49 protein-coding genes (2 of these 49 running past the window's edge) are annotated in these 57,671 nt (G+C 37.1%); 22 read left to right on the top strand and 27 right to left on the bottom strand.

Annotated features, from left to right (window positions below):
• Positions 1 to 285, top strand: the 3' end of a protein-coding gene (locus FB2170_RS13055) for a DUF1080 domain-containing protein (RefSeq protein WP_041632857.1). The gene continues 471 nt to the left of window position 1, outside the view; the window shows 285 of its 756 coding nt (coding positions 472-756); its start codon lies beyond the left edge, outside the window; it ends in the stop codon at positions 283 to 285.
• Positions 286 to 289: 4 nt separating this feature from the next.
• Here FB2170_RS13055 and FB2170_RS13050 read toward each other — a convergent pair whose 3' ends face one another.
• From FB2170_RS13050 to FB2170_RS13035, 4 genes are read right to left on the bottom strand one after another with little or no spacing between them, the layout of a single operon-like run.
• Positions 290 to 997, bottom strand: a complete 708-nt coding sequence (locus FB2170_RS13050) for a hypothetical protein (protein ID WP_013307041.1) — start codon at positions 995 to 997, stop codon at positions 290 to 292.
• A 6-nt stretch (positions 998 to 1,003) separates the two neighbouring features.
• Positions 1,004 to 2,596, bottom strand: coding sequence for a phytoene desaturase family protein (locus tag FB2170_RS13045; protein ID WP_013307040.1), 1,593 nt, complete (start codon positions 2,594 to 2,596; stop codon positions 1,004 to 1,006).
• A gap of 18 nt (positions 2,597 to 2,614) precedes the next feature.
• Complete coding sequence (ggt, locus tag FB2170_RS13040) at positions 2,615 to 4,309, bottom strand: gamma-glutamyltransferase (RefSeq protein ID WP_041632856.1); 1,695 nt, start codon at positions 4,307 to 4,309, stop codon at positions 2,615 to 2,617.
• 19 nt (positions 4,310 to 4,328) lie between these two features.
• Entirely contained in the window at positions 4,329 to 4,913 is a 585-nt protein-coding gene (locus FB2170_RS13035; protein ID WP_013307039.1) for an ACP phosphodiesterase, read from the bottom strand.
• 95 nt (positions 4,914 to 5,008) lie between these two features.
• Here FB2170_RS13035 and glmM point away from each other — a divergent pair, with 95 nt between their 5' ends.
• Together glmM and FB2170_RS13025 are read left to right on the top strand one after the other, a co-directional pair.
• Complete coding sequence (gene glmM / locus FB2170_RS13030) at positions 5,009 to 6,397, top strand: phosphoglucosamine mutase (RefSeq protein ID WP_041632855.1); 1,389 nt, start codon at positions 5,009 to 5,011, stop codon at positions 6,395 to 6,397.
• Positions 6,398 to 6,419: 22 nt separating this feature from the next.
• Positions 6,420 to 7,196 (top strand): endonuclease/exonuclease/phosphatase family protein, encoded by a 777-nt coding sequence (locus FB2170_RS13025; protein ID WP_013307038.1) that lies wholly within the window; start codon positions 6,420 to 6,422, stop codon positions 7,194 to 7,196.
• 11 nt (positions 7,197 to 7,207) lie between these two features.
• Here the strand turns inward: FB2170_RS13025 and FB2170_RS13020 are convergent, their stop codons facing one another.
• Positions 7,208 to 8,086, bottom strand: a complete 879-nt coding sequence (locus tag FB2170_RS13020; RefSeq protein ID WP_013307037.1) for a lysophospholipid acyltransferase family protein — start codon at positions 8,084 to 8,086, stop codon at positions 7,208 to 7,210.
• A 58-nt stretch (positions 8,087 to 8,144) separates the two neighbouring features.
• Between FB2170_RS13020 and FB2170_RS13015 the strand changes: the two genes are divergently transcribed.
• Positions 8,145 to 8,795 (top strand): rhomboid family intramembrane serine protease, encoded by a 651-nt coding sequence (locus FB2170_RS13015; RefSeq protein ID WP_013307036.1) that lies wholly within the window; start codon positions 8,145 to 8,147, stop codon positions 8,793 to 8,795.
• A gap of 160 nt (positions 8,796 to 8,955) precedes the next feature.
• Positions 8,956 to 10,596, top strand: a complete 1,641-nt coding sequence (locus tag FB2170_RS13010; RefSeq protein ID WP_013307035.1) for a hypothetical protein — start codon at positions 8,956 to 8,958, stop codon at positions 10,594 to 10,596.
• Positions 10,597 to 10,668: 72 nt separating this feature from the next.
• Here FB2170_RS13010 and FB2170_RS13005 read toward each other — a convergent pair whose 3' ends face one another.
• Entirely contained in the window at positions 10,669 to 11,802 is a 1,134-nt protein-coding gene (locus tag FB2170_RS13005; protein ID WP_041632854.1) for a TlpA disulfide reductase family protein, read from the bottom strand.
• Positions 11,803 to 11,900: 98 nt separating this feature from the next.
• Positions 11,901 to 12,404, bottom strand: coding sequence for a hypothetical protein (locus FB2170_RS13000; protein WP_013307034.1), 504 nt, complete (start codon positions 12,402 to 12,404; stop codon positions 11,901 to 11,903).
• Positions 12,405 to 12,491: 87 nt separating this feature from the next.
• On the opposite strand from FB2170_RS13000, the gene FB2170_RS12995 reads away from it, so the two are divergent.
• From FB2170_RS12995 to FB2170_RS12970, 6 genes are read left to right on the top strand one after another with little or no spacing between them, the layout of a single operon-like run.
• Positions 12,492 to 15,404: an FAD-binding and (Fe-S)-binding domain-containing protein gene (locus FB2170_RS12995; RefSeq protein ID WP_013307033.1), complete on the top strand. Its 2,913-nt coding sequence runs from the start codon at positions 12,492 to 12,494 to the stop codon at positions 15,402 to 15,404.
• Between the two features lie 57 nt (positions 15,405 to 15,461).
• Positions 15,462 to 16,526 (top strand): chorismate synthase, encoded by a 1,065-nt coding sequence (gene aroC, locus FB2170_RS12990; protein WP_013307032.1) that lies wholly within the window; start codon positions 15,462 to 15,464, stop codon positions 16,524 to 16,526.
• A gap of 60 nt (positions 16,527 to 16,586) precedes the next feature.
• Positions 16,587 to 17,912 (top strand): dicarboxylate/amino acid:cation symporter, encoded by a 1,326-nt coding sequence (locus FB2170_RS12985; protein ID WP_041632853.1) that lies wholly within the window; start codon positions 16,587 to 16,589, stop codon positions 17,910 to 17,912.
• Positions 17,913 to 17,932: 20 nt separating this feature from the next.
• Positions 17,933 to 18,964, top strand: a complete 1,032-nt coding sequence (gene gshB / locus FB2170_RS12980) for a glutathione synthase (protein ID WP_083802966.1) — start codon at positions 17,933 to 17,935, stop codon at positions 18,962 to 18,964.
• Entirely contained in the window at positions 18,957 to 19,784 is an 828-nt protein-coding gene (locus FB2170_RS12975) for an N-formylglutamate amidohydrolase (RefSeq protein WP_041632852.1), read from the top strand. Before gshB ends, FB2170_RS12975 begins: the two co-directional genes overlap by 8 nt.
• A complete protein-coding gene (locus tag FB2170_RS12970) occupies positions 19,781 to 20,953 on the top strand; it encodes a flavohemoglobin expression-modulating QEGLA motif protein (RefSeq protein WP_013307029.1) in 1,173 nt (390 codons plus the stop codon). The genes FB2170_RS12975 and FB2170_RS12970 overlap by 4 nt, the downstream gene beginning before the upstream one ends.
• Positions 20,954 to 20,995: 42 nt before the next feature.
• Here FB2170_RS12970 and FB2170_RS12965 read toward each other — a convergent pair whose 3' ends face one another.
• The 4 genes from FB2170_RS12965 to FB2170_RS12950 all read right to left on the bottom strand — a co-directional run bounded on the left by FB2170_RS12965 (position 20,996) and on the right by FB2170_RS12950 (position 27,042).
• Entirely contained in the window at positions 20,996 to 22,243 is a 1,248-nt protein-coding gene (locus FB2170_RS12965; RefSeq protein ID WP_041632851.1) for a mechanosensitive ion channel family protein, read from the bottom strand.
• Positions 22,244 to 22,356: 113 nt separating this feature from the next.
• Entirely contained in the window at positions 22,357 to 24,456 is a 2,100-nt protein-coding gene (locus FB2170_RS12960; RefSeq protein WP_013307028.1) for a DUF4139 domain-containing protein, read from the bottom strand.
• A 102-nt stretch (positions 24,457 to 24,558) separates the two neighbouring features.
• Positions 24,559 to 24,975, bottom strand: coding sequence for a thiol-disulfide oxidoreductase DCC family protein (locus FB2170_RS12955; protein WP_013307027.1), 417 nt, complete (start codon positions 24,973 to 24,975; stop codon positions 24,559 to 24,561).
• A gap of 159 nt (positions 24,976 to 25,134) precedes the next feature.
• Positions 25,135 to 27,042, bottom strand: coding sequence for a tetratricopeptide repeat protein (locus FB2170_RS12950; protein WP_013307026.1), 1,908 nt, complete (start codon positions 27,040 to 27,042; stop codon positions 25,135 to 25,137).
• 341 nt (positions 27,043 to 27,383) lie between these two features.
• On the opposite strand from FB2170_RS12950, the gene FB2170_RS12945 reads away from it, so the two are divergent.
• Positions 27,384 to 29,450: a thiol-activated cytolysin family protein gene (locus FB2170_RS12945; RefSeq protein ID WP_013307024.1), complete on the top strand. Its 2,067-nt coding sequence runs from the start codon at positions 27,384 to 27,386 to the stop codon at positions 29,448 to 29,450.
• Positions 29,451 to 29,606: 156 nt separating this feature from the next.
• Here FB2170_RS12945 and FB2170_RS12940 read toward each other — a convergent pair whose 3' ends face one another.
• On the bottom strand, positions 29,607 to 31,784 hold the full coding sequence (locus FB2170_RS12940; protein WP_013307023.1) for an endonuclease MutS2: 2,178 nt from the start codon (positions 31,782 to 31,784) through the stop codon (positions 29,607 to 29,609).
• A 48-nt stretch (positions 31,785 to 31,832) separates the two neighbouring features.
• Positions 31,833 to 33,329: a YfcC family protein gene (locus tag FB2170_RS12935; RefSeq protein WP_041633226.1), complete on the bottom strand. Its 1,497-nt coding sequence runs from the start codon at positions 33,327 to 33,329 to the stop codon at positions 31,833 to 31,835.
• Positions 33,330 to 33,500: 171 nt separating this feature from the next.
• Between FB2170_RS12935 and FB2170_RS12930 the strand changes: the two genes are divergently transcribed.
• Both FB2170_RS12930 and FB2170_RS12925 read left to right on the top strand, forming a co-directional pair.
• Entirely contained in the window at positions 33,501 to 34,550 is a 1,050-nt protein-coding gene (locus FB2170_RS12930; RefSeq protein WP_013307021.1) for a DUF6340 family protein, read from the top strand.
• Between the two features lie 21 nt (positions 34,551 to 34,571).
• Positions 34,572 to 35,657: a DUF6340 family protein gene (locus tag FB2170_RS12925; protein ID WP_013307020.1), complete on the top strand. Its 1,086-nt coding sequence runs from the start codon at positions 34,572 to 34,574 to the stop codon at positions 35,655 to 35,657.
• 170 nt (positions 35,658 to 35,827) lie between these two features.
• On the opposite strand, the gene FB2170_RS12920 is transcribed toward FB2170_RS12925, so the two are convergent.
• From FB2170_RS12920 to FB2170_RS12910, 3 genes are all read right to left on the bottom strand, one after another.
• Entirely contained in the window at positions 35,828 to 36,382 is a 555-nt protein-coding gene (locus tag FB2170_RS12920; RefSeq protein ID WP_013307019.1) for a toxin-antitoxin system YwqK family antitoxin, read from the bottom strand.
• 145 nt (positions 36,383 to 36,527) lie between these two features.
• Positions 36,528 to 37,007 (bottom strand): hypothetical protein, encoded by a 480-nt coding sequence (locus FB2170_RS12915; RefSeq protein WP_013307018.1) that lies wholly within the window; start codon positions 37,005 to 37,007, stop codon positions 36,528 to 36,530.
• Between the two features lie 116 nt (positions 37,008 to 37,123).
• Positions 37,124 to 39,289 (bottom strand): carbohydrate binding family 9 domain-containing protein, encoded by a 2,166-nt coding sequence (locus FB2170_RS12910; protein WP_013307017.1) that lies wholly within the window; start codon positions 39,287 to 39,289, stop codon positions 37,124 to 37,126.
• Between the two features lie 133 nt (positions 39,290 to 39,422).
• Here FB2170_RS12910 and FB2170_RS12905 point away from each other — a divergent pair, with 133 nt between their 5' ends.
• Positions 39,423 to 40,088 (top strand): uracil-DNA glycosylase, encoded by a 666-nt coding sequence (locus FB2170_RS12905; RefSeq protein WP_013307016.1) that lies wholly within the window; start codon positions 39,423 to 39,425, stop codon positions 40,086 to 40,088.
• On the opposite strand, the gene FB2170_RS12900 is transcribed toward FB2170_RS12905, so the two are convergent.
• From FB2170_RS12900 to FB2170_RS12880, 5 genes are all read right to left on the bottom strand, one after another.
• Positions 40,075 to 40,926 (bottom strand): substrate-binding domain-containing protein, encoded by an 852-nt coding sequence (locus FB2170_RS12900; RefSeq protein WP_013307015.1) that lies wholly within the window; start codon positions 40,924 to 40,926, stop codon positions 40,075 to 40,077. The genes FB2170_RS12905 and FB2170_RS12900 overlap by 14 nt on opposite strands.
• Before the next feature lie 19 nt (positions 40,927 to 40,945).
• Positions 40,946 to 41,812 (bottom strand): nucleoside phosphorylase, encoded by an 867-nt coding sequence (locus FB2170_RS12895; RefSeq protein WP_013307014.1) that lies wholly within the window; start codon positions 41,810 to 41,812, stop codon positions 40,946 to 40,948.
• 1 nt (position 41,813) lies between these two features.
• The gene (locus FB2170_RS12890; protein WP_013307013.1) at positions 41,814 to 42,746 is read right to left on the bottom strand and encodes a DUF1835 domain-containing protein; all 933 of its coding nucleotides are present in this window, start codon (positions 42,744 to 42,746) and stop codon (positions 41,814 to 41,816) included.
• Positions 42,747 to 42,859: 113 nt separating this feature from the next.
• Positions 42,860 to 43,186: a translation initiation factor gene (locus tag FB2170_RS12885; protein WP_013307012.1), complete on the bottom strand. Its 327-nt coding sequence runs from the start codon at positions 43,184 to 43,186 to the stop codon at positions 42,860 to 42,862.
• A gap of 3 nt (positions 43,187 to 43,189) precedes the next feature.
• Positions 43,190 to 44,140 carry an isopenicillin N synthase family dioxygenase gene (locus FB2170_RS12880; protein WP_013307011.1) on the bottom strand — a complete coding sequence of 317 codons (951 nt, stop codon included), beginning with the start codon at positions 44,138 to 44,140 and terminating at the stop codon, positions 43,190 to 43,192.
• A 130-nt stretch (positions 44,141 to 44,270) separates the two neighbouring features.
• On the opposite strand from FB2170_RS12880, the gene FB2170_RS12875 reads away from it, so the two are divergent.
• The 3 genes from FB2170_RS12875 (at position 44,271) to FB2170_RS12865 (ending at position 47,531) form a co-directional block, all read left to right on the top strand.
• The gene (locus FB2170_RS12875; protein WP_041632850.1) at positions 44,271 to 46,247 is read left to right on the top strand and encodes a thiamine pyrophosphate-dependent enzyme; all 1,977 of its coding nucleotides are present in this window, start codon (positions 44,271 to 44,273) and stop codon (positions 46,245 to 46,247) included.
• Between the two features lie 102 nt (positions 46,248 to 46,349).
• A complete protein-coding gene (locus FB2170_RS12870) occupies positions 46,350 to 46,832 on the top strand; it encodes a lipocalin family protein (protein WP_013307009.1) in 483 nt (160 codons plus the stop codon).
• 3 nt (positions 46,833 to 46,835) lie between these two features.
• Entirely contained in the window at positions 46,836 to 47,531 is a 696-nt protein-coding gene (locus FB2170_RS12865) for an OmpA family protein (protein ID WP_041632849.1), read from the top strand.
• Positions 47,532 to 47,584: 53 nt separating this feature from the next.
• Here FB2170_RS12865 and FB2170_RS12860 read toward each other — a convergent pair whose 3' ends face one another.
• A complete protein-coding gene (locus tag FB2170_RS12860; protein ID WP_013307007.1) occupies positions 47,585 to 48,526 on the bottom strand; it encodes a TerC family protein in 942 nt (313 codons plus the stop codon).
• Between the two features lie 206 nt (positions 48,527 to 48,732).
• Here FB2170_RS12860 and FB2170_RS12855 point away from each other — a divergent pair, with 206 nt between their 5' ends.
• Positions 48,733 to 49,080 carry a hypothetical protein gene (locus FB2170_RS12855; RefSeq protein WP_013307006.1) on the top strand — a complete coding sequence of 116 codons (348 nt, stop codon included), beginning with the start codon at positions 48,733 to 48,735 and terminating at the stop codon, positions 49,078 to 49,080.
• Positions 49,081 to 49,434: 354 nt separating this feature from the next.
• Complete coding sequence (locus tag FB2170_RS12850) at positions 49,435 to 49,716, top strand: hypothetical protein (protein ID WP_013307004.1); 282 nt, start codon at positions 49,435 to 49,437, stop codon at positions 49,714 to 49,716.
• 931 nt (positions 49,717 to 50,647) lie between these two features.
• Here FB2170_RS12850 and FB2170_RS12845 read toward each other — a convergent pair.
• Genes FB2170_RS12845 through FB2170_RS12825 form a run of 5 tightly spaced genes read right to left on the bottom strand, consistent with a single transcriptional unit; the run spans position 50,648 to position 55,837 of the window.
• On the bottom strand, positions 50,648 to 51,934 hold the full coding sequence (locus FB2170_RS12845; RefSeq protein WP_013307003.1) for a DNA-processing protein DprA: 1,287 nt from the start codon (positions 51,932 to 51,934) through the stop codon (positions 50,648 to 50,650).
• 4 nt (positions 51,935 to 51,938) lie between these two features.
• Positions 51,939 to 54,029, bottom strand: a complete 2,091-nt coding sequence (locus FB2170_RS12840; RefSeq protein WP_013307002.1) for a RecQ family ATP-dependent DNA helicase — start codon at positions 54,027 to 54,029, stop codon at positions 51,939 to 51,941.
• A gap of 35 nt (positions 54,030 to 54,064) precedes the next feature.
• A complete protein-coding gene (locus tag FB2170_RS12835) occupies positions 54,065 to 54,865 on the bottom strand; it encodes an ImmA/IrrE family metallo-endopeptidase (protein WP_013307001.1) in 801 nt (266 codons plus the stop codon).
• Entirely contained in the window at positions 54,849 to 55,247 is a 399-nt protein-coding gene (locus FB2170_RS12830) for a hypothetical protein (protein ID WP_013307000.1), read from the bottom strand. Before FB2170_RS12830 ends, FB2170_RS12835 begins: the two co-directional genes overlap by 17 nt.
• Positions 55,226 to 55,837: a hypothetical protein gene (locus tag FB2170_RS12825; protein ID WP_013306999.1), complete on the bottom strand. Its 612-nt coding sequence runs from the start codon at positions 55,835 to 55,837 to the stop codon at positions 55,226 to 55,228. The genes FB2170_RS12830 and FB2170_RS12825 overlap by 22 nt, the downstream gene beginning before the upstream one ends.
• 191 nt (positions 55,838 to 56,028) lie before the next feature.
• Here FB2170_RS12825 and FB2170_RS17435 point away from each other — a divergent pair, with 191 nt between their 5' ends.
• On the top strand, positions 56,029 to 56,202 hold the full coding sequence (locus FB2170_RS17435; RefSeq protein WP_013306998.1) for a hypothetical protein: 174 nt from the start codon (positions 56,029 to 56,031) through the stop codon (positions 56,200 to 56,202).
• A 257-nt stretch (positions 56,203 to 56,459) separates the two neighbouring features.
• On the top strand, positions 56,460 to 57,671 hold the 5' portion of the coding sequence (locus tag FB2170_RS12820) for a hypothetical protein (RefSeq protein WP_013306996.1). Its footprint extends 39 nt past the window's final position; the window shows 1,212 of its 1,251 coding nt (coding positions 1-1,212); it begins with the start codon at positions 56,460 to 56,462; its stop codon lies off the right edge, out of view.

Here is a 57,671-nt window from a genome sequence, read left to right as displayed (position 1 = left end):
ATAGTTGCCGATAACCCTAGGGGGCGAAGAAGTAAATCCGTAGAGAATAGAGCGTTAGGTAAAGGGGAATGGAACAGCTATACAGTGGTATGTGTTGACGGAACCATTAAACTCTCGGTGAATGGGAAATTTGTGAATGGCATAAGCAAATCCACCATAAAAAAGGGGTATCTGTGTTTAGAGTCTGAAGGAGCTGAGATTCATTTCCGCAATTTCAAGCTTATTGAATTGCCTGTAGGTGTGACTTCCGAAGAGCAGAAGGCAGCACTCATACAAAGTGAATGATCTTTTAGTTATAAGCCCTAACATTACCCATATCCAATTTCATAGGTCCCAATACATGGGATTTGGGTAGAAATGCGCCGCTCTCTGTTAGTTGCCAGTCATCCCAAGAAGCTTCCAGACCACCGACTGGTATGATGTCAACCCACATTTTAAAGCTTTCTGGAAAACCATTGGGTTGTAATTTCCATAGGTAAGAATCCCCAGGGGTACTACCGCCACTTGAATAAGTGACCAAAAGAGATTCAGACCCATCTTCCAGTTTCACAATGCTTCTTCGAGTACCCTGGTCGAAAACCTTAAAAGGGGCTACCAGCCAAAATGAGTCGTTATTGAATAATTTGACCGATTTATCTATAGCTTTTTTACGAGATGTTTTGTTGGAAACTTCAACCTCGTTTTCATAAACCCTGCTTTTATCAGGATTGACCAAGTCTAATTCAACCTTTATATCATTCCAAGAAACATCAGCCTTGCCCATAGTCTTATCCCATTTATAGGAATGGTCACCGTTTCTAAATGTCCATTCAATAAATCTGGTAGTGTTAAAAGCTTCTTGGTTTACAGCCCTTAGCATTTTGTGAGCCAAAGCATTGGCTTCAGGACCTTGTCTCCCTTTTGGTGCAGATTCATTATAAATCATATAGACGGCTATTGCACTAACCATCAAAACCAAAACAAAGGCTGCTAAAAGTTTAATTGCTTTTCGAATCATTGCTTGCTAGTTACTCATGATACTTTTTATAATATTTTTCTTTGTAATAACGGAAGCGGTCAATACTCCAGCAAACAAGGCTCCAGCAACTCCGGCTGTCACAATATCCTGCCCGGTAAGATAAAAGTTTTTGATGGGGGTTCTAGGCCTTAGAAATTTTTGTCTAAATCGCTCTGGTGTATGGTCAATACCATATATTTCCCCTTCATCATAGTTGACAAAATGTTGCGTGGTCAATGGTGATGAAAGTTCATAATAATCAATACTACCTTTTAAATGAGGGAGGTGTTTATATAGAATATTCAATAAGCGTTGGGCCGTTTTTTCTTTTTGTTCTTCATATTCCTTTCCTCGTTTCATCCATTTAGTGCCATCCCATTTCTCATAGTTTTCATAAGGCTCTAATGTGATGATGTCTATAGTACTTTTGCCTGGGTAACGATTGGACCAATCTGGATCTTTGGCCGATGGGAAAGAGACATAGACCACTGGCAAAGGTGCGTTATTGTCCTTGAGAAAGTTATCCACTGTTGTATCATGGTCATCAGTACCCTCAGGGTATATCCAAAAATTTGTCTTTGGTAATTTTAATTCTTCTGGAGAACCTTTTAACCCAATGTAAAGACATGCATGTGCAACGGATCGCTGTACTTTGGTCATTTGTTCATCAAATTTATGTTTGGCCCTAACATTATCTGGAATCAACTTTTTATAAGTAGTCATGAGCCCAGCTGCACTGATTATGTTCTTGGCATGAAAGGTTTTTCCATCAACCATTAGTACACCTGTTGCCTTATTGTTTTCGATGATTATTTTGTCAACATCGGCATTTATGAGAATTGTTCCACCAGCAGCTTCTATCACGGGGTCAATGGTCTCAACGATTTGGGATGAACCACCAATAGGGAAACTACCACCACTGAAATAATGGCGCACCAATGATGCATGCATTGAAAAACTACTTTTTTTCGGGGGTAGACCATAGTCGCCATATTGTCCGGTTAGAACCTTTATTAATTCTTCGTTTTTGGTAAGGGAACTCAATACCTCATATGTTGTTCTATTGGAAAACTCAAGAAAAGGTTTACGCATTCCTTTTCCGATAATTTTCGAAAGTAGTGGAGGCAATGCCTTTTCGGCAAAATATTTTCTTGTAGCCTTGGTACTAGCAAAAACAAGGTTTACATATCCATCAATCGCATCTTTTTCTTCAGGAAAATATTCACAAAGTTTCTGCTTGAATTTTTTTACATCCTTTACAAAATCATAGGCCTTGTCCCCAATATAAATACGGTCGTAAACTTCACCCATATCGGCCCATTTTAGATTTGAGTCGCTTATGTAGTCAAAACATCGTTTGGTAATACTATTGGGGCGTTGAACTTCTCCAATGTAATGAATGCCTACATCCCACTCATAACCTTTTCGCTTGAAAATATGGGTAAATCCACCGGCCGTATAATGGCGTTCAAGAACCAACACTTTTTGCCCTTCTTTTGAAAGAATTGCAGCAGTTGTTAACCCTCCCATTCCAGACCCAATAATTATAGTATCATAACTGTCTGCTAATACCGGTTTTCTTTTATAGGTTTGAATCATAGTTCTGTTTGCTTTTTATTAATATCCGACAGCCGTATCATCACCTCGTTTATCAGCTCCACCTTCTAAACGACCATCTGGTAATATTCGAATGGCATCAACTTTCCCCAAAATTGGTGTTCTGTCCTCGTTAATGTTGTATCCCTTATTCTTAAGTTCATCCATTACCACATTTGAGAACCCCACAGGTTCAAAAATAACAAAATCTGGTAGCCATTGGTGGTGAAATCTTGGTGCATTCACTGCTTCTTGCATACTCAAATTAAACTCGTAACAATTTAGAATTGTTTGCGCCACTGCAGTGATGATTGTTGAACCACCTGGACTTCCAACAACCATCCATAATTTCCCATCTTTCTCAACTATTGTTGGCGTCATTGAGCTTAACATACGTTTTTCTGGAGCAATGCTATTGGCATCTGCGCCAATAAGTCCAAACATATTTGGCACGCCCGGTTTGGCGCTAAAATCATCCATTTCATTGTTCAAAAAGAAGCCCAGTTCATCACAATACAGTTTAGATCCATATGCTCCATTTAGGGTTGTAGTAACAGAAACCGCATTTCCCTCATTATCAACGATGGAGTAGTGGGTGGTTTCAGAACTTTCGGAGATTTGGATTTTACCTCTTTCAATATCAGATGATTTAGTGGCTTGATCAAAACTAAAGTCTTTCATGCGGCCCTCTATATAGCTGGTGCTCAGAAGAACATCTAAGGGTATTTCAACAAAATCTGGATCCCCAAGAAAGTAATTACGATCAGCATAGGCCCTGCGGCTAGCTTCTGTAAAAACCTGAATAGTTTCCCTAGAGTTGTGTCCGAACTCCGAAACCTCATAAGGCTCTATCATCTTGAAAATTTGGTTCATAGTTACCCCACCGCTACTTGGCGGACTCATTGAGATTACTTTCAAATCCCTATAATTGAAAATAATAGGCTGCCTCCATTTTGCCTCATATTTTGCTAAATCCTCTTCGGTCACATAACCACCATTGTCTTGAATAAAGGATGCTAACTTCTTAGCAGTTTGACCTGTATAAAACTCTTCCCGTCCATTTTTTGCGATTCGCCTTAGTGTATTGGCAAGTGTAGGGTATTTAAGAGTATCCCCTTGTTGACATTTATTGAAAAACAAGGTGTTATCACCATTTACTTCAATTATTTGTTCTCTGTATTTCTCTAACCGTGCAGCTTGTTTTTTGGTAACAACAACGCCTTGTTCTACTAAATCTATAACTGGGGAAATAATTTCAGCAATTGGAAGACTCCCAAACTTATCATGCACTTCGAAAATACCTGCGATAGTACCTGGTACTCCAACAGCCGTGGCACCGATTGTACTTTTGCCTGGAATCACATTTCCAAGCGAATCAAGATACATATCCTTGTGAGCAGATAAAGGGGCTTTTTCTCGATAGTCGATTGATCCAATATCACCATTACTCTTACGGTAGACCATGAATCCGCCTCCTCCTAAGTTTCCTGCAAACGGATAAGCCACGGCCAGCGCCAATTCTGTACCTACCATGGCGTCAAAAGCATTGCCTCCATTTTTCAAAATAGAAACGCCAACTTCAGATGCTTCTTTCCGGGCAGATACAACCATTGCTTTTTCGGTAACCAGTCCTGTGGGCTTTGCAGGCTGTTTTCTACATTGGGTAAATAGAATAAATAGTAAGAGTAGGGGAATTGCTTTAATCAGTTTTTTCATTCTTAATACGGTTGATTGCTTAAAGTGAAATGAATTTTTGTTTGGAAAAGGTAATTAACTCCTCAAAGAACAATGTGAATTCCTTTTCGAAATCATTATAATGCTCCTCAAGGTCCAATATTGCAAAATTCATTTTAGATCTGTTTTTGGTTCTTCGATTCATTCCGTTCAGTACCCTGCCAATTCCTTCCATTTTGGAGTAGTTGTATATCCAATTATCAGAAATCATATAGGGCATCATCCGTTGAACACCAGTAGGAAGGACCGAATAATTATCTTCCAATAGATCATAGAAGTTCTCTACAAAAACATCAAGTGGAATCTCAGAATAGCTTTTCCAGTTCTTTGCCAAAAAGTGATCATAAAATATATCGACGATAACCCGACTATAATGGCTATAGTTCTTATGTAGTCTTTTACTGCTGATTTTAGGAATTGAATGTGAATCAGTGTATGTGTCAATTTCACGATGCAAGAGCACTCCTTTTTGGATTCTGCTTGGGAAATGGTCTATTTTATTACCTCTAATGCTGTCCGCAATAAAATTACCAATGGTTATTTCATCATCACCAAAAGAGAGATAAATATGGGCTAAAAAATTCATTGAGCTGTAAAATAGTTCATAAGGTCGAATTTACCAATTTGGGAGCTAGGAATAATGATAGACACGTATATTTGCAAAAACTTTTTGAACAGCATATGACACTAATAAAATCAATTTCAGGAATACGGGGAACCATTGGTGGTCAACCAGGAGATAATCTTACACCCATAGACGCGGTCAAATTTGCTGCGGCCTATGGCATTTGGCTAAAGGATTATTCTAAAAAAGACGATTTGAAGGTTGTGATAGGTCGCGATGCACGGTTGTCTGGAGAAATGATTCAGAATCTAGTTGTTTCAACCTTGGTTGGCTTGGGCATTGATGTTATTGATCTTGATTTATCAACCACACCAACAGTTGAAATTGCAGTACCGCTTGAAAAAGCTGATGGAGGTATTATTCTTACTGCCAGCCATAACCCCAAACAATGGAATGCATTGAAATTGTTGAATGAAAAAGGAGAGTTTTTAGATGCAGCACAAGGGGCAAATATTTTGGCAATTGCAGAAAAAGAGGAATTCGATTTTTCTGAAGTAGATGATTTGGGCAGTATAACTAAAAACGATGCCTATATAGATATACATATTGATGAAGTTTTGGATCTTTCTTTGGTTGATGCAGAAATTATTCGCAAAGCTAAATTCAAAGTCGTTGTTGATGGCGTTAATTCGACAGGAGGAATTGCCATTCCCAAACTATTGGAAACATTAGGTGTAGAGGTGGTTGAATTGTATTGTGACCCAACCGGACATTTTCCACATAATCCAGAACCCTTAAAAGAACATTTAGGCGATATCTGTGAATTAGTGGTTAAGGAAAAAGCGGACTTTGGAATTGTTGTTGATCCAGATGTAGATCGTTTGGCCTTTATCAGCAATGATGGTGAAATGTTCGGAGAGGAATACACTTTGGTTGCCTGTGCTGATTATGTGCTGGGAAAAACCAAAGGAAATACGGTTTCCAATTTATCATCTTCAAGAGCTTTGAGAGATATTACCCAAAAGCATGGTGGAACTTACGAAGCCTCTGCCGTAGGAGAAGTGAATGTTGTGACCAAAATGAAAGCCAATAAAGCCATTATTGGAGGTGAAGGTAATGGGGGCATCATTTATCCTGAAAGTCATTATGGGCGCGATTCTTTAGTTGGTACCGCTTTGTTTTTAATGCTTATGGCCGAAAACGGAGGTACAGTAAAAGAATTACGTGATAGTTACCCAAGCTATTTTATGAGCAAGAACAAAATTCAGTTAACGCCCACTTTGGATGTTGATTCCATTTTGGAAGCAATGGCCGATAAATATAAAAATGAAGAAATATCTACCATTGATGGTGTGAAAGTTGATTTTGCCGAGAACTGGGTACATTTACGCAAATCGAATACAGAACCTATCATTAGAGTATATACTGAGGCAAAAAGCCAATCAGAGGCAGACGGCTTAGCCGAGCGAATTATTGGGGAAATCAAAGAGATTGCAGGCCTATAAGTAACCTTTTAAATAATCATTTATGAAATTAAAGCTCTTTCTTTTTATTGTTATATGTATTGGATTTAAAAGTTTTTCGCAAGCTGATACTTTAAGAGTGATGAGCTTTAATATTCTACATGGCGCCACCACAAAAAATGACTTCAATCTTGACACCATAGCAGGGGTCATCAACAAGTACAATCCAGATTTGGTCGCATTGCAGGAAGTGGATTTTAAGACCAATAGGGCAAAAAAGTACGACCTTCCAACAGAAATTGGCTTTCGAACTAAAATGGCCTCGCTTTTTGCTAGAGCCATGTACTATGATGGTGGGGAATATGGTGAAGCTGTATTGTCAAACCTAACTTTTATAGGTTCTGAGAATATTTCCTTACCACATTTACCAACTTCTGAACCACGCGCGGCTCTTTTGACCAGAGTGAAAACCAGAAATGGAAATATCATTCAATTTGTTGGCACTCATTTGGATCATTTAAGAGACGACACAGATCGTTTAATGCAGGCTAAAGCAATAAACGAAGCTTTGGGAAGTACAAAATACCCCACATTATTGGTTGGTGATCTTAATGATGGGCCGAATAGTGAGACTATACGAATCTTATCAGAAAATTTTCATAAGCCACAATTACAAGCTGCAAAAAAGAAAACGTGGCCGGCTGATGAACCCAAGGTTTGTTTGGATCACATATTGTTGACCAACCCTAAGAAGTGGAAAGTAATTGATTATGAAGTAATCTGTGAAAATTATGCAAGTGATCACTGTATCGTCGTAGCGACCCTTGTTTTTAATCCGTAATTAATACGGCTTTATTTTGGTGCCTTCTCACGATGTTTCCAACGGCGATGCGTCCAAAAATAGTGTTCTGGCCGTTCATTTATTTGTTGTTCAGTGAGTTCGAGGAATTTATCGGTAATTTCGTTTTCTCCTGTTTTACCACCCTCAAGCGTTATGGGAATAAAAGTGGCTTCATAATGTCCACGTTTAACTTTACGCACTTTGAGGAAGACCACAGCAATATCAAGTTTTCGTGCCAAAAATTCTGGCCCAGTAAAGATAGGAACTTTAATTCCCATGAATTCTTTCCAGTATTTCGCCCGGTGTACTTGTGGTGATTGGTCACTGACCATACCATAGATTGAGGTAACATTATCTCGATGGTTTTGTACCACGGTTTTAATAGTTTCCTTCTGTGTGATCAAGGCCGTATTCCACCTTGCCCGAACATTTTTCACCCAATTATCGAAATATGGATTGCTTATTTTTTGGTAAACCGCATAACCCTTTGATTCAACATAATTGCTAATACTCACATTCCATTCCCAATTGGCATAATGCGAACAGACGAGCAAAATACTCTTCTTTTTTTCTATTTCCCTTAGTAGATCAACATTAGTAACATGATATTTCTTTTTTACCGCTTCTTTCGAAAGACTCATGGTTTTAACCATTTCTAAAAACATATCACACATATGTTTATAGAATTCTTTCTCAATCCGATTGATTTCCTCACCTGATTTGTTAGGAAACACCAATTCTAAATTAGCCCGAACCACTTTTTTACGATAACCGACAATTCGGTACACAACAAAACAAATAATATCGGAAAAACCATAAAATAGTGAGTGGGGTAAGATTGAAACAACCCACAATAAAGGATATATGATAATAAAGGCAAGTAACTGCATTCTTTCTGTTGTAAAGCGCAAATATAGCTATATTTGGCACGAAAAATAACGTATCAATATGTATGATCTTCATATAGCCACTATCGCTATAATTGCTGTCAATGTACTTGTTTCATTGAAAGGCTTTAATGACAATTCATTTTTTGACCGATATAAGTTCGCTATAGGAGCAATTAAGTCTGGTCAAAAAGATAGAATGTTATCATCTGGGTTTTTACATGTAGACATGTCCCATTTATTTATGAACATGTTTACTTTATTCTTCTTTGCAGATGTGGTCATTAAATGGTTTGGTCCAACCAAATTCGTGGGCATATATTTTATCAGCCTACTAGCGGGAAGTTTGTTGGCGTTATTCTTTCATAAGGATGAACCCTATTATAGCGCTGTTGGGGCCAGTGGGGCGGTAACGGGAATATTATATGCTGCCATTTTATTACAACCTGATATGCGCCTTGGTATTATGTTCATACCTATACCGTTACCTGCATATGTATTAGGAATTGGATATCTTTTATATTCAATCTACGGAATGAAAAAAAGATTAGGCAATATTGGACATACTGCACATTTTGGAGGTGCTATAGGTGGTTACATTACTGCATTAGTATTCAAACCAGACCTCTTAATAACAGACACCACGATGGTCATACTGTTGGCTGTGCCAATTGTCATTCTTTTTATTATGGAAAAGCTAGGGAAAATATAGGCCCAATTACTACAGAAGAATAGGATTTAAACGAAGCTAATTATTTTACCATTCCTGTCTTTTAATGGCATTTCATCGATTTTCTTTCGTAGGGACATACACTTTGAGTAATTTTGACGTTAAGTTAGAAACCCAAATCTAATAAAATCCATATTTTGTAATGAAAAAAGTATACCTACTACTTTGGTCAATCGTCTTGTTTACAGTTTCATGTAGTGATGAAACAACAGTATTTAATGAACCTCAAGATGACCTTCAATTAGAAAAAAGCCAACAAATTTTAGAAAATAGTATTAGCTATGACTACTCTGGCGTACTTGATATCGCTGAGGAAGATAGTATTTCTGGTAAATATGCGGGCAGTGCAAAAGCTGAAGAGGCTGGTGATTTTCCACTTACCTTGGTAGCCCAAATTGATCCACCATCTTATAGTGGAGGGCAGAACTTAACAGCATCCCATGTACATGTAGATGGTGATTTTGCATATGTTTCCTATAATACTGTAGAGGACGGTTATGCTGGGGGTATTGACGTTATTAATATCAGTAATCCAATAGAACCGAAGGTTAGTTCAAGGCTTTATTATACAAATGCCGATGTAAACTCAATTGAGTATAATGATGGATATGTTTATGCGGTTGGAGGTGTCGATTCTGAAAAATCCGTTAGGGCTACTGCTAATTCATTTATAGCAAAAATACCTACATCTGGTGGTAAAATGAATATTGGTGCTGGAATTACTTATGGTTTTCAAGAGGGGTTCAATAGTACAGATGTTGAAGTTACTGCTAGTACTGTGGTTGTTTCTAGTGGTGGTGACGGTTTTATTACAGTTTATGATAAAAGAGATTTATCTATATTAAAAGAAGCCCCATTCCAAGATCTAAGATCTGTATCTATCTATAATAATCAATTCGCTGTTCTAGATGCTAGTAAAGGTGTTAGTATTTTGGATGGAGATTTAAACATAACCAACGAAATTGCCATAAATACTGATTTCGGTGTCGCAACAAAAAGAACCCTAGAGTTCCAAAATGACAAAGTAATTGTTTCTGAAGGGACAAAGGGAGCTGGTATATATAATGTGACGAGTGGTTCATTAATTGAGTACTTGCCAATATTGATTGATCCGGCCGGAACCTCCACTGAAGGTAGAGAAACCAATGCGGTGGCAATGAATGATGAAGTTATTCTCATGGCTAATGGCGGTGCAGGATTGTGTCTTTCTGAAGATAAAGGCAGTAGTATTGATTTAGTGGGTGTTATAGGCCTAGATGGATCAATAAATTTTGTTGAGTCCAAAGGTGATTATATATTCGCTGCCTCGGGTAAAAACGGGTTACAGGTTATAAAGCTTAATCGACCATCTGAAAGTTTGGCTGCTGAATGTTCCACTTTGGATAATTATAGCGGGTCAAGTAAATTGTTTGTCAACGAAGGTGATGATATCGCATTTAGGGGGTCAAAACGATTTAATAAGATAGAGGTAGAGGGTTCCTTGTTAATGTGCGGTACATGGACAGTTAGGAATGACGTTGATGTAAAAGAAAATGGTTTGATGGAAATGAACGGAACTCTTGTCGTTGGTAACAATAAAAAACGTAAGAAAATAACAGTTGAAGAAGGAGCCGTTTTAAGAATAGAAGGTAACCTCACCATTTATGGAGATTTAGAATTGAAAGATAATTCTACTATTGAATTTCTAGGAGCTAATTCTGTTGTAAATATTATTGGTGATGTTAATATTGACAGTAACGTAACTATCACAGGTGATTTTGATGATGTTCGAAATAAATTTTAAAGAGTAAAAACATATATAAAAAGCCCCGACTTAAACGTCGGGGCTTTTTTGTTATTGGTATTCGGTTCTTTCTTAGTTGAGTAACTCTGCCACTTTGGCTTCAAGGGCAGGGCCTCTTAAATTTTTTGCCACGATTACACCATTTTCATCTAACAAAAAAGCAGCTGGTATAGCGTTCACATTGTACATTTGAGCAATTTCATCTTTGAAATATGCAACATTTGAGATTTGATTCCAAACTAAACCATCATCCTCAATAGCTTTTTTCCAAGCTTCTTCTGTTTTATCCAAAGACACGCCGATAATATTCAATCCTTTATCATGATATTTGTTGTAAACCTTTACGATATTAGGGTTTTCAGCGCGACATGGTCTGCACCATGCTGCCCAAAAATCAATTAGTGTTGCTTTACCTTTAATATCGTTAAGGGCCAAAAGCTCTCCTGTAGGTGTTGGAGCAGAAAAATTAGGCGCAACAGCACCGACGTTGGTGTTTTTAGATTTTGCCTCCCGCTCTTTGATCAACCCCAAGGTTTTAAGAACTTTTTTGGCAGCACTGGTCTCTTTGATTTCAGGGGCAAGTCCATCGTACAATTCTTGAAGTTTTTTTACATCTGGGCTCCTGGCACTAAGTGCCTTATCAATCAACAGGGCTGAAATCAACGCAGTAGGATTTGAACTGATATAATCAGATTCAAAAGTCTCATATTCCACGCGCAATTCATCCAATTCTTCTTTTAAAGAATTTACCAATACCGTATCCCGTGACATCGAGGCATTTTTTAAATCTTCTTGAATGCTTATTGCTTGCATTGAAACCGCTTTGGACTTTTCTCTATAATCCTCTAAAAAATCATTCTGTGTTGTACCGGTAATTATAGCAAGACCTAAGCTGTCTTTGTGAGCCACAAAATCAATTTCACCGTTCTCTAAAACTGCGGCGGCATAACCAATTTGTTTATCCACAAAAATGTAATGCATTTCAGGATGCTCTTTTGCACCAGTAAAAGTAAATGTGCCATTAATGGTTTTAACCGTATCAATTTCGACTAATTCATTGTTGTCTCCACCTTTTTTCAAGTAAACATTAACGTCATCAGCAATTTCTCCTGTAATGGTACCATTGATTGTATAGCCTTCTGGATTGGAATTACATGAAACAAGAAGTACAGACAATGCAATAAGGGCAAATAGGGAATTTTTCATTATTCTAGTTTTTTAGATGCGCAAATGTAGTTATATCCCACCACAAATAAAAAGCCCTTAACAATTGCTAAGGGCTTTCTTTTATATTATTGTTATGTTTAGAATTGGTATCGAATACCTAAGGCTATATCGAAATCAAAATTATCAGAAAACCCGTCATAACCTACTAGCCCTACTTCAGGTCTAAAGTCAAGTGAGAGCAAAAGTGGTATATCAAAATTATACTCTATGCCAATATTACCAGCCCCAAAGACAAACAAGCCATCATTGTCCGAGACAAAACCATCAATAGCATTATCAAAGCTAACATTTCCGAGTCCACCACCAACACCATAATACCAGTTAAAGTCCCCGTCCAATTCGTGCACCCATTGGTATATTCCAGCTAATTTAAAAGCATTGAAATAACGGTGGTCTCTCCAACCCAAATCAACTTCAACACGATTATACTGTGAAATTGATTTTTGATACGAAACTTCAGCGCCAAAGCCGTCACTGTCACCTAATCGTAAACCTAAGGCGTGATCCGAAATCTCTTGTCCGAAAACTGTTGATAATGAAGTTAAACAAACAATTAATGTAAGTGTTTTTAAAATTTTCATAAGTTCTTATTTAATAATGTAAAAATAATGATTCTTGATTATGTTAAAGCAATAAAAGGCTAATTTAGTCACCAAAATTGTACCAAATTGATTCAAAATAGAATTAAAACACTTCTTTCTAAAATTAAAGGAGAGGTCCTAGTTGATAACCTAAGTAGAACCTTATATGCCACCGATGCCTCCGTTTATCGTAAAATTCCTCTTGCAGTTGCTTTTCCAAAAGTAGTTGAAGACATCCAATGTTTGGTAAAATTTGCTAATGACAACAAAATTGGCCTTATTCCAAGAACAGCAGGTACTTCACTTGCAGGGCAATGCGTAGGAGAAGGTATGGTAGTTGATGTTTCAAAACATTTTACCAACATAATAAGTTTGAATAAGAATAAGAGGCAGGTAACGGTTCAACCCGGTGTAGTTCGCGATGAGTTGAATCAGTATCTAAAGTCATATGGGTTGTTCTTTGGCCCCAACACTTCCACCTCAAATCGATGTATGATAGGGGGCATGGTCGGTAACAATTCATCCGGAACCACATCTATCCAATATGGGGTAACAAGAGATAAAGTCGTTGCTATGAAAACGATTCTTTATGATGGAAGTGAAGCTATCTTTAATGCAGTTTCCAAAGATGAATTTATATCAAAATCAAATCAAAATACACTTGAAGGAAAGATTTACAAAAATATATTTAAAGAGTTATCAAACAATAATATACAGGAAAGTATTAATAAAGAATTTCCTAAACCACAAATACACAGGCGCAACACGGGATATGCTGTAGATGAAATATTGAAAAGTAATGTTTTTGATAATGTAGAAGAGGATTTTAATTTATGCAAACTGCTAAGTGGTAGTGAAGGGACTTTGGCGTTTACCACCGAGATCACTTTACAATTGGATGTAATTCCACCCAAGTATGCTGCGATGGTTGTTACCCATTACAAGACACTTGAGGATTGTTTGGCCGATGTTTCCCCAGTAATGAGTCATGGGCTGCATTTGTGTGAAATGATGGACAAAGTCATTTTGGATTGCACCAAGAACAACAAAACACAGTCGGCAAACAGATTTTTTGTTGAAGAGGACCCTGCTGCCTTGCTAATGTTAGAAGTTAAGGCAGAAACAAAAGAAAAGCTTGAGGAACAACTTAAATCGCTTTTGAATACGATAGAAGCATCCGGACTTAGTTATGCCCGTCCCATACTGTATGGTGATGACATTAATAAGGCTGTTGAATTGCGCAAAGCGGGATTAGGGTTATTGGGTAATATAGTTGGCGATATGAAGGCGGTTGCTTGTATAGAGGACACAGCGGTTGCCTTAGAGGACTTAAAGGACTTTATTGGGGAATTCACTGCAATCATGAAGGGTTATGAACAGGAAGCGGTGTACTATGCTCACGCTGGGGCTGGAGAATTACACCTTAGACCAATTTTGAACCTCAAAAAATCCAAGGATGTTGGTCTCTTTAGGCAAATTACTACAGATGTTGCCAAACTTACCAAAAAATATAAGGGTTCATTTAGTGGTGAACATGGCGATGGTATTGTCAGGGCGGAGTTTATTCCATTGATGATAGGAGAGGAGAATTACGAGCTACTGAAAAGGGTTAAATCATATTTTGATCCAAATAATATATTCAATCCTGGGAAAATTGTTGATGCATATCCAATGGATGAATCTCTTAGATATGAAATTGATAGGGAAGAGCCGGAAATTGCTACTTTAATGGATTTTTCGGATAGCGAAGGAATATTAAAAGCCGCTGAAAAATGTAATGGTAGTGGGGATTGTCGCAAAACCCATCATATGAAAGGCGGAATGTGTCCAAGTTACCATGCGACTAAAAATGAGAAGGACACAACTAGGGGTCGCGCCAATGCTTTAAGGGAATTTTTAACGAATGGAGAAAGGGAAAATAAATTTGACCAAAAAGAACTAAAAGAGGTGTTCGACCTTTGCTTAAGTTGTAAGGCCTGTGCCAGTGAATGCCCAAGTAATGTTGATGTTGCGGCCTTGAAGGCCGAGTTCTTGTACCAGTACCAAGAAATGAATGGTTATTCCGTACGAAGCAAACTCTTTGCCTATAACACCAAACTCAACAGAATAGGTAGCAAGGTTTCAGGTTTAGCGAATGCTGTTTATGGCTCAAAAGTTCTTAGTGGTTTGTTGAAAAAATTTGTTGGAGTTGCCGCAGAACGAAGCATGCCTATGGTATCAAGTGTTAATTTTGATAAATACGTGTATAAATCACAAAATCAATCTATTGATGTAAACAAAAAGGTAGTTTTGTATATTGATGAGTTTACACGATATATGGACGTGCAACTTGGCATTGATGCTATTGACGTACTTACTGCATTGGGCTATGATATTCAATTGTTTTACGGGGAAAGCGGAAGAACGTATCTGTCTAAAGGATTTTTGAAACAAGCACAAAAACTGGCGAACTACAATGTTAGCAAACTAACGGGATTTGCCGAGGCTAAAATCCCTGTTGTGGGTCTTGAGCCATCCGCCATTCTTTCATTTAGGGATGAATACAAAAGATTGGTTTCAGACGAAGAGGGTAGAGAAATGGTTGCGAAAAATTCTTTCTTGATCGAAGAATTTCTTTCAATGGAGATTGAAAAAGGGAAGATAACATCAGATCAATTTACAACTGATGTGAGAATGGTGAAAATCCATAATCACTGTCATCAAAAAGCATTGTCCAATCAAAAAGTAACTTTTGATATTCTTAATCTACCCAAAAACTATTCAGTATCCATTATCAGTTCAGGCTGTTGCGGAATGGCAGGTTCCTTTGGTTATGAGAAAGAACATTATGATGTTAGTATGCAAGTTGGGGAGCTGAAGCTATTCCCAGCTGTGCGCAAAAGTACAGAGGATGTTATTATTGCGGCAAATGGAACCAGTTGCAGGCATCAAATAAAAGACGGAACGAATCGAGAGGCATTACATCCAATATCAATATTAAAAAATGCGTTGATTCACTGATTTTCGTATTGATCAATTAACATTTACCTTTGACAAACAAAATTTAAAAAGAATAGAATGGCAGGCAATACTTTCGGCAATCTTTTCAAACTAACAACTTTTGGAGAATCCCATGGGGTTGCAATTGGTGGTGTACTCGATGGTTGTCCTCCTGGTATTGAAATCGACCTAGAAGTCATTCAAGAAGAGTTGAACAGGAGAAAACCTGGTCAGTCAGCCATTGTGACCCAGCGTAAAGAACCAGATACAGTTGAGTTTTATTCTGGAATTTTTGAAGGCAAGACCACGGGAATGCCTATTGGTTTTGCAATTCATAATACCAATCAAAAATCTGGGGATTACTCCCATATAAAAGATTCTTATCGCCCGTCGCATGCAGATTATGTGTATGATAAGAAATATGGTTTTCGCGATTATCGTGGCGGAGGTCGTAGCTCAGCACGTGAGACAGCAAGCAGGGTAGTGGCAGGGGCAATAGCACAGCAATTCCTTTCTGACCTTAAGATTAGTGCCTTTGTTTCGCAAGTTGGTGAGATGAAATTGGATACGCACTATTCAAAATTGGATTTATCCCTAACTGAATCCAATCCGGTTCGTTGTCCGGATCCATCCATGGCCTCTAGGATGGAGGATTACATCAAAGAAATCCGTAAAGAAGGGGATACCATTGGGGGAGTTGTTACATGTGTAATTCAGAATGTCCCCATTGGTTTAGGTGAGCCTGTATTCGATAAATTACATGCCGAGCTTGGCAAGGCTATGTTATCCATCAATGCCGTAAAAGGTTTTGAATTCGGAAGTGGTTTTGAGGGGGTTCAGATGAAAGGAAGCCAACATAACGACCAATACAATCAGGACGGAAGTACTAAAACCAATCATAGTGGCGGTATACAAGGTGGCATAAGCAACGGAATGGATATTTATTTCAATGTAGCCTTTAAACCAGTGGCAACGGTGATCCAACCATATGACACTATTGATAAGGAAGGTAATAAGGTGACAACCAAAGGGAAAGGGCGTCATGACCCTTGCGTTGTACCTAGAGCAGTACCTATTGTTGAAGCAATGGCTGCCTTGGTCCTTGCTGATTACACCTTATTGGCGCGCTCCATAAAATTGTAGCACCCTTTTCCACTATTCCTAACAAAGTGGTATATTACCCATCTAATCAAACTATAGTTTATGAAAAAGATGGAATTGCATTGGCAGATTTTAATTGGGATGATTTTAGGTATCCTATTTGGGTTTGCAATGACGCAGATAAGTTGGGGCAGGGACTTTGTTGGTGACTGGATCCAACCTTTGGGAAGTATATTCGTAAAACTTCTTAAGCTTATTGCCATTCCATTGATTCTAGCTTCGTTGATAAAAGGAATTTCGGATTTAAAAGATATATCCAAGTTTAGAAATATAGGCCTTCGCACCATTGTTATTTACGTTTGTACTACCGTTGTAGCCATAAGCATTGGTCTTATTCTGGTGAACATTATTCAACCAGGAGATGGGATATCACAAGAAACAATCGATAAATTAACTGCTACCTATGCCAATGATAGTGGGGTAACTTCTAAAATTGCAGAGGCTTCGCGCCAAAAAGAAGCAGGTCCTTTAAGCTTTTTGGAAGACATGGTCCCTGATAATGCGATTAAGGCCATGAGTGATAATAAGTTGATGCTCCAAGTTATCTTCTTTACGATTTTTATGGGCATTTCAATGTTGTTGATCGGCGAGAAAAAAGCAAAACCCCTTAAAAAGTTCTTTGATGCATTGAATGATGTTGTGCTGAAGATGGTAGATTTAATAATGCTTTCGGCGCCGGTTGCTGTATTTGCATTATTGGCTGGTGTTGTTGTCTCCTCCAGTGATCCAGATTTATTACTGGCATTGTTAAAGTATGCCGGAGTAGTAGTATTGGGTCTTTTCTTAATGGTTATTTTCTATACTATTGTGGTATCGGTCTTTACAAAAAAGAATCCGTTTTGGTTTTTAAAAGAAATAAGTCCAGCCCAATTATTGGCCTTTTCAACAAGTTCCAGTGCAGCTACTTTACCTGTGACCATGGAACGTGTTGAGGAACATATTGGAGTGGATAAGGAAGTCTCCAGTTTTGTGTTGCCAGTCGGAGCTACTATAAATATGGATGGTACAAGTCTTTATCAGGGCGTGGCCGCTGTCTTTATTGCTCAGGCACTTGACTTTGATTTAACGATAGGAGCGCAATTGACCATTGTGTTAACCGCTTTACTGGCTTCTATTGGTTCTGCAGCTGTACCGGGGGCAGGAATGGTCATGTTGGTCATTGTTTTGGAATCCATTGGTTTTCCGGCTGATAAATTGGCTATTGGTTTAGCGTTGATTTTTGCCGTAGATCGGCCTTTGGATATGTGTAGAACCATTATCAATGTTACAGGTGATGCAACAGTTGCTATGGTTGTCGCAAAATCCGTTGGGAAACTAGGGGAGCCGCATGTCGAGGACTGGGACGATCATTTGGATGAAGTAAAATAGAATCTTAAAACTTATATAGGATGAATATTTGTTTTTTAATGTACCCTTGGGAAGAAATCGATGCTGAAAACGATACAAGTTTGGCATTGATTCATGAATGTGTGAAAAGAAAGCATGGGGTTGCTATCTGCAGTCCGGCTAATCTGACTATTCGAAATAGTGTAACCAATGCATTTTGTACCGTTATCAATAGAATGGACAAGGTTTCGAACAGTTTAAAGTCTTTTTACAAACAAGCAAGTCTTCGAGAAGAAATGCTGCCCTTGGCCGGGTTCGATGTAATATTCATGCGCGCCAATCCACCTTTGGATCCGATAATGCTCAATTTTCTGGATTCGGTTAAAGATGATGTTTTTATCATGAATTCATTACAAGGACTTCGCGAGGCGAACAACAAACTTTATACAGCTGCTTTTGGGGATTCCCATAGTAATATAATACCAGCGACCCATGTTTCTAAAAACAAGAATTATCTACTGCAGCAAATCAAGGAATCTAAAGCAGACAAAATGATTCTAAAGCCTTTAAATGGGTTTGGTGGATCTGGTGTCATCTTGATTGAAAAATCAGCGATGAGTAATATAAAATCATTATTAGATTTTTATGTAACTAACTCTGATGGAAGCTCTAACTATGTTATACTTCAAGCATACATTGAAGGTGCTGATCAAGGTGATGTACGTGTTTTAATCTTGAATGGTGAGCCAATTGGAGCCATGCGAAGAATACCAGGAACAGAAGATCATCGCTCCAACGTATCTGCTGGTGGATCGGTGGCAAAGCATAGTTTGACCAAGGATGAAAAAGCACTTTGTAAACAGATTGGTCCAAAATTGGTAAAAGACGGACTCTTTTTCGTTGGTATTGATGTCATTGGAGGAAAATTGGTCGAAGTAAACGTTATGTCGCCAGGAGGTATTACATACATGAACAAGGTGTATAAGACAAAACTGCAGGCAAAAGTTATAGATTATGTTGAAAGCAGGGTAATTGATAAGTTGCAGGCTTTTGATAGACGTTCCAGATTAAGAAGCGAGGTCGAGAATGCTTAGGTTATCAGTTAAGGACATAATTTCGAACATTCAATCGGAAATACCCTTTGAGGCAGTCGCCAATGATTATTCCTTTAAAATAAAGATTGATGATTATGTTCCATATATCTGTGGAGCAGTACACGATGGGCACCAGTTTAGGAAGTCACTTTGGGATAATTGTATTCATACCGAATATGAGCGTTGGTATGAGGAGGACCCCTGCACTACTGAAATGGTGAAATCCCACCCGATTGTTATTTCTGGCTGTGACAGTAGATTCGAATATGATTTGAACAGACCTCCAGAAACAGCAATATTCGATACAGCCTGGGGCAAGCAACTATGGAAATTACCCCTCGCTAAAAAAGAAAAGGAGCATTCACTTAAGAAACATACAGACTTTTATCTAGTAGTTGACACACTGGTTCGTCAACTTGAAAAACTGCATGAAAAAGTTATAGTTTTTGATATGCATAGTTATAATTGGAAACGATGGGAGCGACCTGTGCCAACCTGGAATTTAGGAACCTCCAACATAGACAATAACCGTTTTAGTACAATTGTAGATTCATGGTGCTCTAAACTTGGTGGAATGAAACTACCCAACAATATTGCCCGGACGTCATTGGTCAATGATGTTTTTCAGGGCAATGGCTACTTTTTAAAGTATATCACCAAACATTTTGACAATACATTGGTTTTGGCCACTGAGATATCAAAAGTGTATTGTGATGAGCTAACAGGAGTAATTTATCCGGAAGTAGTGCGTTCTGTAGAGGAGCATCTAAAAGAATTGATACCTTTGCAGGCCAAAGCGTTTCAAGAAAGCAATTTATGATCCAAGAACGGGAAATCACTGATTTACATAGAGAGTACTCCAATTTATTCGAAATAGACGCCAATCTAGATCGTCTTGTCAAGAAGATTGAACTGCTCAATTATGTCAACCCTATCAATATTGAAAAGGAAAAACATCGTTTCTTCGCTTCAAAATATACCGAAAACCCTCAATTTAATTACCCAACATTAAAATTCAATCCATATAAATTACACCGACTTTTCTTTTCCCAACGCTTGGAACGGATTAAAGATGAGCATATAAAGAAACTGTATCAGCAGGTAATCTATTACTACTCGAACATGATTCAGTGTATTGAGACCATCGGTACACCAAGGCGGTTTTATTACAATTCATTGGGAGTGTTCGGAACCCCAACCGAGAAAGATGTTCAGAATGCACGTTTTATACTTCATTTTCCTGATGAACCTACTTCTTCGGATATGGAAAAGATCTATAGTGCGGAAGAAGCCAAATCTTATTTTGAAGCGTTCAGTAAGCAATATGACTTTCCATTGAATATAAAGTTTGCCACTCATCTGTCTGCTGAGGCTATGGTAAGTAATAGTTCTCAAACGCTTTTACTTAAAAAGAACACAAAGTTCAGTAAGAATCAATTGTTGACCTTGGCCAACCATGAAATAGGAGTACACTTGGTAACCACTTTCAATGGTGCACTGCAACCACTACAGATTTTCTCTAACGGATTTCCTAAAAATGTAGAAACCCAAGAGGGCTTGGCAGTATTCAGTGAATATATGGGAGGCGCACTTACATTAAAAAGACTTAAAGAATTGTCTTACAGGGTTTTAGCATCTGATAGTTTAATCAAAGGTTATAGCTTTTCAGATACCTTTGACATGATTCATAATCAGTATAAATTGAACAGGGAAGAAGCTTTTACTATAACTTTGCGCGCACATAGAGGGGGTGGATTTACCAAAGACCGTCTTTATTTAAGTGGATTAAGAAAAATCTATAAACGCTATTTAAAAGAAGATTCCATGGATAGTATGTTAACTGGTAAAGTTACCTTGGAATTTGAAGATAGTATCAAATACCTACAGCATTTAGGCTTGGCGACCACAATTACCCATAAGAATATTGCATATTCACAAAACTTGAATACCAATAAGACCTTGGATTTTATTCTCAATAATTTAAAATAAGGGTATTTCTTATATTCAAATTGATAATCGAATCAATTCAAACTACTTTACCTTAAAATTGGTACTACTGGGCAATTCAAAGCCTTCCAGTTCAAAATAGGGGACTGCCGCCAATAAATGGTCAAAAATATCTGCCATTATATACTCGTAGTTTGCCCAACGTTTATCACTACTAAAGGCATAAACCTCAATTGGTAACCCTTGAGTGGTTGGGGCCAATTGCCTAACCATAATGGTCATATCTTTGTTAATTCCCGAGTGAACATTGATATAAGCATCAATATATTTTCTAAAAACCCCGAGATTGGTAAAGTTCTTCCCATTTATTAAAAGAGATTTATCAATGCCATTCTCCTGATTATAATTGATTATGTCATTTCCTCTATTTTCTATATAATCACTGATCAATTCAATTTTTTTAAGGGATTCTAAATTCTCAGGGGTTAAGAATTTTACACTTTCCTGCTTTAATATCAAGGCTCTTTTTATACGTCTTCCACCTGAATTCGTCATTCCACGCCAGTTCTTGAAAGAATCGGAAATAAGGGCATAGGTGGGAATAGTTGTAATGGTCTTATCAAAATTCTGGACTTTGACCGTAGCCAAGTTAATCTCAACAACATCACCATCGGCGCCATATTTTTCAAATGTGATCCAATCACCAATACGAACCATATCATTGATTGATACCTGTATACTGGCCACAAATCCAAGAATTGTATCCCTGAAAACGAGTATGATGACTGCAGATGCCGTTCCAAGTGCGGTCAGGAACTTCCAAAGCTCAACTCCCGTTATAATTGAAAATGCATAAAACAGGCCAATGGCCCATGAAAAAATCATGAACACCTGAATATAACTATCAATGGGCTTGTCTTTTAAGCTAGACAGCGTTTTGAGGAAATCCTTTATGGTATGTAACAAACTTCTAACAATCCAAAGAAACAGTACAATTCCAAACACCTCAATGGCCTTTGATATAAGGGATTCTGCCCCCTGAAAATCCCTAAATATTTCAGGTATCGCTTTATATGCCAATACCAAAGGAATAATATGGGCTATGTTCCTTGGAGCCTTGTTCTTGACCAATAAATCATCAAAATGGGTCTTGGAAGTACTTGAGAGTCGTGAAAAAAGACCCACCAATATTCTCCTCGATACAAAATCAATTAAAAACAAGACCAGAAGAACCCCAACAAGTAGAATGAACATATTAATATATTCTGCCCATTGTTCAGTAATCCCTTTTCTAATCAAAAAGTCATAAATCCAGTGCGATACGCTTCTCATGTGGCAATGATTTTAGGGTTTACCCGTATTTAAGGATAAACCCCAAATTATACAATGCAAAACTACTGGATTATGGCTGAATTCTAATCATTGTGTCATCATTATATCAAAACCTAAAGCGATATGGTCTTGAACTTAGGGTATTTAACTTGGAATGAGAAAAGCTCGGTCTTAGTTTCCTTGGACTTAATCTCAAGATTCCATGTGAGAAGGCCTTTTTTCTTGTCATATGACGCAGAATAGGTTTCAATATCATCAATCTTGATTTCTTTGTTCTGCGACAAAGGCACCCTATCCATCAATTTGATCTGAACAGGAACAGACTTACTGTTCTTAACCACTAATTCGTAGGTGCGATCTAATATGCGATTGCTTCCTGTAAATGATTTGCTTTTAAAATTCTTGTTCTGCTTGCGGGTAACCGTAATGCTTGGGTCAATTCCCAATGAGAGGGTCATCTCTTTTTTGGTCGTATATGGGTCAATTGTAGTTTTTCCGGCGAAAGTACCCTCAAAATAGATATTGGCTTCCCCAGGTAAAAGATTATGCTTTTCCCAATCTTTAAATGTCGCTGTCATAAATACATTTTCATTGAGCATAGGGGCGGCAAAATGCTCATAATTGGCATCCAATTCAAAAGCATTCAGTTCAATTGCCGTAATATCCCCGTTTGAAATAACCGTATAGGGTTTTTTAATGATGAATTTTGAATTAACACCTTCCTGCAGTTTACTTTTTTTGGTAGTAATGACAACAACTCCATTATTACCTCGACTACCATACAGGGCTGTGGCACTTTCTCCCTTTAGAGACTCAATAGACTGAATTTCATTTTCATCTAAATCCCCTTCGGCGAAATCATCCACAGGAACACCGTCTATGATATATAGAGGAAGCTGGGGTTCTGGGGTTTTAATATAACGAGTATTATTTCCAGTTGAGGCATATCCTCTGATTGTAACTCCAGCCGTTCTTCCCTGTAAAGCATCTTCCATTTTTACACTAGAAACTGAGCCCGTAGTATAGGATTTCTTACTAGTTCCCATAGCCGTCACAACTACTTCATCTAGCTGTTGTGCATCGGCTTCAAGATTTGTGTTTATAATTGATGAATAAATGGGTACTTCAATCGTTTTTGACCCAATATAGGAAAATACCAATTCCTTGCCGCTTTCTATATTCATGGTATAATACCCATCAAAGTCCGTTGTTGTGCCATTTGTAGTTCCTTTCACTACAATATTTACTCCGGGCAGGGGTAAGCCTGATTCATCGGTTACTTGACCTACAACTTTTTTAACTGTTGGGTTATGAAAATACTTTTTCTTTTTGGTTGCACTGTTGTAGCGCTTAGAATACCTACTCACAAAATCAAGATATTTTGATGAAAGATTGGGTTTGGAAACATTTAAAGAAGGACTACCAGATGAAAGATTGATTTTTGCATTATTCCAATCTACCCCAGTTTTTTGGTATACATGCGCCTTATAGGTCATTTTTAAAGGAGCGTTCATTTTTACTGATTTGATATCGTAATTCGGAATCCAACCCGCATCCTGTACGGTATAGGAAATCAAAAGTTGAAGATCTGTCGTTACAGGTGCATCAAATTTTATACGCAATTCCCCTTGTTCCTTAATAGGTGCATTGTTTACTTGAGACAATTGATTCTGAAGTGCATTTACACTTAGTTGAAATTCATTGATATCGAGATTGGTTTTGAATATCTCATTCTTTATCGCCGTGGTTCTTTCTCGATAGTAGGTACTGATCTCTTTTAATCGGACCAAATTCAATTCCTGGGTTTCCCCACTAATGAGTTTATTGGCACGAATGACCTTTAGTTCTTCCTCAAGGCCGATTATGTGGTTTTGCAATAAGGAAATCTTGCGGTTGACCCCAATGATCTCGGATTCAAGCGATTTTATTTCAGGATCACTCTCCTTCACACTTAAAAAATCGATATTATAAGCCATCGAAAGTACCGATACTGACTTTAGACCTGAAATTTGAATACTGCTTTCATCAACTTTAGGTGAAAGACCCGTGAAAGTGTATTCAGTTGAACCGGGTTTTAACGTACACAGAGCCGTTCTTGTAATTTGTGCACCACTTAGGTAAACAGTTACCTCTTTAATCTTGGTTGGAATCTTTTTGTCATTACTGAATGCCAAAACTGGAATTGCAAGTAATAGTAAGAGTAGTTTTTTCATCGTATTGGTTTTTAAAGTTGATTAAAACTCCATATTTAAACCAAAACATAAAATGAATAATGAGGGAAAAGGGTAGATGACTTAGATAAGTGTACCAGCGACTTAGTTATCTAAAAACTTGGCCTTTAATTCTGGTGTAGGCACCATGCATGCATCTTTTTTACCGTACCACGAATACCTGTCCCTAGCCACCCAATCGTATACGATATCACGTAACTTACTGGGAATCAAGTTTAGTACAATTGCCAATTTCCATACTCCGCCAAAAGATTTTCCAATTTTCAATGCGGCGGTTGATTTAGTATAATAAGCGACACCCGGCTCAATAAGTATAATGGAATCTACTTTAGAGATATCAATATTTCGTTCTTGAACAAGTCGTTGGCCAACATCGCCTTGAAGAGTAGCAAATCTAAATACATCTTTTTTATCTCGCTTAATAATATATTGAATAGAGCGATTACAAAGATTGCAAACACCATCAAACAATACTATTTTTTTCTTTGGGTCCATTTTCATTTCAAAACGACCAGGTAAATATATTGATAGTATTATGCTTATACTAGCATGGAATGATAATTCGAATAGTTTGGAACGGAATTAATAACCCTTTTAGGTGCCCATTTTCGTATATGATTTATCTTAAAACGCTGATAATCAATTTTATTACGAAATGGATTAAAGTGTATTCAAAAAGGAATTCAAATCTTGTTCCTTATTCAACCCCAGTTTCTTTTTAAGCCGGTATTTCGACTTTAAGATACTATCAGGTAGAACATTCAAGGTAGCGGCAATCTCTTTGGTGGTCAAATTCATGCGCAAAAAGGCCGCAAGACGTATTTCTTTCTCAGAGACCTCTGGAGAAATGGTCTTGAGTTTCTGGTCAAAGTCATTATGCACCTCTGAAAAGTACGTTTTAAACACCTCCCAGTCTTTATCAGAGGCATTTTCTTTCTTTAATAGCATCACAATACGCCTGAACTCCATTTTGAACTTCTCAGGCGAATTTTTAATGCTCTGTAGGTTTTCCATAAGTTCCTGTATAAAAGTGTTCTTTTGCACCAAATGCAAGGTCTGACTGGTCAGTTCTTTCTTTTTATAGGCAATTTCCTGTTTGTAGATTTCCTCTTGTTTTTCTCGGGCAATTTTGTTCTTTTTTATACGCTGGCGGAATCCGAAGACTAGTAGTCCTGATAGGACTAGGACAGAGGCTAATCCACCTGCATATAGGCCTTTTCTTAAATTGCTAATCTCTACCTCTTGATTTAAATTTTTGATTTCTTCCTTTTGTAATGCAATCTCGTTCTCTTTTTTTTCGGTTTCGAAAATAATTCGCATTTCTTCTATTTGTTGCGATTTTTTAACGGTGAACATACTATCCTTGAGCTTATTGTATAGTGCAAAGTCTTCCAAAGCTAGCTTATGTTCATTTAGTTGTCGATATGATTGAGACCTTTCGAAATGTGCTTGATATGCCTGAGGTACCGCTCCAATGCTATCAGAAATTACAATTGCTTTTTCAAAATAGGGAATAGCACGTTTCGGTTGATTGGCTTTATTATAGAAAAGACCTAAACTGATGTATGCTTCATTAACTTCTGTCGGGTTTTCCATTTGACCATATACCTCAATGGAATTATTTAAGCTTTGCAGTGCTTCTTCATTACGATTTAACTTACTATAGGCATTGCCCAAAATGTTAAGCGCTGATGCCTCTATTAATTGAAATCCGTTTTCTTTAGCAATTTCAATGCAGCGCAAAAGGTATTTAATTGCTTCATTTGGTTGATCTTGCAAAACCATATTGTCTCCCATAATTTTCAATACATCACTTTCCCAAAGTAAATCCTTAAAATCATGGTAGACTTTTAAAGCTTGTTCTAGATAAATGAAACTCTGTGCATAGTTTTCCATTTTCATCTCTATTTGACCCAAGGAGAAATATGCATCCGCCTCAAATAGAGGGTCTTTGGCCCTCTCTTTGTATAACTCAAGGGATCTTAACCCATTTTTCAATGCCAAATTGTATTGCCCTTTTCTTACCTTGATTGCAGAAAGTGCGTGATAGGTAGATCCGATATACTTGAAATCAATTTCCTTGGCATTTTTAATAGTATCTCTATTGTCAAAAAATACAATGTTCCTGTTTAAGTATTCTTCTCCTTTATTAAAATTATTTTTCTTGTTGTACAATACCGCTAGGCCCATATTTACGGTCAGAACACCTCTTATGTTTTGCAGCCTGGTAGCTATATCCAATGAGGCCTTTTTATAGTAAAGTGCAGAGTCAAGTTGGTCTTTATTTAAAAAATAAAAGCTCAAATTATTGTAAGCTTGTCCAAGACCCTTTTTATCTTTTATTTCTTTAGATATAGCAACGGCCTCTTTGGCATATTTATATGATTCCTCAGGATTCGTAAAGCTTAGATTCTGATATATTAAAGAACCTAAATATATCTTAGTAGTATCATTGATATGATTATTATACTGAGTAATTAAACTATCAAGATTTTTATACTCTTGCGAATGTAGATTGATACTAAAACAAAAACCGATAAATAGAAATAGTTTGGAAATAGGTTTCATAGTGTATTTAAGATTTAGGTATTGTCTGTCCTTCTTCTTGCTTGATTGCCAAGGTAGTTAATTATATTCTGTCCGGAAATAGTCCAATTCATTGTTTAATTACCACTTGTCCATAGAAAGTCCATATTGTTTTAATTGATAAAAGGGATTGTCATACTTGCTAAACCTATATTCTATTGATTTTAGGAGATTTCGTATTTCTAAAAAAAAAAGCAGGTGTCCATGCCTTACTTTGTTAAAATCTATACTACCTGTCCATACTTTGTCCATGCCCAAAATTAGTTGAGGGTTTGTTTTGCGTATAGTTTCGCTGTGTTGAATCTTTTAAAACCAAAGAAATTATGAAAACAAAACGAATGAGAGTTGAAGTGTCTAAGTTAATGACCATTTTGGGTCTACTGTTTATAACCTTATCAGGGTGCAGTAAAGATGGTGGTGCTGAAAACCCGGACCCAGGATCTGGAGCCGTGGATACTACCACCTTCAAAGCAGTGGTAGAAAACGGTGGTGAATTTCAAAGTGTTCCGGAATCAAGATCTGAAGAAACCCTTTCTGAAGGAGAAACATACCCCGAAGACTATACTACAGGAAATGGATCTGAGGCAGAGACATTGCGATTTATTTGTAGTTCAAGAACCGTAAGCGTAACAGACGGCACGGGAGACTTTCAAACTTTAGGAGGTGTTGCAAGTGAGATTTTCCCTGGGGCTTTGCTCCAAGGTGAAACGATTAACAATGTAAAACCGCAAGGGATTCCATTAAAGAGGGCAGGTGGGAGCATATCCTATAACCTGAATGATGGTAACCCTGAAGCATCGCAAGATTTAACGGAAATGAGCGAGTCTAAAGTGCGACAGGCTATGAATGATATCATAGCGGGCAGTACCGGTGTCGTTCCTTCAAACTTCGATTTGGTCTATGAGAATGTTTTTTCCGAAAAACAGGTGGCCTTGCAGATGGGTTTGTCTTTTGAAGGGTATGGTGCGAAAGTAGAAGGTAGCTTGTCCTTTAGCCAAGAGAAAACGTACAACCGTGTATTGGTAAAATTAAAACAGGCCTATTATGACGTGAGTTATGATTTTCCAACAAGTTATGATGATGTCTTTGATGAAAGTGTAACTCCAGAAGATTTGAATAAATACATCCAGGCAGACAACCCAGCTACCTACATAAAGAAAGTAACATATGGCCGAATTTTCTATATGCTTGTAGAATCGACTTCTTCGTTGGAAGTAATGAACACCCAAATAGATGCCTCTTATAAAAGCTTCGACAAAGAAATTTCTGGTGATCTTGAAGTTGATACGATGGAGAAGATGGAGGACGTGAAAATTAAGGTCATCGCCTATGGAGGGGATTCGAAAAATACCTTCGCTGGTTTAGGAGAGACTAACATTGCAGACCTTGCCGATATGTTAGCGGTCAGTACTGATATCAGAACTGGTTTGCCCTTATCGTACGAAATCTATTCCCTTGAGGACCCATCAAAGCAGGTCGGGACTAATATTTCAACAGAAATGGAAGTGGTTGAGTGTCAATTAAAAGGTGTGTTACCCCCAGTTCTGTATTCAAACTTGGTGGACCTTTTTGAGGATGGAATTGGTGCGGCCACACAGATTCAAAATGAATACACGGCAATCTTCAATGGTGCTGGAACGGAATATGTCATATTTGATGCATCTAGTGGGGCCATCTCTGAGCCTTACAGTATTAAAGACGCTAGTGCCCCTTTAGGCGTTACGACTTTTGATAATGTTGGTGCCGCTTTACGACAGTTCTTGGATGAAATCTACATTTTTAATGAACAGGGAACTGAATTTGAAGTTTTGGAATATGATTATAATGGCGTTCAGAGCATGCCAACAACACCGATTGGAACATACAGACAAAGGAATGGGGCGAACCGTAGATGGGTTGTGAATGATAATTTTTCGAGTGAAAATGGTGTGAACAGCAACTTTGCTGATGGATCATTTGTCGGCCCCGAAGGGAGAAATATAGATTGCGTATCCTTTCCGCTATTTGGGAAAGGTATTAGGGCTGCAGCGAGACGCGACAGATATATACAGCCCGTAGGTATTTATACAGAGGATTTTTCTACTAGGGTAATTAACGGTGAAGTAACCTCATCATATTTTTTCCCGATGGACACTAATGGTACTACCTATAGCAGAAGGAATTACTACAACCCTTACTCAGTGTCAGTGCCCAGTGGAACCATAGGTTTTGGTGACTTTAATTGTTGGGAGTCTGAAAAAGATTTGAACGAGGTGAGAGGGTCGGTGGAAGCCGCTTGTAAAATGAATATCAATGGAAACTCCATACAGCGAATTCTATATTTTACTACTGATGGTTTATTGTCAATAAATAATCTGGTGGGTGAAGATGAAGGCCCATTTGCCCTTTAAATAACTTAGCTAGGCAGTCGGCATCTAAAGTTGTAGATTCAACAACTTGATGTCGGCTGTTTCTTTTAATTTTCATTGACGTAAAATCATATACGATACTTCGTAAGTAACTGATAATCAAATTTCATACAAACCAAAAACAAGGGAGTACCCATACTATTTCTTCCGCTCTACCAGTTCCAATTGGTCTACACTCACATTCGTGGTAAACATGCCATAATTGACAATGGCTTTGTTCTTCTCAAGGGTATCTATACTGCCCACGGCCTTACCATCCATTAATCGCACACGGTCACCAATCTTGAACACAGGGCGTGGTTTGTTCTTTTCGGCAACAACAGCTTTTTTCTTGGCAATTTTCTTTTTTTGGCGAATGACCTTAACTTCTTTTTCAACTTCTTGGGTAACCTGGGCCTTTTTGACCTTGGCCGCTTTGACCTCTTTGGTTGATTTCTTTTTTCGCTTGCTATTTTCAGTTTCTACAATACGTATCAACTCTGAAACCAGTACACGTTTTCTCTTATCTTGAAAATACCGTTCCGCCACTGTATTTACTTTGTTTCCAAGGTAAATCATACGTTGGTTATGGTCATAAAGTTCCTGATAGTTCTCCAGTTTGCTCTTGATTTTGGAATTCAGTGTTTCTAAACGTTGAGCTTCCTCTCTTGCTTTTAGCTCTTCTGCATGCAGTTTTGAGCCTGTTTCGGCCATTTTACTGCGTTCTTTCTGTAATTTGGCTATGGTGGCATCAAAACGTACTTTGCCTCGTTCTATCTTCTTCTTTGCTTTGTTTATCAAAGAGTAGGGGATACCATTTTTTTGGGCAACTTCAAAAGTAAACGAACTACCTGCCTGACCCAATGCCAACTGAAAGGTGGGTTCCAATGTTTTTGAGTTAAAAAGCATATTCGCATTGGTGCAATGTGGCAATTCATTGGCCAAGGCCTTTAAGTTGGCGTAATGCGTGGTTATTACACCGTACGCCTCACGATCATAAAACACTTCCAAAAATGCTTCCGCTAATGCACCGCCCAATTCTGGATCACTACCTGTCCCAAACTCATCAATCAGGAACAGGGTGTTCTTGTTGCATTTGCGCAAGAATTGATTCATGTTCTTTAAGCGGTAACTATAGGTGCTCAAGTGGTTTTCTATGGATTGATTGTCGCCTATATCAGTCAAGATCTTACCAAAAAGACACATTGAAGAACGTTCGTGCACCGGGACAAGGAATCCGCTCTGCAACATTACCTGTAGCAACCCAATGGTTTTTAATGTGATGCTTTTTCCCCCTGCATTGGGGCCAGATATAACGATTATCCTATTCTCGGGATGTAATTCTATGGTCTGTGGGAAGGTTTTTTCCCTTTTTAGCTTATTGCTCAGATAAAGCAGTGGATGATAGGCATCCCTTAAGAACATTTTTCTTTCCTCACTTATCTTAGGAAGCACGGCATTCATTTCTGAAGCGTATTTGGCTTTAGCGGCCGTAATATCCATATGGGCCAAAAAGTCTTGGTACTCGGCTAAAAATGGGGCAAAGGGTCGTATGCTACTTGTCAGTTCATTGAGTATGCGTTGAATTTCTTCTCGCTCATCAAATTCTAAATTATTGAGTTGTCTGCTATATTTCAAGGCAGCTTCGGGTTCAATATAGACTATACTTCCTGTTTTGGATGAGCCCATAACGGTACCCTTCACTTTTTTACGATACATGGCCTTTACCGCCAAAACCCTACGGTTTTCTACGACCGACTCACGGATATCATCCAAATAATCCGAAGTTTTATAAGTATTTAAAGCGGAGGCGAAACTAGAATTGATCTTCCCTTTTACCTGATTGATATCCTGTCGGATGTTGAACAAAGTATCCGAAGCATTATCCTTTATTTCACCAAAACGGTCGATTACGTGGTCAATATGGTTCGGAATCTCAGTATTCAGTTGTATGTCTTCCGATGTTTCAAACAAGAGTGGGAAGTATTCCTTGAATTTTTTAAAGAACTTTTTGTGTTCTGCTACCGTCTTGCAAATATTTCCAATTCGTCTAAAACCACTGATTTCCAAGGTAGTGTTTTCAATCTTAAGCAGTTTCAAATCCCCATCAATACTATCAAATCCATGATTGGGAATACGATTGTCGCTCACCAAAGAAGAAACATATTCTGATGTTTGCCCTAAGATAAGATGTATGGTTTCCACATCTGAATATGGGGCTATGTCTAATGCTCTTTCCTTGCCCAACTCGGTATTACACCGTCCTGAAAGTTGTTTCAAAACGGTATCGAATTCTAAATCCTGAAGTGTTTTTGTATGAATCGTATTCCTTGACATGCTTATTTGGGCAAAACAGCAAAATTAAGTAAAATAAAGGCCTAGGACCTAAAAATAAACAGAAATGGTCAAAGCACACATTGCCATTATAGCAAGAAGAGCCACTAAAGGAGTCACAAATTTGAGCCATTTATCATAACCGACATTCACAATGGCCAAGGAGGCCAATATGATTCCCGTAGGGTTAATGAGTTTAAAAAGCCCAACACCAAACAAATAGGCATTTACTATAACCTCACGACCTATACCAATGCCTTCAGCCAATGGCGACATAATCGGCATGGTCAAAACGGCCATCCCGGATGATGAAGGAATAAAGAAACTCAAACCACTATTTATAAATAGCAATACATTGGCGAAAAGACCTTTGTGCATGCCTTGAGTCAAATTACTTGAATAATACAAGAGGGTATCACTGATTAACCCATCTTCCATCAAAACGGTTACGCCTCGTGCAATACCAATTATAAAGGCCACACCCAAAAGATCTGTGGCACCTTGAATGAACTTATCAACAAAGGATCGCTCTTTCATTCGTGCTATAACCCCTATTAAAATGGCGCCTACCAAAAATACCGATGTCATTTCTAAAAACCACCAGTGTAATCGAGATACACCATAGATCATTACAATAAAACAAGCCGCGAAAACGAACAACACCAATTTCAAACGTAAGGACAATTGAGTACCACGGTTGGTCGTGTCTTTGATGAACATCATCTGAATCTCCTCCTTTTGGTCATAGATCAATGATTTGGTTTGGTCGTTTTGTACTTTTCTTGCATACCTAAGTATATAAATAATACAAATGAATAACCCGATGATAAGTACTATGATGCGACCTTCAAGTCCCAGAGTCCAATTTATGCCCGCTGCATCTGATGCAATAATTACACTAAACGGATTTACGGTAGATACCATAGTACCAATGCTAGATCCTATGTAAATTGAACCAAGCCCAACCATGGCATCATATTTAGCCGCAAGAAACACAGGTATCAAAATAGGGTAGAAGGCTATGGTTTCTTCTTCAAGTCCAAAAGTGGTTCCTCCTAAAGCAACAAGCACTGTAACCATAATTATTAAAATGAATTCCCTTCCTTTCAATGCATTGGCTAACCAAGTTATTCCAGCTTCAAAAGCTCCAGTAGCATTTACTATTCCAATAAGTCCTCCTATGATTAGAACCAAGAGTATAATATCCGAGGTCTGCATAATGCCTTTCAAAGGTGATTGTATAAATTCTTTAAAACCCTGTGGTCTTGGTTCCAGTTTTTTATAGGTGTTCGGAATACTTATCGGTTTTGAGATATCTCCATTGGTGAATTTGGCCAATGGAATGATTATTCCCAAGTCATCCAAGGTCTTCTGACTACCTTCCAGTTCTAAAGTTTTACTTGCATTGGTTATTACAAAAGCTTGATTTTCTGAATTATAGGATAATCTATCATATTGTCCTGAAGGTATCACCCAGGTAAGAATGGCAACAATGGCGGCGATGATCAACAAAATCGAATGTGCGGTAGGAAACTTAATTTTTTTCAGCATCTCAGAGGCTTTGAAAATTCATGAGCACAAAAATATAGTTTTTCAAATCAATTCAATCTTTTCTTTTTCCGTAGGGTTAGGAGCTCAAGAGGAATGCTAAAAGTTTAATAATAAGATTTTTACATACGAATTCATCCCATTTTAACGTTCTAAACAAAATCCATCCCAATGAAAAGCCATTACCAAACCCTACTTTATACTTTAATCGCCCTCTTTTTAGTTGGTTGCAGCGCTACCAATAATTTAACAATGAGTGCTGTAGAGCCTGCTCCCATTACGCTATCCAAAGATGTGAAGCGTGTTGGTATCATTAACCGTAGTTTACCTTCGGAGGGGAATAAAACGGCAGATAAGATTGATAAAATACTTTCTGCTGAGGGATTGAATCTAGATGAACACGGTTCCGAAGCTGCCATTTTAGCCCTAAAAGAGCAATTGGAGCAAAATAAATCTATTGAAGAAGTACTAATCTTAGACGATTTAGTCCATCTGCGTAAGGGACTAAGTGTTTTTCCATCAACAATGACATGGAATGAAATAGAAACCCTATGTGAGGAATATAAGGTCGATGCCATTTTCTCATTGGCTTTCTATGATACCGACACCAAGGTCAATTTTAAAATGACCTCTATAGACCTACCCAATGATTTAGGGGTTAAAGTTGCGGTCCCGGCCCATGAACTTACTTTGAATACTTTGATTGAAAATGGCTGGAGAGTATATGACCCATATAGCAAAAGAATTGCAGACGAACTTGTTTTTAGTGATCACGTGGTATCTGTTGGAAAAGGAATAAACCCAATAAAAGCTTACGAGGCCATTCTTGGAAGAAAGGAAGCGGTGTTACACCAGAGCAAGTATATGGGAATTGATTATGCCCAACGATTGTTACCGTACAAACACCGTGTGAACAGGGATTATTTTGTTCGTGGTTCAGACAACTTCAAGATAGCACAACGTAGGGCCCAAGCAGGTGATTGGGACGGTGCAGCTAACCTTTGGAGTCTTGAAACAGGTAATCCAGACCCTAAAGTGGCAGGTAGAGCCTGTTACAATATGGCCATTAGTAATGAAATAAACGGAAATCTTGATGACGCCATGCAATGGGCCTCAAAATCATATGTTGATTATAAGAACAATTACGCATTATCGTATCTGAACACCCTAAAATACAGGGCACGCCAAAAAGCAGTTCTGAACCAGCAGTTGTCTAAATAAGCATATACCTAACCAACCATTATGAAAAAAAACTACACATATATCCTCGCTATTTTATTTGGAATACTTATTTCCTTGAATAGCTGTAGTGCTACCAAACAACATACCTTGAGTGCTTTGGAGCCTGCCTCGGTAGATTTGGCAACAACCATTACCAAAATTGGGATCATAAACGAAAGTAGTGCCACTACCAAAAGTGATTACAAAAACCGAATAGAACAGATTTTATCTGCTAAGGACCAACAATTACAGAAAGACGGTATTGATGCCGCTATTTCTGGTTTGTTCGAAGAACTGGCAAAGGACCAACGTTTTGATACGGTACGATTAATCCAGACCGAAGTAAATAATAGTGAGGGACTCGGTGATACGGTAGATACTATTTCCTGGGACGCAGTAAAAGAGATCTGCGATGCCAATAATGTGGATGCCATCTTCTCTTTAGCCTATTATGAGGCAGATACACAAGTATCAGTCAAGAAAAAGAAGATTGAGGAACAGGATATGTTACGCCAGTACATAAAAGTGGCCGGACATGAGATTACATTGGAAACATTGATTGAAAACGGATGGCGGATTTATGATCCATATAACCAACAAGTAATCGATGAACTCGTATTTAACGAGCAGATTACCTCTACAGGTACAGGAACCAATGAAATGGATGCCTTATATGACATTAGTGATCGAAGAGAAGCTGTATTGGATCAAAGTAAAAACACGGGTAGTTCGTACGGACTTCGTCTTTTACCCCAAGAACAGGATGTGGTTCGCGAATACTTTGTAAAGGGTTCTGATAAATTGGTGGAAGCCAAAAAACTGGCCGAAGAAGACAATTGGGAAGCCGCAGCCGCCTTATGGGAATTGGAAACTACCCATGAAAACACAAAATTAAAGGCCAAGGCATGCTATAATATGGCGTTTTACAATGAAATGAACGGCAAGTACCAAATTGCATTGGATTGGGTTGAAAAAGCTTCTACACACAATGATAGTAAGGCCAATACAGCCTATAAAGCCGTTTTACAAAAAAGAATCACTGATACCAAAATAGCGTTACAACAGTTGGAGCGGAGCAATCTATCCGCTTCTTTGGAGTTTGAGTGAGGGTAAATATGTTTCGCTATCGAAAATGATATGAATCCTTTTTAATGATTTATACCCTACGACAGTGAAGTTAGTCGCTTTTGAGGTTATTTTAATTAGGCAATGTGTAAGGTTTCTTCACTTGTTAGTTTTCCATCACTATCGTACTTCACATGTTTGCTACTCCCTTTTCAATCCTTGATTGTAAAATCTTGGCTTAACTTTCCATTCCTATTCCACTTTTTGCTACTAACAAGTTTATTACTCTTGTATAATATTTTACCACTTAACTTTCCATTGTCATGATATTCTTTCAAAACAAAAGATTTATTACCATCCTTGGATATTCTTTCAGTCCATAACTGTCCATTGAAATGCCACTTTTTAGAAACACCGTCCTCTAGAACACCATCCTTGTAAGTTGCTTCACTCATTAACTGTCCATTGTCATACCAGGTTTTATAAACACCATCCCATTTATTATTCTTGAATGTACCTTCAAACTCTAGCTGTCCATTTTTATACCAAGATTTAAAAGCACCATCCGCTACACCATCCTTGTATGTTTTTTCTTTATGTAACTGACTATTGTCATGCCATTGTCTCACTACGCCAGACACCAAAGTTGTATCACTCTTGAAATAGGCAACGTCATGAACGTTATTAATGTCATCCGCATTAATATTCATTTCCTCTTGCCCTAAAGCAATAATTGGCAAAGCAATAAATAGTAATTTTAGTTTCATAATTCTGGTTTTTAATTGCACACTAAGCTTAGATGAATCCGTTTTTAATGATTTATATCGCTTGATAAGCTAAGTTAGCCGTTAATTAGCTCTTAATAAAGAGTATTCTTACAGTTTTATCATAAATTTTTCACAATAAAAACTATTATTTTTTGGCTTTAAATTTCCATATATAGTCCAAATCATCTTTCTTTAAAATGAAGTAAACTGCCAATGCTGTAATAAGTGTGGCAGGAAAAGCGGCTCCAATACCAAGGGGTATTATGGCGATAAAGAATACTATGGCGCCATAACATGCAATTCTTACGATTTGGTTCTTGAGGAGCAATCCAATACCAATTAATCCCTGGCCAATAGCGATTATAGTAACCATAAGGGTGATATTTGGCTTGAACCAGCCATTTATAAAATCAGCAAGCCAGCTAAAAGGGGTGAGTTTGGCGTAGTTCAAATACTCCCCGGGATTATACTGTGATGTGGTTAAATTGAGCCAAAAGGCCCAAAAGAAGAGTAAAGCAATTAACAGGCGTGCCAGTTTAGGTAGGCGAATAGCGGCCGACAGAATCAAAATTGCAATTAAATTGGAAATACCCCACGGGACAAAAAATTCTCTAAAAAGTTCCATACTACAGCCTTGAGTTTGATTTTAACAGGTCAAAATAGGAGGTATTTTCATCAACATCCTATGATAATAGTCAGGTAAAAAAATGATTTCAAATTTAAAAGTCTTCTTAATACAAGTTACAACCTAAAATTATACCTGAACTTTAAAAGCACCTGTTGGCTTTGTAATACCCAATTCTGGGTCATGTCATCATCAAGGGTATTATGATTGAACACAAGAATTACATCGCCCAAGGGAGAGAAAATCCAGTGCACACGAACATTTAGCCCCAAAGTATTACTCACCGTATCATATTGCAAATAACTATTCAATTGTAAGTCCGAATTTACATTGAAACGAACACGGGAACCTACCAAGGTTTGGTCAAAATCGCCCCAAGGTAACCGTCCTATATTGCGAACACCGTTGAGTTCAAAACCCAGAAGGGCGTTGGGGTTCCAGTTCACCTGTAGTTCCAGTTCATCCAAATTACCCTCGTAAAACGAACCAAACCACCATGATGCCTGGCCATTCAACCTACGTTTGGCAGCGAATTCAGCTTCCAAGCGGTAACGCATAAAGTGGTACTCATTCTCTGGAATGGTCACATCTTCGGCAATTTCAAAAGGTATTAAAATATTTTCACCTACAGGTCTAACATTGAATTCTACCCGATCGCCACTTTCCAATCGCCAATTAATGGGAGCGGTAAATATGCTGTACGATTGCCATGTGCCGCTAAGGTCCTTGATATATGTTCCATAAAACTGATGGAACATCTGCCGTAGCCATGGTGCATTCGGCCTTGGAGCATATGTTGATCCCAAACGCATAAAATGTACTCCCTTTCGAGGTACAAAGCCCAATGAAGGATCAAACTGCTCCCCGATATGTGAGTAAATAAATGCGAGATCCCATTTATCATTGGGGTAATCAACCTTAAACCCATAGGCGGTTTTGTTATCGGTTAAATCATCTCTATCGGTATACAATGCCCATGCTCCCGCAATAAAGTTTTTGTCTCCATTGAATCTAGTGGTCTGGTAAGTGAAATCGGCGCCTGACATAAAACTTCCTTCACGGCCCAATGGGTCGCCTACCGATGCGATTATACCCACAGAACTCTCTTTAAGTATGTTTTGTCGTACCCGCATGACTCCCATAGTAGTGGCATCATAAGAGTTTCCTCCTGATTCAAAGGATTTGGTATGCACGCCAAGCCCTCCAAAAGCGGTTTTTCCTGAGCGACCATTCAGCTTTGCGCCTGCCAAAATAGGAACTTCGCTAGAGCCAATAAGTCCAATTCTACGACTAAAGAAGGGGAGGACCGTACTGCTTCCCGTACCAAAACCAAATTCAAAAATATCGGAACCCTCAAGAAAGAAGGTGCGTTTCTCTGGAAAGAACAAAGGAAAACGTGTTAAGTTGGTTTGACGCGTATCTACCTCGGTCTCAGCAAAATCAGTATTAAAGGTCATCGTTGCCAGTACATTTGGACTCAAACGCTGACTAACATCCAAACTGGGTTCAAATTTGAAATCAGTGGGAGCATCTTCTCCGTTCTTAGTCAATTTACCCACTAAAGATGGTCTAACATTCAATCCCAGACCATAATTGAACTCAGGTAAATTAGTCAATAACCCAGCTCTGCTCGTTTGAATGAACCATTGGTCTCGCTGTACATTGGCCCAACGTATGGTTTCCTGGTTTCTTTGTATTCTTCGTTCAACATTGAATCCCCAAGTAGATAAACCCTTTTCAAAATAAATACTTTGGATGGGAATACGTATTTCAACCGACCATCCTTCCTTATCAATTGTTGTTCTTGCCTCCCAAATGGCGTCCCAATCTTCATTTTCTGATTCGCCACGCCTCGAAACCAAGGCATCATACCGAGCACCAAAGGCATTGACGGCAAAAATATAGCCGGATTGTCCGTCCATAAACGTATCTAACACCACTTTTACATGATCTTCACTGGAAATATCAGCATCTCTTAATTTTGAGAATTTCACAATGCCTTCTGGGTTCGAATCTTTGCATTCAATACCAATAACCACCGATTTAGCGTCTGTCAATACCCTTACTCGTGTTAAATTTGAAGGCGCACCCTTTTCAACAGGTTCTGTGGTTTGAAATTGTTCCAAAACAGGCGCTATTTGCCAATCTTCCTCATTTAGAACACCATCAATCTCTATCTCTCCTTGCAGTTTACCTGCTTCTAAAGCTGGTCTTTCTTGGGATTGACTCTGTAAAAGGGTATAGGATAGCAATAAATAGAGAAGGGTAATTGAATTTTTCATGAAAAGTTGGCTCAACTGGGCTTAATGATTGGTATAGTGCTAAGTTAGCCGATTTTGAAAAGCATTAATGCACAATTGCCCACTTTAAATACAGTTTTTAACTAATTTTGAATTCTTCAAAATAAGAATAGGAATGACCATAAATATACACTCCAGCTGGAAAAAACCGTTAAGCAACGAATTTGAGCAACCCTATTTTGGGGCATTGGTCAACTTTGTAAAGTCCGAATATGGCCAATACACCTGTTACCCAAAAGGGAAACATATATTTTCAGCTTTTGACCATAGTCCGTTTGAAAAAACTAAAGTGGTCATTATCGGTCAGGATCCATATCATGGACCAAACCAGGCAAATGGTCTTTGTTTTTCAGTAAGTGAAGGGATTCCACACCCTCCTTCATTGATCAATATATTCAAGGAAATCGAAACGGATTTGGGGAAACCTTATCCCAAAAGTGGCAACTTAGAGCGATGGGCAGACCAAGGAGTATTGCTTTTGAATGCTACTTTGACCGTACGCGCGCATGAAGCTGGCAGCCATCAAAGAAACGGGTGGGAGACTTTTACTGACAATGTAATTAGGGTAGTTTCCAATGAGAAGGAAGGTGTAATATTTCTGCTATGGGGAGGTTTTGCAAAGAAGAAAGCTTCTTTAATTGACCAAGGCAAACATCATATACTAACTTCAGGTCATCCTTCTCCTTTGAGTGCAAATCGTGGATACTGGTTTGGAAACAAACACTTTAGTAAAACCAATGAAATTCTTGGGCAAAAAGGGGATGTTCTTATTGACTGGTAAGCACATCTGTACTTTTTAACTTTTTATCAATCAACTTTAAGTTAATCAACGTATCTTGTACGTTTTCAAGTGTTTGCGGGTTTAGTTGTGATTGACTCCATCGCGTTATGCCCATCCATTCTTGAATATCTTCCAATTGCTGTTCATACCTATTTGCCAAAGTACGGTCAATACTCGGAATTTGTTTGAACTCGGAGGTATATAGATTGATGATTTCAAGTATATGCCTTAAAACAGAACTATTTTCTTTTATGAATTCATTGGTCCCTGCAATGACAAAACATGGCCAAGGCGTTGGACAGTCACCTAATCTTCGGAAAGTGCCATTGTCAACCAAGGGTTTAGTCGTAAAACGTTCCCACATAAAATAGTCTGCGGTGCCATTTGTCAATGCCTCGACAGCTCCATCAAGATTATTGATTATCTCAAATTTCAATTTTTCATTGTTCCAGCCTTCATTTTGAGCATTTACATAGGCCATAAGATGGCTGCCGCTGCCAAAACGACTAATCGCAGCTTTGGTGGAATTGATATCAGAAATAGCTTTATATGTGCTTTTGGCTCCCACATGAATTCCCCAAAGCAGGGGAGAGGCAATATATTCTTGAACTATTTTAGCAGGATTCCCTTCTGTTATACTTTTGACCAGTCCTTCAGTCAAGATAATCGCCAAGTCAGTCTCACCATTTTCCAGCATTTTACACATTCTTCCTGTTCCTTCAGGAATATCTGTCCATTCAAGCTCAATTCCACGCTCTTCAAACGCACCTTCTTCAATTGCCAAATGCCAAGGAAGGTTAAAATGTTCAGGTACGCCAATGATTTTTACTTTCTTCATTTTTGATGTAGTAAAAGAACTAGCGAGTTAATTTTTCAAGGGTGTATTGAATTAAGCCATCAATTGTTTTTAATGGGCTTTTTGAAAACTCACCCAGGACTCTATTCGCAATAATGCAGTTTAATGAAACTGCTCGATGTCCCATAAGCTTAGCCAGTCCGTAAATTGCCGAAGACTCCATTTCAAGGTTTGTAATACGTAGTTTTTCGTAGCTGAAAGAGGTTAGTTTTTCATTAAGATCATCATCTTGTAAGCCCAATCGAAGTTTACGCCCTTGTGGACCGTAAAAACCGCTATTAGTGATAGTTACACCATATCGTATACGATTTGAGTCTAGTTGACCACGTAATGTATCGTCACTTTTAACCAAATAGGGCCAAGGTTTTTTCGGGGACCAATCGGTGTACTCTACAAATGCTTTGGAAAAGTCATCATCAAGAATTTCTTCGCTCCTATAAAAGTGTAAAACTCCATCAAAACCCAATGCATATTCACTTAAAATGAATGAATCTACCGGGATGTCTGACTGAATTGCACCAGACGTACCAATGCGAACAATTGTTAATTGTTTAAACTCTTTTTTAATCGTTCTATTCTCAAAATCAATATTGGCCAAAGCATCCAATTCGTTTAAAACGATATCAATATTGTCTGCACCAATCCCTGTTGACAAAACCGTAATACGTTTACCATTCAAAACACCGGTATGTGTGTAGAATTCACGTTTTTCTTTCTTGACCTCAATAGAATCAAAATATTTGGAAACCTGACCCACGCGATTTTGGTCACCGACCACGATTATGGTATCGGCAATATCTTCAGGTAATAAATTAAGGTGGTAAATGCTATTATCAGCATTAAGGATAAGCTCGGAAGCTTCTAGCATGTTATAACTTTAAAATTCTATCCGATTCGGAGTTGTAAAGGAAGTTGTATTTAAGTGCACCACCCAAATAAACTTCATTATCTTGAATATGGGAGTAATAACTGGTTTGCCCTTCCAATATTTCCTTTCCTTTTTTGGTCAAACGAACAGGGTTGAAAGAGGTGAACAAAGGTTTTAGATTACTTATCATTCGCTCAAACTGCGTGTCACCATATCCATAAACACCTTGATTGTTCAATACGGTACGCAATAATTCGCGCTTAGATTTGGGCTTTTCATCCAATGATAGTTGCAAAATATTGTTCTCTAAACTATTTAATCCGTTTTTAATAGTTGGGAACCTCCTCAAATGTGCTTTTATGGCATCAGAGAGATAGTCAAACTTATAATTCTTAAAATCTGTGAGGTTTTCTAAACGAATGGGGTTATCACTACAATATAGTTGCCATACGTAATCAGCATATTCTATATCATTCATTGATAATTCCGTCCTATTCTCATACAGCTTCATGAGATAATCATTATCCAACTCACCTAAACCGTATAACTTATCTGATTCGTCCTCATTTCCACTACAAACCAATGAAATATTGGCATATTTTCTGTGGGTCTTGAGCCAACTAATGACCGCCAACATGTTTACCTGGCAAAACAGGTCATATTCAAACCAAAGTACAATATTGTCTTGTTGTTTATGGTTACAGAGGGATCTATATTCCTTCAAGGTTTTTTCTATAAACCAAGATTTGGAAACTTTATAATTTTTGTTTAGAAATTCGAAACGGGTTTTCCAGAAGGTTTCGCTTCCCACATTGGTCAACGTTTTACCTTCACAAAGCATTTCGCGCCATGTGATGATATCTCCTTTTAGGTCCAATGACTTAAGTCTTTCTGTAAGACTATCACCATTTGTTATGTGTAATAGGGAACTCATTTTTTAGCGGTTGTTTAGGTTTGGACTATTAAAAGTAACATTTAATCGAAATAAACAAAAAAAATTAACTAAAATCTACGCAACCTTTTTCAAAATTGGGTCTCTAGAAGCACTTATCCACCAACTCGTTTAACCTTAAACCCTTTTTCTTTGAGCATATCCATGATTTTGTCCCTGTAATCACCCTGGATAATAATTTTGCCGTCTTTGAAGGTGCCTCCCACGCTTAATTTTGATTTTAAATCCTTGGCCAATTTCTTGAAATCAGAATCAGCTCCATTATAACCTTCTAATATGGTGATAGGCTTTCCTTTGCGTTTTTCGTATTTACAGATGATAGGGTCGTCCTGTAACCAAATATCAGACTTTTTGGGAATTTTTGGTTCTTCCGAGGGAACATGCTCCGGAAATAGATTTTTCAGTTGATCACTTAGGTCCATAGGTTACTTTTTAATTAGACCTAACTCAATTAAACGCTCGTGCAGGAACTCACCAGCTGTAATGTCCTCAAATTCCTTGGGATTGTTATCGTTAATACAGTTCTCTAAGCAATTCAATGGCATTTCACTAATGGGATGCATAAAGAAAGGAATGGAATAACGAGAAGTCCCCCATAATTCTTTAGGAGGATTAACAACTTGATGTATAGTTGATTTCAATTTGTTATTGGTCAATCTTGATAACATATCACCCACGTTGATCATAACTTGGTCTGGTCTTGCAATGGCATCTACCCATTCACCTTCATGGTTCTGAACCTGAAGACCTTTGCCATGGGCACCCATTAACAAGGTAATCAAGTTAATATCACCATGTGCTGCTGCCCTTACTGCATTCTTTGGTTCGGAAGTAATAGGAGGGTAGTGAATAGGACGCAAAATGGAATTCCCATTGAGAATGAAATTGTCAAAATAATTCTCCTCAAGATTTAAATGAAGAGCTAGGGCCCTTAACACGTATTTTGCTGTTTTCTCAAGCATTTTATAGGTATCCTTACCTACGGCATTAAACTTTTCAAGTTCAGCTACCATAACGTTATCCGGGTATTCTGCTTCCAATTTTGGATTGTCGACTACGTACTGTCCAAAATGCCAAAACTCCTTTAAATCTCCTTCTTTACGTCCTTTGGCGTGTTCTTTACCAAAAGAGGTGTAACCTCGTTGGCCACCAATGCCTTCTATTTCATAGGTATCCTTTGTATTCTGTGGAAGATCAAAAAAGTTTTTTATTTCAGCGTATAAATCCTTGACAAGAACATCAGATAAAAAATGCCCTCCCAGGGCTACGAAACCTATCTGTTCAAAGGCATTACCAATTTCAGTAATAAATTTTTTCTTGCGCTCTGGGTCTCCTGAAGTAAAATCCTGTAAATCTACACTAGGTATAGCAGTCATGGCTGTTTTTTAAAGGTTTGATCAAAACTACAAATTATTGCCGAATTTTATGCTTGAATTAGTTGAAGGCAATGCATTCTTTTTTGTTACATTTATCCTGTTTTAAAAGAATAAAGGCCATAATTATAACATGGATTACAGCAAGTACAAAGTAAGCAAGGAAATTAAGCTCAGCCTTTATAAGTCGATGCTAAAACCTCGTATGATTGAGGAGAAAATGCTGATTTTGCTAAGACAAGGTAAAATTTCCAAATGGTTTAGCGGAATAGGCCAAGAGGCCATCTCAGTGGGGGTGACATCTGCTATGAAGGAGGATGAATATATTCTTCCCATGCATAGAAACTTGGGCGTATTCACTACTAGAAAAATTCCCTTAAATAGGTTGTTTTCACAATGGCAGGGAAAAGAAAGCGGATTCACCAAAGGGCGTGATCGAAGTTTTCATTTTGGTACCCAAGAGTATAATATTGTTGGCATGATTTCCCATTTAGGACCACAATTAGGTGTGGCAGACGGAATTGCCCTTGCCAATTTATTAAAAAATCAAAAGCATGTTACAGCTGTATTTACGGGTGAGGGGGCGACAAGTGAGGGAGATTTTCATGAGGCCTTGAATGTGGCGGCTGTGTGGGACCTACCCGTACTTTTCTGTATTGAAAATAACGGATACGGACTATCAACACCTACCAATGAACAGTTCAAATGCGAGCATTTGGCCGATAAAGGAAAAGGATATGGTATGGAATCCCATATTGTTGATGGCAACAATATCCTGGAGGTGTATACTAAGATTGATTCACTTTGCAAAAGTATTCGCAAGGACCCACGACCTATCTTGGTAGAATTCAAAACATTCAGAATGCGCGGGCATGAAGAGGCGAGTGGTACTAAATATGTTCCACAACATTTACTGGACCAATGGGCAGCCAAGGATCCACTTGAAAACTATTTGGAATATTTACATTCTGAAAAGTTGCTCTCTGAAGAGGAAGAAGTTGTTTTAAAGAAGGAAATAATCCATGAAATAGATGATAACCTTAAGCTTGCTTTTGCCGAAAATGAAATTAAAAGTACTACAATTGATGAATTAAATGATGTTTACAAAAATGTTGTTTATGAGGAAGTTACTGAAGGAAGTACTGTAAACAACATTCGTTTGGTGGATGCCATCTCAGACGGACTTAAACAATCTATGGAACGTCATGACAGTTTGGTAATCCTGGGACAGGATATAGCAGACTATGGTGGTGTATTCAAAATAACTGATGGCTTTATGGAGCTTTTTGGAAAAGAGCGTGTACGTAATACTCCTATCTGCGAATCGGCCATAGTTACTGCAGCCATGGGATTATCAATCAATGGAATGAAGGCTGTTATGGAGATGCAGTTTGCAGATTTTGCCAGTTCGGGATTCAATCCGATCGTAAATTATATAGCCAAATCGTATTACAGATGGGCTGAGAATGCAGATATAGTTATACGTATGCCTTGTGGTGGCGGGGTAGCAGCAGGTCCGTTTCATTCACAGACCAATGAAGCTTGGTTCACCAAAACACCTGGGTTGAAAGTTGTATACCCTGCATTTCCGTATGATGCAAAAGGATTATTGGCTACGGCAATAAATGACCCTAATCCAGTACTATTCTTTGAACATAAGGCCCTATACCGTAGCATTTACCAAAATGTACCCACTGATTATTATACCCTTCCGTTAGGAAAGGCAAGTTTATTAAGTGAAGGTGGGCAAATTTCGATTGTAACCTATGGCGCTGGTGTACATTGGGCGTTGGAAACTCTTGAAAACAATCCAGAAATAAATGCAGATTTGATAGATCTACGTTGTTTACAACCGATGGATATTGATGCCGTATATACTTCGGTCAGGAAAACAGGTAGACTTATTGTTTTGCAGGAAGATAGTCTGTTTGGTGGTATTGCCAGTGATATTTCTGCCTTGGTTATGGAAAATTGCTTTGAATATCTGGATGCGCCTGTAAAACGTGTTGCCGGTTTAGAGACTCCAATTCCGTTTGCCAAAGGACTGGAAGACAACTATATGGCCAAAGGTCGTTTTGAGGGTGCTCTTAAAAAATTATTGGCCTATTAACAAGTAATCGATTTTTCCGAAACTTTTCCTTGCATTTGGTCAAAATGATTGATCCAAGTACCAACCTTCTCCGTATATACTACCTAACCCAAAATTTTAATAATGAAACGAACATTTTTAGTATTAGGTGTTGTGCTGTTTTTGGCAACTTCCTGCTCGGTATCAAAAGTAGCCCGTGAAAAACGAAATCTCTTAAGTGGGACATGGATTCTAAATGATATTTCCTATGAAAACAATTCAGGGAATTTCAGTGCAGTCCTGTTTAATGATGCACAGGATATTTGTTTTGAAGGTAGCAATTGGTTTTTTAGGGATAACAATAGTACCGGACGGTATACCCTTGAAGATTCAAGTCTATGCACAGGAGGAGACCGATATATTCGTTGGTCGGTTGTTCATCGAGAGGAGAACTTTACCAGTCAATTACAGTTTAAAATGATCAATGCAAAAAATAAGGACATTAATGGGGCCATAGGCTATCGATTGAATATAATATCCTTGACTGCAACAGAAATGACATTAAAACAAAATAATCAAGTAGATGGGGAAATAGTAACCATCGTTTATAATTTCACAAAAAAATAAAGCATGAAAAATTTAGTAAGAAAGAGTGTGTATATGTTTATGTGCATGGCATTGATAACAGGATGTAGTGCAACAAGAAATGCAAATAACAAACAAAAAGGAGCAGTGATTGGTGCCTCTGGAGGTGCTGTTATTGGAGGAATCATTGGGAACAATGTTGGAAAAAAAGGAAATACAGCCCTTGGTGCTATTATAGGTGCCGTAGTAGGTGGTGTTGCCGGTGGATATATTGGTGACCGAATGGATAGACAAGCCGAACGTATTGAAGAGGAGATTCCAGGTGCTGAAGTTACTCGAGTAGGTGAGGGGATCAATGTAACATTCAATGAAGAAGCAGGGGTGTATTTTGATACAAGCAAGTCAAATGTCAAAGGAACTTCAGCGACTACCTTGGATAAACTGGCAGGTATCTTCAAAGAATACCCAAATAGTGATGTGCTTATTGAAGGTCACACAGATAGTGCCGGACCTGACGATTACAATATGAAACTTTCACAACAACGAGCCGAATCGGTTACTAATTATTTGATTTCAAAAGGAATTGAAGCCAATAGATTCTCTACCAAATGGTATGGTGAAAATCAGCCAAAGGCCGATAATGAAACTACTGAAGGTAAAGCCAAAAACAGACGAGTTGAGCTAGCAATTATTGCCAGTAAGGATCTTAAAGAAGAAGCAGTCGAAAAGACAAAAGGATAATTAAAATCCTAACTTATTAAATAGAATCCCGGCTTAAATGGTCGGGATTTTTTTTATTCCTTATGCTCAGGTATGGCCAATGAAGCAACTATTCCACCAATTAAAGAAACCGATATTACCGTAAGTGAAAGCCATTCAGGTAGTTCTACTTGATGTGCAAAAAGCATTTTTAAACCAACAAAGGCCAGAATCACTACCAAACTGTAATTGATAAAACGAAATTTCTCTAACATTCTAGAGACTAGAAAATACATAGATCGAAGACCAAGTATAGCTAGGATATTGGAACTAAAAACGATAAAAGGATCTGCAGTAATGGCCAAAATTGCAGGAATACTGTCCAAAGCGAAGAGTACATCGGTCAGTTCAATGATTATCAACGCCACAAAAAGGGGAGTGGCAGCCGTAATACCCATACGCTTGACGAAAAAGCTATTATCACGTATGGTTCCGGTAATAGGGTATATTTTTTTTATTTGTCTGAATACATATGATTTTTTTGGGTCAAAATTGGAATCGTCAGACTTAAGCATCTTAAATGCAGTATATAGCAGGAACACCCCAAATACATAAATGATCCATTCAAATTTTGTAATTAAGGCAACACCAAATAAAATCATTAATCCACGAAAAATAATGGCGCCCAAAATTCCCCAGAACAAAACACGATGCTGATAAATAGGAGGTATTTTAAAAGAGGAAAAAATAACGGCAATGACAAAGACATTATCAATACTCAACGAAAGTTCAATCAAATAACCAGTAATATATTTTAGAACAGCAGTGTTTGGAGAAAGTCCTGTAGGGTTTTCAACCAAGCCGGAAGAAAATAACCAATAGATCACCCCACTGAAACCCAAGGCAACACTGACCCAAATAGCTGTCCAAATACCAGCTTCTTTACTTTTTATTACATGCTCGTTTTTATGAAAAATCCCAAGGTCAAGTGCTAGAAACACAATCACCAAAGAGATAAAAAGAATCCATACCCACATAGTGCAATCAAATTTTTGAAGGGACGAAGGTAAGCATCATTTAGATACGGTTATGAAGATCTTTTCCACAACACAGATTTTTTGGCCTGAATATTGCAAAGGATATAAAAAATGGTAGATTCGCAGTCATTATAAGTGGTTTTTTGTAACTTATGATTTCATTGGAAACCATTAAAAAAGACTATATCAATTAAAAATTACTAAACATGAAACAGCTTATTTTATTATTTGGATTATTGTTAACAGTACAAGTAAGTACAGCCAATGTTACATTTCAAGATGGTGATGGAGTAATCAAGGCGAAAGCCAAAGAGCTTACAAAAAAATACAAGGCAGAACTTGGATTGGATGAGGCTCAAACTGCAAAATTTGAAACTATCGTAGCCAATTACATGATGAAGAAATCCAAAGCAAAAGGAGCCAATATTTCGGACGGTGATAAAGCCGTTATGATCAAGCAATTGAGTATTCAAGAATCAGAAGATATTGAAGATGTTTTGTCAAAATCACAGTATAAAAAGTACCTTAAGGCTAAAATGAAGTTACAACCCTAATTTTTCATAAACGAAAAAAGGGTAGAAGTACCGATGCAATTATTCATAATAAATATGAATTGCATCGGTTTTTTTATGCTTTGTTCATTGATTAACCCCAGGCAATTGAGGCAAATTTGAAATTTATTTGTAGGAGATCGTAACACATTGGTTCTCTTGTTATTAGTAAAGTGATTATAATCGTTGAAATGAGTATATACTCGTTGAAGATAGTATAAATCCTGAGGTGGTTTATTAATCTTTTGATACATTTATGCGAGAGACCTATACTATATTAAAATGATAAAAATTAACTGCACTGCTATTCTAGGCCTATGCTGTTTAGTAAGTTCATCGCAGCTTGTAGCCCAAGATATGGCTTCTAATAAGTGTGAAAAGAGCATAAAGGTTCAAAAGTATACCGTGATGGAGCAATATGAGCCTGAATTGATTCTTAGCGTTAATGAACGTGTTCGTTTAAAAAAAGAACGTATAGCAACTATTAAACGTCGTAGAGGTATTTTGGACACCTTGAATATTCCAGATAGACGTAAGCAAAGGCTACTTAAAGAACTTCTTGATAATCCTTTTTCAGACAAATTGAATAAGGCTGTTGCAGATATTGAATTTGCAGAAGAGCAAGCAATAGATAATTAACAACCATAACCAACCAATATTTTAAATATGCCTCCGTTTTATCGGGGGTTTTTTTTTGTTAATTGGTTGAAACGGTGAGGTCTGTTTCATTGTAGTGATATGTGATATTCTAATAATCTATTTTACATAATATAAATTATGATACAAAATAAAACATAAGTATTTGAGGTTCAACACCTTAGTTGTAATTCATAATTCTATATTATGTAAAATATCCCTTAAACCGCTGAAAATCAATTAAAACTTACAACAGGGTCATCAAACTTTTTTAAGCGGTGTCTGCGACGCATATTTTCATTTGTCCCATAATTAGTCGTTATGTAAAATAGCCGCTACCAAGCGCTCGATTGCTTTTTAAAATCAAATTGCTCAGGCAATTTATTTTAAACACAATTTGCCATCGCTTGCCAACGCCATTTAAAAGCTAGCCTTTTAGTTTCATTCAAAATTCTCGTATTCGAGGAAAACCTTGCAAGATTTTTTTCTACGACATTCTCGTCAGCTTGCCGCAACAGCTAAAAATTACTCTGCGAGATAATTTCTTAGCCCTTGCTAACCTCTCGTCTTGATTGAAGCTTTTCTTTATGTACTTCTAACATTATGTCAAATAGGATTTCAACATCGTAACCAGTAAGGATTTTATTTATCTTTTTTTCTTGATAAAAAAAGAAACAAAAAAATCAAGGCTTACAGATAATTTTAGAAACAATGTACGGCTCAGTCGCTATATTTTAGGATCCATTGTAACTCTTAAGACTGCTTTAAGGTATAAGCATCTTTTCAACTGTAAAGAAAAATAGTAACCAGCCCCCTAAAATATGGCCGCTCCCCTCGCCTATTGTTTAGCTAAAATTCTCTTAGGCCAAATTCAACATCGCAATCCAGTTTTAAATAGAGTATTAGGACTATAACTCCACTTAATCGTTTCTGCCTATACATTAAGAGCTTTTATCTTAGCCTTTGGATTCAATAAATAGCGTACTGGGCGAGTCTTTTTTAGTAAAACCTTATCCTTAACTGCAACTTTTAACCAATCATCTATTTGTTTTGATGCTAATTCAAAATGATTCAAAATTTCTTCCCGATTGAATTCTTTATCTTTAAAATAGGATGATGATTTATAAATAAATAAGTCATAAAATGTTATTTCCTCAACTCTTATTTTATCATTATCAGGGCTTAAAGAGGTTTTAGACTTTATTACGATAGATTTAACTTCACTTTCATTAACTATATTAGATTCTTCTATTTTAATATTATAATTGAATAAAGAACCTTGAGCTTTTATCGATTTATCTTTAGGATTAATAATATTTGAAACATTAAATCCTTCATGCAAAAAACGCCCTCCTTTTCTTACTATTTCAAAATTCCCTTTATTTGTTTTATTCTCAATTGGTTTAACAACCCATAATGGTGCCCAATTATTCTTTAAATTTTCGTTTGCGCCTTCCCAAGTTCCTCCTTTAGTTTCAGATTTCACTACAATAGCCGCTTGAGATAAAATATAAATAAATTTATTTCTACCCATAGCGTTACCAACATTAAATCCAACTTCTGGATTAAATGGAGAAATTAAAACAAGTTTATTGTCAATAATATGTTTTCTATAGATTGACGATGAAGATTTTTTTATTAAACTATCTGCTACTACACCTAATGCATAACCATTACATTCAAGAATACCAGTCATGGAATGTTCATCTATTCCTCTTGCTCCACCCGATACAACTCCATAATTTTGAGCATATAATTGCTTAACTATATCTTTTGTGACTTTAATATCTGTTTCAGAAATATGTCTTGAACCTACAATTCCGATATAATTCTTATTCAATAAGTTTTTGTCCCCAATACCAAACAATATGGGCGGAACTCTATCTTTTAGCTTGTTTTTTAAACTGTTAGGGTAAAATTTATCACTCCTATTAATAATCCAAACACCGGCTTTTGACCATTTCTCTAATCTAATTGCTAAAGCCATTTTTCGGTCTAACAACTCTATAATTCTGTTTTTTGGAATAGTCGTATCATTCCAATTAATTAATAGTTTATTTAAATCTATAGTTAAAAGGTCTTCTGGTTTAAGTTTTTTGGACTGTAACCAGCGTACCATTCTATTCCACTCTAATAGAGATAAAGGCTTATTTTTTTTATCTGAATCCTTTGAAAAATAAGAGGTTAAAAGTAATATGGCTTTTGTACGTTCTGAAATCATTTTATTAGCTTACTGATGTTGAAGTTAAAGCTACTGGATAAACCAAACCTGAACCCGATTTTTTTAATAGTGTTGTTACAATTGTAAACGTCCAACCAGAATCTATAGCATCATCTACCAAAAATACAGGTTTATTCTCAACATCTTCTTCAATGTGAAAAACACCATCTAAATTATGACATTGATGAAAACTATTTTCTTGCTCCTTTTGTGGCTGTGTATCTTTCACTTTTAATATTATGGGCCTAAACGGTATGCCTAATTTTTCTGCTAAGCGTTTTGCGAAATCGGGCACTAAATCTGGGTGCCGTAATGATGGAATACAAGTTAGCCATTCTGGATATGGGTCTGGACACCAACGTTCTACAATCATCTCATTCATTGCATCCACTAATTCATTTCTAAAGAAACCTTGATGTTTATCGTTAGCAACAATATTCCCCCAACCAGCATCTCCCCAACGTGATAATACTTTACCTTTTTCGGCTATTAAATTATTTAACCTCCCGCTCCATTCATATATGGGTAAGGCATTTGCAGCAATTTGTTTTCTCGGCAAAATATCGAATTCCGAGTGTTTCAAATAAATAGAGGCTTCAACTGTATTATTATGAGAAACCATATCTGGTATTGTTTTTATACCTAGACAATTCGAACATTTGCCACATGGTTCTACATTTGGGTCATCTAATTCTTTTTGCAAAAACGTCATTAAACACTCCTCTGTTTGTATATAGTCTTGAACCGTTTTCCATTCAAATAGACGTTGATTGGTTAAACGCTCTATTTTGTCTGTATCCATAGTAAAAGATACAGCTGAACGCTTCCATTTTGTGCCTTCTTTAATGATTGGAGAAGGTTCTTCTACTGTTAAATACTTTATTGTTTTGTCTATTTGACCATGTTTTATATTTAGTACTTCCTGTAATTTAGGGATTGACAAGCCATCGTGGTCTATTAAGGCTTTTAATATATCTTGTACCACATGTTCTGGCGGAAACGCAGATTCCCTAAAATACTGGTGCACATCAGCATCTTCTTGTCCAGATAATAAAATACCATAGGCAGTATTTATAGCACGCCCTGCACGCCCTACTTGTTGGTAATAACTAATAATTGAATCAGGTGCTTGAAAATGAATTACAAAATTTAAGTCTGGTTTATCATAACCCATTGCTAATGCTGTAGTAGCAACCAATACTTTTAACTCGTTATTATACAAAGCGTCTTCTAAAACTTCTCTGTAAACCGCAGTATTTTCAAAATTTTCATCCGTTACTCCTGAATAATATGCAGCAGCATCTATATTACAATCATTTAACCATTGTGTTACAGTCTTTGCATCACGTTTTGTTAAAACATATATTATTCCACTACCATTAAGATTTGGGATGTTTTCTTTAAGCCATGCCAATCTAGATGCTTGGTCTTTTAGAATTATGTTTTGAAGTTTTAAACTTTCTCTGGTTAATGCTCCTCTTAAAACATTAATGCCACCTAATTGCTCTTTAATATCGGCAACTACTCTGTCATTGGCTGTAGCTGTAGTTCCTAAAACGGGCATTCCTTTTGGCATAACTTTCAAAATACCAACAATACGTCTGTAGTCTGGTCTAAAATCGTGACCCCAATCCGAAATACAATGGGCTTCGTCAACTACAAACAAACCTATTTTATTTGCTATAGGAAGTAGTATCTCATTCATAAAACGTTCATTCGCCAAACGTTCAGGAGAAATTAAAAGTGTATCAATATTGTTTCTTAAAACCTCCGCCTGTATAGTTTTCCAGTCTTCAAAGTTGTTCGAATTAATACTAGCAGCCTTAATACCTAAACGTTTCGCGGCTTCTATTTGGTTCCGCATCAATGCCAACAAAGGAGATATAATTATAGTTGGTCCTTTACCTTGGTCCCTCAAAATTCTAGTACTGATAAAATAAACTGAACTTTTCCCCCAACCCGTTCGTTGTACGACTAATAATTTTTCCTTATTTATCGTAAGTTTTTCGATAGCTTCCCATTGTCCTTCCCTAAAGGTCGCGTCTGGTAAATCAAGTGCTTTTCTTAAAAGTGCAACTGCTCCGTTTTTATCCATACCTTATAATTCAATAAGAACCTTTAATACAAACCTTAGACTTCCCATATTATACTAATGATAGTTTTATACTGCTTAGTTGGAATACAATATTCCATAAAATCTGAATCTTCTTGATTTTCATTTAATTTAAACCAAGTTGAGCGGCTTATTTCTTGAGCTTTTTCATTTCCTTTATAAATAAATTCATAATCCCCATCAATATATTCTTTTGCAACGGAATCGTCGGGTGGAGAAAGTTTGGTTACATCTTTTAGCCAACCTTTTAAATCGGGGGATTTTCTCCAATATCTAACTACCCCATCGGAAATGAAAACAACTAATAATGGAAAAACATCTAAAGTTATTAATCTATAAACTACAGAGGTTAAGCTAGTTTGAAATCTATTTGAAATTCCCTTTATTAAAGATGGACTAAAAGGTTTATGTTCGATAAACTTTCGAAAAACAGTTTCTGGCATTAATAATTCTGATGCAAAATCGTTTGCTTCAAATTCCTGTAACCCCCTTTTTGCTTGGTCTTCTACCTTAAACCAATTAAGAGTTTTTGAATTGTCTGTGTGAATTTCTAATTTCTCGTGTAAAAAATAATGTCCTAATTCGTGAGCCACTACGTAGCGAATCCTTTGTGGATACGGTATTGAGGAGTTTACTTTAATTATAGTTTTTGTTTTTCCTCTGATAATTTTTCCATCTGCATTTTTTAAAGGCTCACAAATAAAAAGTATACCAAAACCACTAACTAAATCTGAATTTGTAATTTCTGTTACTTCATCAAAACCTATTTCATTTAGGACTTCTTTAGCCTTATTTTTCCCTTTACTGTTCGTTTTCAAGTAACTCAATTATTTCAATTAAATTTTGGTCTTTAATTATCTCTTTTATTTCATCAGGGCCTAGCTTATCGAGTTTATTATACTGCACTACCAATTGATTTTCCTTAATCAGATTATTCAAATAAGCAATTGGTTTTTCTAGCCCCTTATTTATTGCTTCTTGAAACGATTCTGTTGCTTTAAGTAGAAGGTTTTCATTTTTTTCTTTGTTTATGGAAGAACGAAGTTTAAACTTTAATTGCTTAATTAACTTGTCCTGACGCTCACTATTATCATCTAAATTGACTCCGTAATCAGATAAACTTTTGCGAACATCATCGATATCCTCAAAAAGATAATTTTCGGTAAAACCTTTATCTATTATTTTTTTAAGCTTATCCATTTTTCTTTTAACTTGATAGTTTTTCTAGAAAGTCTTTTAACAGTATTGTTTACTTCTGAAGTATCTATTCCGCATAATTCAGCTATTTCTTTTGGCTTATAATAGCCGGCTAGCCAACATTCAAACACTTCTATCTCTAATTTGTCAGATCCTTGCTCCCTCAAAGATTTGAGTGAGTCTTTTGATATATCTTTAAAATCTATATCTGGAGGTTCATCTTCCGTTTCGACTTCATCTAATTCAATAAACTCGTTTACTTCAATTAGGTATATTTCTTGTTCTTTAGGTTGCAAATCTTCTTCTTCATTCTTTTTATTTTTTTGCTTTCTAAAGAAGTTATATAAATCACTTTTTAAAGACCCGAAAATAAATTTTTCAAAAGAAGTCTTTTCCTTGTCCCAATTTCTAATTCCTGTAGAAGCTTTAACCAGAACATTATAACAGAAATCAAGATAATCAAACCCTTCCCTTACTTTCTCTGATTTGTTATAAAAACGAGTTCGAACGTAGTTCTCCATCCTATCTAAAAGTTCATTCAAATCGATAGAATCAAGATGTTCAAGAATTTCTTTTTTACTCGCTAAAGCCATATTTCACTAGAGTATGCTCATTGTTATTAAAAATTATCCATCTGAATGGCAAAAAAACCAAGCCTATGAGCATATACAATTGTAGAACAGTATCATAGGGCTACTCATTTTTTTAATTCGTGATGGAAAAATATGAAAAATTGTGAGCATTTACTTATGAAACATAAATATTAATCTTATAAAATATAAAAATGGCTAAAAATCCACCAACAGGAGACAACGCAAGAAAAGGAGCTGTAAAAGGTCGTTCCCAAGTTTTAAATCCAAAAACAAACCTCTTTGTAAAGAGAGATGCTGAAACAGGAAGATTCATGGATGTGAAGACTACAGGAGGTAAGTTTAAGGGCGTTAGAAAAGAAAAGTAAGCCTAAAATCTCTCGGGCTCTATGTGAGAGAATTGTTTAACTATCAAAATTTGAAATTATGCATTTAAGCAAATTTTCAAAAGATGAGATTAGTATTTGCCAAAAAAATTTGTGCTTCACGGCTAAAGGCGAACAGGCAAAAACAATAGGAACAATTGTTACCGTTGCTTTTGGCTTATTAGCATTGTCAGTATTACTAAAATCATAATTAGTTAATGTCCTTAGCAAGACTATAAACTGCTTTTTAGAATAATATTATGGAAGAGAAATTTAAACAAAAACAAGAATACCTTGATGCTGATAACAGTACGGGCAAAATTAAAATAGAGAAGTTATGTTCTTTAATTGAAAATCACCCTTACAAGGAAGCTATTTATAAAATGTTTGATGTTGAGAGTATTAAAAATGAATTCATTGCTATTGAATTCATTGATTTGATTTACAAAAAAATTAATCATTTTATAACAAACTATAATCGTTATAAAGTTTTAGCAGAGACGAAAGATATTAATGTATACGAAGAATCCGTTTCTGGAAGTAGCGACACCAATATTATTTTCAATTTTGAAGAGTATGTTGATATTGATGAAGTGAAAGAAAACTTAAAGGCAATTGCTTTATATGATTCTAAAAATACATTTTTAGACGAGTATGCCATGACCAAATATGCTAACAACTTATTTAAAATCGGTCAAGCTTCACTTGCTAACTACAATGTTCAGTATTTTAAAGAAATGGCCAAGAATAGTGACGGATACAATAAGGAGAGGAGCTATCGCTTAGTTGACCACAAAGATGTTACTTACCTACGTGGTATTACATCAAGCCGTTATTATGAGTATGGAATTGATTTTACTTTCGTTGTTGGAATGCTAAGTCTATATAAAAACATGAAAGCTAATCTTGGCATTGAATATAAAATAACAAGCGCAGCAATAAGTGAGTCAAAACTAGAAATCATTGTTTCTGAAAGACATACAAAAGATGCGGGTAAGTTTGGGCAAGTGTCAACAGCTGTTAAAATCACTACAAATGATTTAGGGACTGGTTCTTTAAATTTTGTCAATGTTATCAATGTTATGCAAAAGGATTCTACAGGTTTCTATCTAATACCAAAGAAAGATTCTATGATAGAAAATAGTTCGTTGGTCATAAATCATAATACAAAACCAGAGAATGTTTTTGTCTTATTGAAAGAAATGGATGGCATACTTAACACGACGGATAATTTTATTGCAGAATTGAATAGTGTAAAGGCTATCAAAAATCCAGATGAACTCCGAGTAAAAATTCTCTCTAAAATTCAATCACCTAGAAGCAGTTTTAAGTCTATTACTAAGCTTTCCGATATCTTCAACCGAAAAATAGATAATGAAGTTAGTAATTTTAAAAAGCTCTTGGTAATGTGTAATAAGGCAGAAGAGTTACATCTAGATTATGATTTAAAAGATAAATTACGTTATATAATT

Origin of the sequence: Maribacter sp. HTCC2170, assembly GCF_000153165.2 — a bacterium.
Taxonomy (GTDB): Bacteria; Bacteroidota; Bacteroidia; order Flavobacteriales; family Flavobacteriaceae; genus Maribacter_A.
This window is presented reverse-complemented; position numbering and strand designations above follow the sequence as displayed.

What these genes read in the sequence shown, in the direction of transcription:
- FB2170_RS13050 (WP_013307041.1), bottom strand. Translation starts at nt 997, where the DNA reads ATGATTCGAAAAGCAATTAAACTTTTAGCAGCCTTTGTTTTGGTTTTG.
- FB2170_RS13045 (WP_013307040.1), bottom strand. Translation starts at nt 2,596, where the DNA reads ATGATTCAAACCTATAAAAGAAAACCGGTATTAGCAGACAGTTATGAT.
- ggt (WP_041632856.1), bottom strand. Translation starts at nt 4,309, where the DNA reads ATGAAAAAACTGATTAAAGCAATTCCCCTACTCTTACTATTTATTCTA.
- FB2170_RS13035 (WP_013307039.1), bottom strand. Translation starts at nt 4,913, where the DNA reads ATGAATTTTTTAGCCCATATTTATCTCTCTTTTGGTGATGATGAAATA.
- glmM (WP_041632855.1), top strand. Translation starts at nt 5,009, where the DNA reads ATGACACTAATAAAATCAATTTCAGGAATACGGGGAACCATTGGTGGT.
- FB2170_RS13025 (WP_013307038.1), top strand. Translation starts at nt 6,420, where the DNA reads ATGAAATTAAAGCTCTTTCTTTTTATTGTTATATGTATTGGATTTAAA.
- FB2170_RS13020 (WP_013307037.1), bottom strand. Translation starts at nt 8,086, where the DNA reads ATGCAGTTACTTGCCTTTATTATCATATATCCTTTATTGTGGGTTGTT.
- FB2170_RS13015 (WP_013307036.1), top strand. Translation starts at nt 8,145, where the DNA reads ATGTATGATCTTCATATAGCCACTATCGCTATAATTGCTGTCAATGTA.
- FB2170_RS13010 (WP_013307035.1), top strand. Translation starts at nt 8,956, where the DNA reads ATGAAAAAAGTATACCTACTACTTTGGTCAATCGTCTTGTTTACAGTT.
- FB2170_RS13005 (WP_041632854.1), bottom strand. Translation starts at nt 11,802, where the DNA reads ATGAAAAATTCCCTATTTGCCCTTATTGCATTGTCTGTACTTCTTGTT.
- FB2170_RS13000 (WP_013307034.1), bottom strand. Translation starts at nt 12,404, where the DNA reads ATGAAAATTTTAAAAACACTTACATTAATTGTTTGTTTAACTTCATTA.
- aroC (WP_013307032.1), top strand. Translation starts at nt 15,462, where the DNA reads ATGGCAGGCAATACTTTCGGCAATCTTTTCAAACTAACAACTTTTGGA.
- FB2170_RS12985 (WP_041632853.1), top strand. Translation starts at nt 16,587, where the DNA reads ATGAAAAAGATGGAATTGCATTGGCAGATTTTAATTGGGATGATTTTA.
- gshB (WP_083802966.1), top strand. Translation starts at nt 17,933, where the DNA reads ATGAATATTTGTTTTTTAATGTACCCTTGGGAAGAAATCGATGCTGAA.
- FB2170_RS12975 (WP_041632852.1), top strand. Translation starts at nt 18,957, where the DNA reads ATGCTTAGGTTATCAGTTAAGGACATAATTTCGAACATTCAATCGGAA.
- FB2170_RS12970 (WP_013307029.1), top strand. Translation starts at nt 19,781, where the DNA reads ATGATCCAAGAACGGGAAATCACTGATTTACATAGAGAGTACTCCAAT.
- FB2170_RS12965 (WP_041632851.1), bottom strand. Translation starts at nt 22,243, where the DNA reads ATGAGAAGCGTATCGCACTGGATTTATGACTTTTTGATTAGAAAAGGG.
- FB2170_RS12960 (WP_013307028.1), bottom strand. Translation starts at nt 24,456, where the DNA reads ATGAAAAAACTACTCTTACTATTACTTGCAATTCCAGTTTTGGCATTC.
- FB2170_RS12955 (WP_013307027.1), bottom strand. Translation starts at nt 24,975, where the DNA reads ATGAAAATGGACCCAAAGAAAAAAATAGTATTGTTTGATGGTGTTTGC.
- FB2170_RS12950 (WP_013307026.1), bottom strand. Translation starts at nt 27,042, where the DNA reads ATGAAACCTATTTCCAAACTATTTCTATTTATCGGTTTTTGTTTTAGT.
- FB2170_RS12945 (WP_013307024.1), top strand. Translation starts at nt 27,384, where the DNA reads ATGAAAACAAAACGAATGAGAGTTGAAGTGTCTAAGTTAATGACCATT.
- FB2170_RS12940 (WP_013307023.1), bottom strand. Translation starts at nt 31,784, where the DNA reads ATGTCAAGGAATACGATTCATACAAAAACACTTCAGGATTTAGAATTC.
- FB2170_RS12930 (WP_013307021.1), top strand. Translation starts at nt 33,501, where the DNA reads ATGAAAAGCCATTACCAAACCCTACTTTATACTTTAATCGCCCTCTTT.
- FB2170_RS12925 (WP_013307020.1), top strand. Translation starts at nt 34,572, where the DNA reads ATGAAAAAAAACTACACATATATCCTCGCTATTTTATTTGGAATACTT.
- FB2170_RS12920 (WP_013307019.1), bottom strand. Translation starts at nt 36,382, where the DNA reads ATGAAACTAAAATTACTATTTATTGCTTTGCCAATTATTGCTTTAGGG.
- FB2170_RS12915 (WP_013307018.1), bottom strand. Translation starts at nt 37,007, where the DNA reads ATGGAACTTTTTAGAGAATTTTTTGTCCCGTGGGGTATTTCCAATTTA.
- FB2170_RS12910 (WP_013307017.1), bottom strand. Translation starts at nt 39,289, where the DNA reads ATGAAAAATTCAATTACCCTTCTCTATTTATTGCTATCCTATACCCTT.
- FB2170_RS12905 (WP_013307016.1), top strand. Translation starts at nt 39,423, where the DNA reads ATGACCATAAATATACACTCCAGCTGGAAAAAACCGTTAAGCAACGAA.
- FB2170_RS12900 (WP_013307015.1), bottom strand. Translation starts at nt 40,926, where the DNA reads ATGAAGAAAGTAAAAATCATTGGCGTACCTGAACATTTTAACCTTCCT.
- FB2170_RS12895 (WP_013307014.1), bottom strand. Translation starts at nt 41,812, where the DNA reads ATGCTAGAAGCTTCCGAGCTTATCCTTAATGCTGATAATAGCATTTAC.
- FB2170_RS12890 (WP_013307013.1), bottom strand. Translation starts at nt 42,746, where the DNA reads ATGAGTTCCCTATTACACATAACAAATGGTGATAGTCTTACAGAAAGA.
- FB2170_RS12885 (WP_013307012.1), bottom strand. Translation starts at nt 43,186, where the DNA reads ATGGACCTAAGTGATCAACTGAAAAATCTATTTCCGGAGCATGTTCCC.
- FB2170_RS12880 (WP_013307011.1), bottom strand. Translation starts at nt 44,140, where the DNA reads ATGACTGCTATACCTAGTGTAGATTTACAGGATTTTACTTCAGGAGAC.
- FB2170_RS12875 (WP_041632850.1), top strand. Translation starts at nt 44,271, where the DNA reads ATGGATTACAGCAAGTACAAAGTAAGCAAGGAAATTAAGCTCAGCCTT.
- FB2170_RS12870 (WP_013307009.1), top strand. Translation starts at nt 46,350, where the DNA reads ATGAAACGAACATTTTTAGTATTAGGTGTTGTGCTGTTTTTGGCAACT.
- FB2170_RS12865 (WP_041632849.1), top strand. Translation starts at nt 46,836, where the DNA reads ATGAAAAATTTAGTAAGAAAGAGTGTGTATATGTTTATGTGCATGGCA.
- FB2170_RS12860 (WP_013307007.1), bottom strand. Translation starts at nt 48,526, where the DNA reads ATGTGGGTATGGATTCTTTTTATCTCTTTGGTGATTGTGTTTCTAGCA.
- FB2170_RS12855 (WP_013307006.1), top strand. Translation starts at nt 48,733, where the DNA reads ATGAAACAGCTTATTTTATTATTTGGATTATTGTTAACAGTACAAGTA.
- FB2170_RS12850 (WP_013307004.1), top strand. Translation starts at nt 49,435, where the DNA reads ATGGCTTCTAATAAGTGTGAAAAGAGCATAAAGGTTCAAAAGTATACC.
- FB2170_RS12845 (WP_013307003.1), bottom strand. Translation starts at nt 51,934, where the DNA reads ATGATTTCAGAACGTACAAAAGCCATATTACTTTTAACCTCTTATTTT.
- FB2170_RS12840 (WP_013307002.1), bottom strand. Translation starts at nt 54,029, where the DNA reads ATGGATAAAAACGGAGCAGTTGCACTTTTAAGAAAAGCACTTGATTTA.
- FB2170_RS12830 (WP_013307000.1), bottom strand. Translation starts at nt 55,247, where the DNA reads ATGGATAAGCTTAAAAAAATAATAGATAAAGGTTTTACCGAAAATTAT.
- FB2170_RS12825 (WP_013306999.1), bottom strand. Translation starts at nt 55,837, where the DNA reads ATGGCTTTAGCGAGTAAAAAAGAAATTCTTGAACATCTTGATTCTATC.
- FB2170_RS17435 (WP_013306998.1), top strand. Translation starts at nt 56,029, where the DNA reads ATGGCTAAAAATCCACCAACAGGAGACAACGCAAGAAAAGGAGCTGTA.